This window comes from Accumulibacter sp. (assembly GCF_029255125.1).
Taxonomy (GTDB): Bacteria; Pseudomonadota; Gammaproteobacteria; order Burkholderiales; family Rhodocyclaceae; genus Accumulibacter.
The window spans coordinates 1-43,521 of sequence record NZ_JAPUVR010000084.1 but is presented as its reverse complement, the minus strand read 5'-3'; the positions used below and the strand labels follow the sequence as shown (position 1 = coordinate 43,521).

Genomic DNA, 43,521 nt, shown 5'->3' with positions numbered 1-43,521 from the left:
CGCTTTCTACGCCACCGCAGAATTGTTCCCTTCCGCGCGACATCGGCGCCCGCTGCCCCGGGTGGCAGTGCTGAAACGAAAAATTCACAACCTCTGAGCGCTTGACGCGACCATGAAGGACTACTACGCCGTGCTCGGTATTGCCAGCGACGCGCCGCTCGCCGAAATCAGGCAGGCGTATCGCCGGAGTGCCCAGCAGTACCACCCCGACCGGAACCGTTCGCCGGAAGCCCCGGAGCGGTTTCGCGACGTCCAGGAGGCTTACGAAACCTTGTCCGATGTCCGTCGCCGGCATGATTACGACGAAAACCGTCGGCGCAATCTACTCGAGAAGCCGCTCGAAACGGCGCAGGAAATCTGGAATCACTATCTTGCAGGAGTGCTCTCTTGAAGCTGTCCCCTTTCTTCGCCGAGATGAAATCGGCTTACGAAGCCGAACTCGAGGATCTGAGCACCGATTCTGCCGGTAAGGACGTCCTCGACGAACGCCTGCGCACCAAGCGTGGCCAGCTCGCACAACTTCTGCCGATGCTAGAGGTCAGTCCGGAGATGGTCGCGGCTGCGTTTCATGGCGGCGTCTTCTTTACCCAACCGCAGGTGATCAGCGAACTGGTCGGGCGCGAGCCGCACACGCTGCCGTCCTGGACGGCAATCGGCGACGCCGTCCGGTTGACGCCGTGGGCCGAGAAACTCGCCGAAATCGTCCTGGGCGACGCGGCTGGCGACCGTTTCCTGGTCATCGCCGCGTGCCTCGAGTATCTGCACGGTCGCCCGGATTCGTCGTCGCAGGCGCTCACCGAGGAGAGCGCCGACGATGCCGATGGTGACGACGCCGGCGAAGACGGAGACCTGGCCGACGACGGCACCGACTGGCTGGCCGAGCAGGGTTTCGAACGGCGCGATCGTTTTTCAGGTGATTGAGCGATGAACCATCCAGTCGTTGTCAAAGCGGCCAGGCTGATACACGCGGGCGACATCGTTGGCGCCGAGACCGCGCTGGCTTCGCTCGTCGAAACCGACGGCGACCAGGCGTTGGTCGTCGCCATGGACGAGTTGCCGGCCAAGGATCTCCTGGCGGTACTGCGCGATTTTGACGCCTCGCGCGAATCGGTGGTCAACCTGCTGGTTTCGCCCGAACAGTTTGCTCGCGCAGTCGTTCTCGAGCGGCGCTACGGTGACGCCAGTCACGAGCGTTTGCACGGCATGATCAACTCGGTTGTTTTCCGCGCCGGTGGTGACCCGGGCGAGTTCATCGAGGCGATTGCCGCACTCGATGGCGGATGCGATGTGCTCGCCGATTACCTGAGCGATCGCCTGGAAAGCCTCGAACACTTCTTCCGGCACGGCACCTTCGACTTCTTCTCCGAGGGTGATGATGCCACGGTCGGCATGAGCGACGCCGAATGCCTGGACGCCTTGTCCGATCCCGAGATCAATCGCCCGTTTCTTGAGCACAGCGAAGTCAACGACCACGACTGGCTCGAGCTGAGCTGGACCTTGCGCTACGACCATCCCGAGGTTTTCCGGGACGTTCTGCTCATTCTGCGCGCGCGCAGCAATGCGGAGGCGCTGCGCCAGGGGAACGACGAAGGCGTCGCTCGCGGTGGCAGCGACCGACCCGCTTCGGCCGCCGAGGCGGAGGAAGAGTCGGCGCTCTGAGGCCAAAGTCGGCGAGATCGGGAAATTGTCCGGCATGTCAGGGAGCCAGGCGGAGGAAGACCGCCGCGTCGCCATTTTCGACGATCGGCCGTTTTTCGAACGGGCGCTCGTTTACGGTTGTCGCCATGGCATCATCGACGCCGAACGTCTGCAGCACATCCGGAACGACGCGCCGAAAGGGATGGTGCAGATTGCCGAGTATTTCGGGACGCAGTATCTGCGCGCCAACATCGAAGAAGCGCGCTCGCGGATGGTCAATCTGGTCAGCCTGTATCTCGAAGATCGCAGCGGCGGCGACCTGGCACGCGCCGCGCGTTCGCTGCGCGACAACAGCTTCCTCTCGCACTCGCGCGGCGGTTCCGAGATGCTCAAGCGGCTGTGGGCGATGCCCGAGGACAGCTCGCATGGTTTGTTGAGTCGGCAATCGCAGAAGGATTTTCTCGCCGTCTGGTCGCTGCGCACGCTGGCCGCGTATCGCGAGGGTCTTGCCCAGCGGCAGAAGTACCAGTCGACGATCTCGGCCGCCCTCTGGTTCGCCGAACAGCTTGGTGTCAGGCCGTCCGACCTGTCGACGATTGCTGCCGAATCGGTGATCCGCAGCGCACTGCTCGTCCGCCTTTCCGGCAGCAAGTTGAAGACGATGCCCAGCCTTGGCGAGTTTGCCAGCATGCTCGAAAACCTCCGTCGGAAAGGTCGACCCGCCAGTCGGCGAAGCGCTCTCGATGATCTCTGGCCGGATCTGCCACAGCCCCATCACGAGCCGGCCGAGCGCGAGTTGCGCAAATTTCTGGCAGAGAACCTGCCGTGTATCGTCGACGCGTCGCTTGCCCTGGGTAAGCTCGTTCGCGATCTCGAACCGCTGTACTTCCTGCGCGAGTTCGACGCCGCCGAGTCCGGTCAGTTGCTTGTTGCGGCCTCGCGCGAATGGCAACGGATGACCGCCGGCAAGACCGACGACAGCTCGCTACTGACCGTCTTCGTCTGTGTCGCCGCCGGGCTCCCCGGCAAGCCCGCTTTGACGCGCAGCGAGGCGCGCAAGCTGTTGCGCCAAGCGCGGCGCGACGGGCTGCAGCGCGAACCGGTGCTTGCCTTCATCCGCTCGTTCGCGCCCGATGCCATGCAGGACGATCTCGCTGCACTGTGGATCGAGTTCTTCCCGGAGGCGTCGAGCTATCTGCTCGACGCCTCCGACGACACACTGAGTGCCGCACTCGAGTTTCTCGACGAGAACTGCGTCCTCCACCCGGATCGACGGACGGCGGCGGCGCGCAAATGAACCATCTCGCGGGTAAAAGTTGATGCGCAACCGGACGGTCAATCTCGTGTCGCTGACCAGCATCCAGGTCTGCAATGCCTTGCTCCCGCTATTGATCTTTCCCTTCGCCCTGGCCGTCGTCGGTCAGCAACATTACTCGCAACTGGTGCTTGCCGAGGCGCTGGCCATCGCACTGCTCACCGTCGTTCTGTACAGCTTCGAGGTGGACGGCGTGGCGCAGGTCGTCGGCCTCGACGCGCACCGGGATCATGCCGAAATCTCTCGCGTCTTCAGCACGATCGCCTACCTGCGATTGGCGCTCTTTGCCGCCGCAGGTCTTCTGCTGACCGCTGGCGTCGTTGTCTTCGACCCTCAACTGGCAGCGCTCCTTGCTTGCTGGCTACTCGTACCCCTGAGTTACGCGCTGCAGCCGGGTTGGCTTTACCAGGGGCTGGAGCGAAATGCGCCGATTGCCGTGTGCACGGCAACGAGTCGGGTCGCAGCGGTTGGACTGGTCTTTGCGCTGGTGCGCGGTGAGGCGGACTACCTGCTCGTTCCGCTTCTCGTTGGTGGCGCGTATGTCGCCGGCTCGCTCGCCGCCATGTACCACGCGCGATCCGCCTTGGGCGTCCGCTTCGTCGCTGTACCCTACGCCCACCTGCGCGCCGCGCTCTGCTCGGGAAAGGAGATTTTCCTTGGCAACTTTGGCGTGCTCCTCTATCGTGACATGAACGTTGTCGTTCTCGGCGTACTCGGCACCTCGGCCGCGGCCGTCGCCAGCTATTCGCTCGCTGAGAAGATCGCGAAGAGCATTCAAGCAGCGATGCGCCCGCTGAACCAGCTCTTTTTTCCCCGCGCCTTGCACCTTGCCAGGTCGGCGAGCAAGCCCAGTCCGACCGTGTTGCGCCAGTTGCTGCGGCTGACCTGGCCGCAACTAGGCGCGCTTGCCGCTTTCCTGGCGACGGGTTTTGCCGCCTATGCCGCCGTTGGCGAGAATCTGCCGTGGCTGAACCGTATTCAGGATGTGCAGCGCGTCGTCTTGCTCGTCGGACTGATGTCGCTGGCGAGTTTTTTTGGAATTTCCAACTTCATGTTCGGCGTTGCCGGTTTGAACGCCATGCAGCAGCGCAGCTACCTCTTTCGGGCGATTCTCGCGACCGCCGCGTGCAGCCTCGCCGCGTGCTTCACACTCGGTTGGCTGCACGGCGAACTCGGCGCCGCGGTCAGTTTCGTCCTCGCCGAGCTGTGCCTCTTTGCCCTGATCGTGCGCAAGTACATCCTATGATTCGTTCGCGCCGCCCGCCAGGCTTCCCGCCCTACCCTCGCTGCTTCGGGTTCTGAGCGAGCAGCTACCGTGGAAGTCCTCGAAAAGCTGCTCGCCATCGTGTTTTCGCTGGCCATTCTCGGCCAAGCGATCGTCATTCGCCGTCTGGTCGGGACATGGTTGATTCCCGCGTGCATCTTCTCGCTTTTCTGGTTCGCCTACACCTTCGTTCCCCTCGTTGCCCTGTTCGTGGTGCCGATCGAGCCCTTGGCGATCGCCTACATACTCCTTGCGTGCACGCTCTTTTCGCTGACCGCACTCGGTCCCGACTGGCACGCGGCAATGCGTGTGCGACAGAACGCCGGCGCCCGATTCCGCTACGACACGCCTTTTCTGCGCCGCCTCTTCCATGCGACGACTGCCCTCGTTCTGCTTTGCCAGTTGGCCGACCTGCTGATCCAGGGCTTCTCGCCAATGGATGTCGTGCTCAATCCGCTGGGGACTGCGGCCGAGTACACCGCGCGCCGCTACGCGGAGGACCTGGAAAAGAACGTCTTTGCGCAACTCGGATTGCTCCTTGCCTATCCGGCGGCGACCATGGGTGGTCTGCGCTACGGCGCACGCGCCCAGGGCCAGCCCGGCTACCGGACTCTTCTCCTTGCCGTACTCCCCTCGTTGGCGATGATGCTGATTCAGGGCGCCAAAGGCACCGTCTTCCTGGCGGTCTTCATGATCTGGGGCGGCGTTCTCCTGACCCGGATCGAGCGCGGCGAGTTCACGCTGATTGACCAAGCCGGGATAAAGCGCCTGCTCTTCTATTGCCTGCTTGCCTTTCCGTTCCTGCTCGTTTCCTTTCTCTCGCGCATGCTCGACAGCCTGGACGGCGGGGCAGAGATTGTGCAGCAACTGGTGAGATACTTTGCCTCCTACACGTCTGCCCATCTCTACGCCTTTTCCGATTGGTTCTGCTATTGGACACTGGGCAACAGCGTGATGGAATATCAGCAGGACGAGGACGCTTACGGATTCTATACCTTCATGGCGCTTTTCAAGCTGGCCGGCAGTAGCAAAACCGTACCGATGGGCGTTTACGACGAGTACTTCGTCTATGCTGACCTTTTGCAGACCAACATCTATACCTTTTTCCGGGGTCTGATCCAGGACTTCAGTGTTGGTGGTGCACTGTGCCTGATCACTTGTAGCGGATTTCTGCTTCACTGGTCTTACTGGCGGTTGCTCGTTTGCGGAAAGCCTATCCTTTCAGCCGCCGTCTTCGTTTTCTCCGTCGCCTATTTCTATACTTCTTTCATTATCAGTTTGCTGATCTGGAACAACGTTTATGCCGGCTTCCTACTGCTTGCGCTCTTCCTGCGCCTTAATGACGAACGTTGCCGGCGCCGCGCACCTGCCGACAGCCCGGCGCCGGGAGCGGCACCACCGGCAGTTTGCAGTAAGCCCTAGCCTTGACATATAATTCGCGACCCCCTGCGCGGCGGCGCGAGCGAAGCCGGCGCGCGTCTGCTGCTGGCGAGTAGCCGAGGCAGCGTTTCCAGGAATTCCGGTGAAAATAGCTTACGTTTGTACCAACTACAACAACACGCACTACTCGCGCGAGGCGGTGCGCAGCTTGCTGCTCAACACCGGTCACTCATACGCGATAGTCATTGTGGACAACGCTTCGGCAGCGCCATCGATTGCCGAACTGCAAGCTTTGGCGGCCGATTTTCCCGACGTTCATCTGATCCTGAATCAGGACAATGTCGGGTATTTCCGCGGACTCAATCTTGGAATCGCACACCTGCGCCGTACACGACCGGATATCGAGTGGATGGTCGTCGGTAACAACGATCTCGAGTTTCCCGCCGATTTTGCCGATCGTCTGGAAAGCAACAGCGAGTGTTGGCGCAGGTTTCCGGTGGTTTGCCCCGATATCGTCACGCCGGCGGGCGAGCACCAGAACCCGCACGTGATCAGCGGAATCAGCCCGCTGCGCGAAGTATTTTATAGCCTCTATTATTCGAACTATTTCCTCGGCCTGCTGATTCATCGACTGGCCATGCGCTTTCGGTCTTTTTCCGACCGTTCTGACGAGAGTGAGTGGGAGATTCCCCGCCCGATTTATCAAGGGCATGGTTCGTGTTATCTGCTCGGCCCGGCTTTCTTCTCGCTGTTCGAAGAACTCTGGGCGCCAACTCTGCTGATGAGCGAGGAGTTCTTCCTGAGCAAGCAGCTTGCGGATGCGGGCCATCAGGCGTACTACGATCCGGCTATCCGGGTGATCCACCATTGGCACGGCGCCCTGAACGATTTGCCCAACAAGCGGCGCTGGGCACTAGCCAGGGACGCGCACCGCGAATACAGAAAGTATGTGAAGATTTTCGGTTAGCCAGCGATTGACGGCAATCGAGCATTTCGGAGTAAGGCAAGCCAGTTGATGGTTCTGCCGGACGAGAACACGGATTTTGAGTGGAGTGGGAATCATGCGGCAGTATCAGGTGTGCAGCAATTGTGTAATGGACACGAGCGATTCGAAGATCGTCTTCGACGAATCGGGTGTCTGCGACCACTGCATCGGCTTCACGCGCGACGTCTTGCCGAACTGGCACCCGAACGAGCGGGGAAAAGCGCTCTTCGCGCAGCAAGCGGAGCGCATCAGGGCCGCTGGATCAGGCAAACCCTTCGACTGCATCATGGGGATGAGCGGAGGAATGGACAGCTCGTACCTCTTGCACTTGGTGGTGACCGAGTTTCGCCTTCGACCGCTGGTTTTCCATGTCGATGGGGGCTGGAACACGGACATCGCGGTGAGCAACATTCAGTCGCTGATCAAGGGATTGGGGCTTGATCTCTATACCGAAGTCATCAACTGGGAAGAGATGAAGGACTTGCAACTGGCTTTCTTCAAGGCCGGTGTCCCGCACCTGGACATACCCCAGGATCACGCCTTCGTCGCCACCCTGTACCACTTTGCCAACCAGCACGGAATCAAGTACATCCTGAACGGCGGAAACTTCGCTACCGAATGCGTGCGCAATCCGCTCGAATGGCTGTATTACGGAACCGACATGACGCAGATTCGCGATATCCATGGCCGCTTCGGGAGTCGCGCACTGAAGACCTATCCGTTCAGCAGCATCCTGTTCCACAAGTTCTATCTGCGCTATCTGAAGGGCGTACAGGTGGTCAAGCCGCTGAACTACTTGCCCTACACGAAGGCGCTGGCCGCCGAGGTGTTGGCGCAAGCCTACGGCTGGCGGCCTTATCCACAAAAGCATTTCGAGTCGCGCTTTACCCGCTTCTACGAGGGTTACTGGCTACCGACGCGTTTCGGTTACGACACACGGCGCGTGCAGTATTCCAGCCTGATTCTCACCGGCCAGATGACGCGCGACGAGGCGCTGGAAAAGCTCGCCGCGCCAGCTTACGACCCGGCCACGATCGACGAGGATTTCGAATACATCGCCAGCAAGCTGGGCATCAGCGCGGCGGAATTGCGCCAGTACCATACGATGCCACTCAAGACGTATCGCGACTACGCCAACCAGGAGTGGCTTTTCGACCTGGGTGCGAAGACCTTGCACCTGCTCGGCATCGAGAGGGCGATCAAGCGATGATCGCGATCATCAACTATGGCTCGGGAAACATCGCGGCGATTGCCAACATCTACAAGCAGCTCAGGATTCCCTATCTGATCTGCGACCAGGCGAGCGACTTGGCGCAGGCTGAACGCTACATCCTGCCCGGCGTCGGCGCCTTCGACGCGACGATGCAGCATCTCGCGTCGTCCGGCATGCTGGACGTGCTCGTTCAGGAAGTCGTTGGTCACGGCAAGAAGGTGCTGGGGATTTGCGTCGGCATGCAGATCCTGGCCGAGTCGAGTGAGGAAGGCAGCCTGTCGGGCTTGGGGTGGATCGCGGGAAAAGTGAAGAAGATCGACGCCAGTCGTCTGGTCGCCTCCCCGCGACTGCCGCATATGGGGTGGAACTCGATCCACCTGCAGGCGGACAACCCACTTTTCCGCGGAATCGATGTCGAGCGTGGCTTCTATTTCCTGCACAGCTACTATTTTGCCGCCAGTGACCCGGCCAGCGTGCTGGCGACGGTCAGCTATGGCGACGAGCTTCCCTGTGCCGTCGGACGCGGCAACGTCTACGGCCTCCAGTTTCACCCGGAGAAAAGCCATTCAAATGGAATGGCGATCTTCCGCAACTTCGCAGAGATATGAACATGCTTCGTTCACGGATCGTCCCCTGTCTCCTGCTGCACGACGGCGGCTTGGTGAAGACCAAGGCGTTCAAGGAGGGCAAGTACGTCGGCGACGCATTGAACGCGGTCAAGATCTTCAATGAAAAGGAGGTCGACGAGCTGATTCTGCTCGACATCGACGCCACCAGCGAGCAGCGCCAGCCGGACTTCGCCCGTCTGAAGACGATTGCCGTCGAGTCCAGGATGCCCCTTTGCTATGGCGGAGGAATCACCAGTGCCGCGCAGGCGGTCGAGGTGATCTCGCTCGGCTTCGAGAAGGTATCGATCAGCGCCGCGGCGTTGGCGCGCCCGGCGCTGATCGGCGAGATGGCGAGCGCGATTGGTTCGCAAAGCGTCGTCGTTACGCTCGACGTGAGACGCAACGCGCTTTTCCCTGGCTACTCGGTGTATACCCACAACGGACGCAAGAAGCAGAAGACCGACCTCATCGCGTTCTGCCGGCAGGCGGTCGACCTGGGTGCGGGTGAAATCGTGATCAATTCGATCGACCGCGACGGTGCGATGAACGGCTACGACCTTGATCTGGCGCGACAGGTGCGCGCTGCGGTCACTTGCCCGATCTCTTTCGTCGGTGGCGCCGGCAGCCGCGACCACATGCAGGCGCTGATCGATGCGGTAGGTGTCGTCGGTGCCGTTGCGGGCAGCCTATTCGTCTTTCAGGGGCCGTATCGGGCGGTCCTGATCAATTATGACCGTCCGCCTGGCGTCCGCCCGGCCGGCGCCTGAACCTCCGCGTGTCCCGCACTCTTTGGCGGCGATGTGAAGAAACAATGAGGCCGACTTGAAACAGATCCTGCAGAACATGGGCAATGGTGAAACATTGCTGATCGAAGCGCCGGCGCCTCGGGTGCAGCCCGGCAGCCTGCTCATCCGCACCACCTACAGCCTGATTTCGGCGGGGACCGAGCGCATGCTGGTGGACTTCGGGCGCGCCTCGATGCTCGACAAGGCGCGTCAGCAGCCCGAAAAGGTCAAGATGGTGCTCGACAAGATTCGCAGCGAAGGACTGCTGACAACCATCGATGCGGTGCGCAGCAAGCTCGACCAACCGCTGCCGCTCGGCTACTGCAACGTCGGCGTCGTACTGGCCGTCGGCGACGGTGTCGAAGGTTTCTCGATCGGCGACCGCGTCGTCTCGAACGGTCCGCATGCCGACATTGTGCGCGTACCAAAGAACCTGTGCGCGCGAATTCCGGACACGGTGGACAGCGCCGATGCTGCGTTCACCGTTCTCGCTGCGATCGGGCTACAGGGAATCCGCCTGGTTCAGCCGACGCTGGGTGAATACGTCGTGGTCACCGGCCTTGGACTGATCGGCCTGCTGACGACGCAGTTGTTGCGGGCGCACGGTTGTCATGTCCTGGGGATCGATTTCGACGAGTCCAAACTGGCGCTGGCCCGCCAGTTTGGCGCCGTCACCTGCAATCCGGCGGCGGGAGCCGACGTGCTGGCGATGGGGATGGCATTCTCCGGCGGGCGCGGCGTTGACGCGGTGATCGTCACGGCCTCGACTTCGTCGAGCGAGCCAATCAGCCAGGCGGCACGCATGTGCCGCAAGCGCGGGCGCATCGTTCTCGTCGGCGTAACGGGTCTCGAGTTGAAGCGCAGTGAATTCTACGAGAAGGAGTTGAGCTTCCAGGTCTCGTGTTCGTACGGCCCTGGACGCTACGATCCGGCGTACGAGCAACAGGGGCGGGACTATCCGCCGGCCTTCGTGCGATGGACCGAGCAGCGCAACTTCGAGGCCATTTTGGGGATGATGGCCGAGCAGCGGCTAGCGGTCGGGCCGCTGATTTCGCGCCGTTTCGCCTTCGACGATGCGCTCGCAGCGTATGACGCGCTGCTCAAGGACAAGTCGGCGCTGGGCATCGTCCTCGAGTACCCGCAGGCGGAACTGGACCGGGCACTGAGCGCGCGCGTCAGCCTGCACGGCGGTTCGCCCGCCGCCTGCGCGCCGGGCGAGCCGTCGCTGGGCGTGATCGGTGCTGGCAACTACGCTTCGCGCATGCTGATCCCGGCGTTCAGCAAAGCAGGCGCGCAACTGACGACGATCCTCACGAGCGGCGGCGTGAGCGGTGTGCACCACGGGCGCAAGGCCGGATTCACGCAGGCGACGACCGATGAAGCCGACATCTTCGCCGACGACCAGATCAACACGGTGGTGATCGCAACCCGACACGATACGCACGCGGCTTTCGTCGTCCGCGCGCTCGAAGTCGGCAAGCACGTTTTCGTCGAGAAGCCCATGGCCTTGACGCTCGACGAGTTGACCGCCATTCAGACTGCCTACGAGGGACAACTTGCGCAAGGCCGCGCACCCGCGGTGATGGTCGGCTTCAACCGGCGTTTTGCTCCGCTCGTGCAACGCCTGCAGCAGTTGCTGAAAGGGCTGGCCGGACCGAAGTCGCTGGTCTACACGGTCAATGCCGGTGCCATTCCGGCTGAGCACTGGACGCAGGATCGCAGCGTCGGTGGCGGTCGCATTCTGGGCGAAGCGTGCCATTTCATCGACTTGGCTCGCTACCTGATCGGCGTGCCGATTGCCGAGTGGACGGTGGCGACGCTCGGCGCGCGTTGCGGCCGCGCGGCAGCCAAGGATAGCGCGACGATCACGCTCGATTTCGCCGACGGCTCGCTGGCGACCGTCCATTACTTGGCGACCGGCGGCAAGGTTTTCCCGAAAGAGCGCCTGGAGGTCTTCGCCGGCGATGCCGTACTCCAGTTGAACAACTTCCTGCGCCTCGACGGTTACGGCTGGCCCGGCTTTCGCAACGAGCGGCTGTGGAAGCAGGACAAAGGGCAGGACGCCTGCGCCAAGGCGTTCATCGACGGGATTCGCGGCGGCAGCGGAGCGCCGATCGCTTTTGCCGAGCTGCTGGAAGTGTCGCGCCTGTCGATCGAGATCGCCGAGCGTCAGAGCGGTGGAGCGGCCGGGTGCTGAGACGCGCCAGCAGACTGTTGCGTGCGCTGCCACGCTTGGGCGTCGGCAACGCGGCGCGGGTCGTCGCCTACAGGCTGCTCTGCCGTAGCGGTGTCTATCGTCGACTACTGCCTGTCGGTCTGTCCTACGCGGGACCTTTTTTCGATTTCCCCGGGCGGCCGCTGACTTCCCCCGAGTTGCCGGAAGGAGAACGGCAGGCGCTGATCCAGCGCGCCGAGCGCGTCCTCGCCGGCTGGCTGCCTTTCTTTTCTGCGGGCGAACGGGCGACCGGCTTTCCCCCTGATTGGCTGTGCAACGCGGACAACGGACTTCGTGCCGCGCAGCTCGCGCACTGGACGGTGCTGAACGAGTTCGCCCTCGCCGCTGGCGACGTCAAGTATCTGTGGGAGCCGTCGCGTTTTGATGGCCTCCTCTGGCTGGCGCAGGCGTGGATCCTGAGTGGCGAAACTCGTTTCGCTGAGGGAATCGAGCGCTGGCTGAGCAGTTGGGTGGCGGCCAATCCATTCAACCTTGGCGTCAACTGGAAATGCGGTCAGGAGACCGGAATCCGCCTGATGCACACGCTGCTCGTTGCCGAGTGGCTGGCGCGTCATGCCGGAGCCCGCGCGCTGCCGCCACTGCAGCGCTTCGTCGCCGAACACTGCCGCCGCATCCGGCCAACACTGCTCTATGCCGTGGCGCAGGACAACAATCATGCGACCTCGGAGGCGGCGGCGCTCTACATGGGTGGCCTCTGGCTGCGCAGCCAGCCTTCGCTGCCCACGCCGCTCGCCGATGCGGCGCGCGCCTGGCAGCGTCGCGGGCGCCAGGTGCTGGAGGAACGCGTGGCTAAACTGGTCATGCCAGACGGTAGTTTTGCGCAGCATTCGGTGACCTACCATAGGCTGTTGCTCGATGCACTGACACTCGCCGAGAACTGGCGTCGCCACTTTGACGATCAGCCGTTCAGCGCTTCCTGGTACGAGCGTGCCAGCCTCGCCCTCGCCTGGCTGCGCGCAGTCACCGACCCGCTTTCGGGCGACGCGCCTAACCTTGGCGCGAACGATGGGGCTCGGCTACTGCCGCTGAGCCTCACCCCCTATCGAGATTTTCGGCCCAGCCTCGCCTGGGCGGCGAACGTCCTGGCTGGCGCCACGCCGCCGTCTGGCGAGTCGGCGACGCTGTCCACCTGGTTTGCCGACATGCCTGCGCCGCCCGCCGGCCATCTGCCGACCACTCGTCGGCTGTTTCCGTTTGGCGGCTACGTGCGCCTTGGGCAAGCTCAGCGCTGGGCGCTGCTGCGTCTGCCCAGGTATCGCTTTCGCCCCTCGCATGCCGACGGCCTGCATCTGGACGTCTGGGCGGACGGCGTCAACGTCTTGCGCGACGGCGGCACTTTCAGCTATCGGCCGGCGGCGCCGGAAGCCGCGGCGTATTTTCCAGGAACGGTGGCGCACAACACGGTAGAGTTTGACGAGCGCGACCAGATGCCGCGTATCGGCCGTTTCCTGTTCGGCGAGTGGCTGGATCTGAGCGCCCTCACCTACGACGAAGCGCGGCCTGACGAGGTGGCTGCCGAGTACGTCGACTGGTGCGGAGCACGCCATCGGCGGACGGTTCGCTGGCAACCCGACCGTATCGAAGTCGACGACGAGGTTTCCGGCTTCGCCCGCAGCGCCTGTCTGCGCTGGCGTCTGGTGCACGCCAACTGGCAGGATATTCCGGGCGGCGTCAGCTCGGCGCTTGCCCGCCTGACCGTGACGGCCGACGTTCCCCTCGATCTGCGGCAAACGAACGGCGCCGAGTCCAGGTGCTACGGCGAGCAGTCGGGGCTGCCGGTGATCGAAGTGAGGACGCAACGGGCGACCGTGCTCAGGACGACCATCGAGTTTCACTGACCGACATGCGAGTTCTCTACTATCACCAGCATTTCACGACGCCGGACGGCGCTTCGGGCACGCGTTCGTACGAGAACGCCTGCCGGCTGATCGCTGCCGGCCATCAGGTGACGATGGTCTGCGGTTCCTACGCTGGCGGGCGGACCGGCCTGCACGACGCCTTCGTCAAGGGCCGCCGCGAGGGCATCGTCGCGGGCATCCGGGTGATCGAGTTCGAGCTGCCGTACTCCAACGCCGACGGCTTCGTGAAACGGACCCTGACCTTTCTGCGCTTTGCCTGGCGCAGCGTTCTGGTCGCCCTGCTCGAACGCCACGACGTGCTGTTTGCCACGTCGACGCCGCTCACTGCCGGAATTCCCGGTATCGTCGCGCGCTGGCTCAAAGGGCAGCGTTTCGTCTTCGAAGTGCGCGACCTGTGGCCTGAACTGCCGCGCGAAATGGGGGTCATCCGCAATCCGCTCGTTCTGCGCGCGATGGACTGGCTGGAGTGGTCGTGCTACCACTCGGCGCAGGCCTGCATCGGCCTGTCGCCGGGCATCGTGCGCGGCATCCGGCGTCGTGGCATAGCGCCGGAACGCGTGCATCTGGTGCCGAACGGCTGCGATCTGGCGCTCTTCTCGGGCGAAGAGCAGGCTCTCGAACTGCCCGCCGAAGTCGTCCGGGCGCTTCCGCCGAATGCGCTGGTTGCCGCCTTCACCGGCTCGCACGGCATTGCCAACGGCCTCGACGCAGTCCTCGATGCCGCCGGCGAACTGAAGCGACGCGGGCGGCGCGACGTGACCCTGCTCTTCGTTGGCGACGGCAAGCTGAAGCCGGCGCTCCTCGCGCGAGCGCAGCGCGAGGGGCTCGACAACTGCGTTTTCCTCCCGCCGCTGCCGAAGAAGCAGTTGGCCGTCCTCATGCATGCGCGCGTCGATGTCGGCCTGATGATTCTCGACAACGTTGAAGCCTTTTACTACGGGACGTCGCCAAACAAGTTCTTCGACTATCTGGCGGCGGGCAAGCCGGTGCTGACCAACTATCCGGGCTGGGTAGCCGATCTGATCAATGAGAGCGCTTGTGGCGTGGCGGTTGCGCCCGAAGACCCGGCGGCCTTTGCCGACGCCTTGTGCCAGCTCGCCGAGCAGCGCGCGACGCTGGCGGCGATGGGACGAGCGGCGCGCAGCCTGGCCGAACGGCGTTTCGACCGGCGCCAACTGGCGGAAGACTGGCTGCGTGTCATCGAAGGTGTCCATCGTGGGCAAGCGGCTGTTTGATTTTCTCGTCGCGCTCGTCGCACTGGTCGCGCTGGCGCCGGTTCTTGTCGTTCTTTGTATCCTCGTCCGTGCTCGCCTTGGCAGCCCCGTTCTTTTCAGCCAGTTGCGGCCCGGGCTGCATGGGCAGCCGTTCAAGATGATAAAATTCCGTAGTATGCTTGTGGCCGTTGGGACTGACGGCGAGCCTTTGCCGGACGCCGCGCGGCTGACGCGCTTTGGCCGCTGGTTACGGGCAAGCAGCCTTGACGAACTACCCGAGCTTTGGAACGTATTGCGCGGCGAGATGAGCCTCGTCGGGCCGCGTCCGCTCCTCATGGAGTACCTTCCACTGTACACCCCCGAACAGCTTCGCCGTCACGCCGTACGCCCGGGGATTACCGGCTGGGCCCAGGTCAACGGTCGCAACGCGCTGACCTGGGAGGAGAAATTTGCTCTCGACGTGTGGTACGTGGACAACCGGTCGCTAGCGCTCGACTTGAAGATTCTCTGGTTAACGGTCAGGAAGGTCGTTCTGCGCGACGGTATCAGCGCCGCCGGTGAAGCGACGATGCCACGTTTCTCGGGCTCGGCGGTCAGGGAACGCGAATGAACGCCGACTTGTTTGCGGTCTATGGGGCGAGCGGCTGCGGTCGGGGCGTGATGCCGATCGCCGAGCAGCAGTTGCGCCGGCTGGGCGTGCCGTCGGAAAGGCGGGTCGTTGTCGACGACCGCCCCTCCGCAGCGGTGGTCAACGGCCGGCGTGTGCTGGCCTATCAGGATCACGCGTACATCGGCTCTAGCGCCGTTTTGAAACAGGTGAGGCCGGGCAAGCCGCTGGTCATCGGCTGGGGCGCAGTGGTTGGCGTGGGCGCGGTGGTGACGAAAGACGTCGCGCCTGGGGCAACGGTGGTCGGCAATCCGGCCACACTCTTGGTAAAGGTCTGAGCCGATGCTGGATACTGCGTTTTCCCCGTGGCCAAGTTTCACCGATGAAGAAGCCGACGCCGTTCGTCGCGTCATCCTCTCGAACCGGGTGAACTACTGGACAGGTGGCGAGTGTCGCGAGTTCGAGAAAGAATTCGCTGCGTGGTGCGGCGCGCAATACGCGATCGCTCTGGCCAATGGTACGCTGGCGCTCGACTTGGCGCTCAAGGCGCTGGGAGTCGGTCCCGGCGACGAGGTCGTCGTCACCCCGCGTACCTTCATGGCGTCGGTTTCCTGCGTGGTGAACGCCGGAGCGCGGCCCATCTTTGCCGACGTCGAGGCGGCCAGCGGGAACATCTCTGCCCGCACGATCGCCGCCGTTCTCAGCGCGCGGACGAAGGCCATCGTCTGCGTTCACCTGGCCGGCTGGCCCTGTGACATGGACGGCATCATGGCACTCGCCGAGGAGCACGGCCTGAAAGTCATCGAGGATTGCGCGCAGGCGCACGGCGCGCGCTATCGCGGGCGAAGCGTCGGAACGCTCGGGCACATCGGCGCGTGGTCGTTCTGCCAGGACAAGATCATGAGCACCGGCGGCGAGGGCGGCATGGTGACCACCAACGATCGCGGCTTGTGGGCAGCGATGTGGTCGTACAAGGATCACGGCAAGAGCTGGGAGTCGGTGTATGAGCGCCGCCACCCGCCGGGCTTCCGCTGGTTGCACGACGGCTTCGGCAGCAACTTTCGCATGTTGGAAGTCCAGGCGGTGATCGGGCGGATCCAGTTGCGCCGGATGGCCGCCTGGACGGCGCAGCGCAACGCCAACGCGCGCGCTATCGCCGAGGTCTGTGCGCGGCACCCGGTGTTGCATGTGCCGACCTTTGCCTGCCGCGTCGATTGCCCTGCGCGTTGTGCGCAAGCCGAGGCTTGCGCGCACGCGCAGTACAAGTTCTACGCCTACGTCCGGGCGGAGCAGCTTGCCGATGGCTGGACGCGCGACCGCCTGGTCGAGGAGATCAACCGGCGCGGCGTCCCCTGCTACCACGGTTCGTGCCCTGAGGTGTATATGGAAAAGGCCTTCGACGGCGGTGGGCGACCGGCGCAGCGGCTGCCAGTGGCGCGCATGCTCGGGGAAAGCTCGTTGATGTTGCTCGTACACCCGACCTTGACCGCAGGCGATATCGTCGAAACCTGCCGGGTACTCGATCAGGTTGCTGGCGAGGCCGCACGCCCGAGCACGCGGGAGGCGGCATGCTGAGGCGCTTCCTGGCGCTGCCGCGCAAGCAGAAGCAGTTCGTCGCCATGGCGGCGGACTACGTCTTGCTGGTGCTTGCCTTCTGGTCGGCGCTCGTCGTACGTTTCGAAACGCTGCGCCCTGACCTGGACGGCTACGGGTGGCAGATGCTGGCGGCACCGGTGCTGGCGATTCCCGTTTTCGTCCGCCTGGGGCTCTACCGCGCGGTCGTCCGGTTCATGGAAGGCACGGTGGTTTTCGTCGTCGCGGGCGGCGTCACCGTTTCAGTCCTGCTGCTCGCGGCCGGCATCGCCCTGACACACACCCCCGGGTTGTCGCGTGGCGTCCTGGCGATCTATTGGTTGCTGGCGATCGTCTACGTTGGCGCCACCCGCTTCCTGGCGCGCAGTTTCGTCGTGCGCTCCGAGCGCGGGCCCGACGTGCGCAAGCGCGTCGTCATTTACGGTGCCGGCAGCGCCGGGATGCAGTTGGCCAGCGCGCTGCGTGCCGGTCGCGAGTACGCGCCGCTCGCGCTGTGCGACGACAATCCAGCCTTGCAGCGCACCGATGTCGCCGGGCTGCGTGTCTATTCGCCCGACAGTCTCGAGCGGCTGGTCGCCAGCAAGAGGATAGACGAAGTCCTCCTGGCAATACCGTCGCTCACCCGCGCACGGCGCGCGGAAATCATCGAGCGTCTGGAAGGCCTGCACTGCAGGGTCAAGCTGGTTCCGGGAATGGCCGATGTGGTCGACGGCCGCATTTCTGTGGATGCAATCAGGGAGATCGAGATCGAGGATCTGCTCGGACGCGAGTCGGCTGCCCCTGATCCGCAATTGCTCAGCCAGTGCGTGACGGGAAAGGTCGTTCTCGTCTCGGGTGCCGGCGGGTCGATCGGGTCGGAGCTCTGTCGCCAGCTCGTTCTCCTTCGCCCGCTGCGCCTGGTCCTGATGGATCTGACCGAATTCGCGCTCTACTCGATCGATCAGGAGCTCAGCTCGCTGTGCGCCGCGCGCAAGCTGCGCGTCGAGGTGGTGCCGCTGCTCGGGTCGGTCAGTCATCAGCGGCGCAACCAGATGATCATGACCAGCTTCAGCGTGCAGACGGTCTATCACGCAGCGGCCTACAAGCACGTTCCATTGGTCGAGCACAATCCGATCGAAGGCTTGCGCAACAATGCCGTGGCGACGCGCTGCATGGCCGAAGCAGCACTGGCCGCCGGCGTCGAAACCTTTGTCCTCATCTCGACCGACAAGGCAGTACGGCCAACCAACGTGATGGGCGCGAGCAAGCGGCTATCGGAACTGATTCTGCAGGCGCTGGCCAGAAGCGGTGCCAAAACGCGCTTCTGCATGGTTCGCTTCGGCAACGTACTTGGTTCGTCGGGCTCAGTCGTGCCGCTCTTTCGCAAGCAGATTGCCAGCGGCGGCCCGATCACCCTGACCCATCCGGAGATTACCCGCTATTTCATGACGATTCCCGAGGCGGCGCAACTGGTGATCCAGGCGGGCGCGATGGGTCAGGGGGGCGAGGTCTATGTCCTCGATATGGGTAAGCCGGTGAAGATCATCGATCTGGCGCGAAGGATGGTGCACCTGAGCGGTCTCGAGCTGCGCGACGAGCAACATCCCGACGGCGACATCGCGATCGAGATCGTAGGCTTGCGGCCCGGCGAAAAGCTCTACGAAGAACTTCTGATCGGTGAACATGTGGAGGGAACAACGCATCCGCTGATCATGCGCGCCTATGAGCACGAGGTTCCATGGGCGGTCTTGCGGGATCACTTGGCGAACCTCGAGGACGCGTGTCAGGCGTTTGACTACGAAAGAGTGCTTGCCTTGCTGCAGTCGATGGTCCAGGAGTACGCACCCGCTCGGCACGGCGATGGGAAACTGCTCTGGCGCGCCTTTGCGCGCTTGCCAGGGGCGGGAGTAGCCTTGCATTGAGCACGGCAATTCGACGGGGAGTGCTACATCGATGACACAGAACGAGCGGCCCGCGCAAGCGGCGGTTGGTTTGCCGGAACTATGGCAGGACGTGCGGCAGCGCTGGCGCTTGGTGACTGGTTGGGCGCTGGCCGGCCTTGCTGCCGGCGGCTTGGCCATCTGGCTGATCACACCCAAGTATGAGGCGATGGCGATGGTGCAGGTCGGTCAGATCGGCGTGGTCGGACAATTGGCCAGCGCTCCGGTCGAAGCCGCGACCCAGGCGGTCGAGCGCATGCGAACGCCGGCCTTTCAACTGCGGGTCGCCGAAATGCTTGGACACGGCGAATGGCTGGCCGACCTGAGGCGCTCGCAAAAGGGAGTCGCCGATGGCGAACACCTGTCCTTGAACGTGGCCAAGAGCACGTCGGCGATGGGCAACAGCGCGCTCATCGAGATCAGGGCGAGAGCCGAGACGATCGACGGTGCGCGCCGAATTGTTGATGGCGCCGTCGCCGAACTGGCGAAGAAGCACGCCGAGATCGCCAAGCCGGCACTTGATCGCATGCGCCTGGATCTGACGATTGCCCGCGAACGGCTGGCAAGCGCGGAGAAGGAACTGACTGTGTTGGGAAAGGTGGTTGCCAACGTCGGCGTCAAGGACGATCGCTTTACACAGCTTTCGCTGATGACTGCTCTGCGTGTCCAGAAAGAGAGCCAGCTTTTCAATGAGCGTCAGAGTATCATGGCGCTGGAAACCGCACTGGACCCGCCAGCGACGCAAGGGCCGAAGGTCATCGAAGACATCTTTGTGTGGGAAAAACCGGTCAGTCCGAAAAAAGGACTGCTGCTTACGGTTGGCTTCGTCGCTGGGACGTTGGCTGGCCTGATTTCGGTCTTTGTCGCGCTGGCGCTGAGGCGCAACTCGGCCTAGCTGGCTGGCCTCGTCCGCGGCGCGTTCTCGGTCGTCTGGCCTGCTCGTCTGCTGAGCCGGCGCTTGCGGCGATCGCTCCCGGTTCGCCCTGCGTTCAACGCGCTTGTGACCAGACCCTCAGCATCCTCTTAAGCGAGCCGATGAGGCTGGTGGGCGGTACTGGGATCGAACCAGTGACTTCCACCGTGTGAAGATGGCACTCTACCGCTGAGTTAACCGCCCGTTCGTCGAAGCCCGGATTACAGCACAAGTCGTCAGGCTGGTCAATGAATCGAGCATGATCGAGCGATCAAGCCGTTCTCGGGTGTTGAAAGCCATCCCCGTTTCAGTTTACAATCGAACGCTTGCCTGTGTGTATGATCCACTTTTGATTTCTAGCCTGGGATGAGTCGATGCCTGCCATTCGCGTAAAGGAAAACGAGCCGTTCGAAGTTGCCATTCGCCGTTTCAAACGCACCGTCGAAAAGACCGGTTTGCTCACCGAGCTGAGAGCGCGCGAGTTCTACGAAAAGCCGACGGCCGAACGTAAGCGCAAACTGGCAGCAGCCGTCAAACGGCATCACAAGCGGATGCGCAGCCAGACCTTGCCGCCCAAGCTGTACTAGCCCTAGCAGCCGCCCTCGCGTCGCTGCTTTTCGTCCCAGAGCGGCCGCCTGTCTGTCGATAGGCGGCTATGTTTGTTGGTGAAATGATTCCGGAATCGTTCATTCACGAACTGCTCCAGCGCGTTGATCTGGTTCAACTGATCGATGGCTATGTCCCGCTGAAAAGACACGGCGCCGATTTCGCGGCTTGTTGTCCGTTCCACAACGAGAAGTCCCCGTCTTTCACCGTTAGCCCAAGCAAACAGTTCTACCACTGCTTTGGCTGTGGAGCGCACGGGACTGCCATCGGTTTCATGATGGCTTACGCCGGGGTTGGCTTCCAGGATGCCGTCAAGGATTTGGCCGCTCGGGTTGGGCTTTCTCTGCCCGAGCAGCACGGGGTCGCGCCAGCGCCGGCAGCACCGACCCAGGGGCTGGCTGAACTGATGGCGCGCGCCGCGCGCTTCTACCGCGAGCAGCTCAAAAGCTCGGACAAAGCGATTGCTTACCTCAAGGCGCGCGGCGTGAGTGGCGAGGTCGCGCGTCGTTTCGGCCTCGGCTATTCGCCGGACGCGGGCCAGGCGCTTGCCGGAGCTTTTGCCGAGTACGCTAGCCCGCAACTGCAGGCACTGGGCTTGGTCACCAGGAACGAACAAGGACGCTTGTACGACCGGTTTCGTGATCGGGTGATGTTTCCGATCATCAATCTGCGCGGCGAAGTCATCGCCTTCGGTGGTCGCGTCGTCGGGCAAGGCGAGCCGAAATACCTGAACTCGCCAGAAACCCCGCTTTTTCATAAAGGCCATGAGCTCTACGGTCTGCCGCAGGCGCGCTTGGCGATACGTGCGCGCAACCAGGTAATCGTGGTTGAGGGTTACCTGGATGTGGTCGCCTTGGCGCAGCATGGGATCGACAACGTCGCGGCCGCGCTTGGTACGGCGACTACAGTTGCCCACGTGCAGAAGCTCTTGCGCCAGGCCGACAAGATCATCTTCTGCTTCGATGGCGACGCAGCGGGCCGCAAGGCAGCGTGGCGGGCGCTCGAGAACAGCCTCGAAGTATTGCCCGAGCAGAAAGAAATCGGTTTTGTCTTCCTGCCGGAAGGCGATGACCCGGACAGTTTTGTCCGGCGCAATGGCACGGCCGCGCTCGGCCAGTTGGTCGAGCGTGCGACACCACTCTCCGAGTATATGCTGCGCGAGCTGGCCGGTCGCTGCGATCTGGCGAGCGCCGAAGGAAGCGCCAGACTGCTTGCCGAAGCGCGGCCGATGCTTGCCCGCTTGTCGTCACCGTTGCTGCGACTGCAGCTCGTCAAGCGCTTGGCCAAGCTAAGCGGCTTGGCGCAGAGTGAGGTCGAGAGCCTGTACGGGCTGCCGGCGGTCACTCGACAGCTGCCGCCCGCCTACCCGTCGCGGCGCCCGCCGTCTCTGCCCAGAAAGCTCTTGCGCATTCTTCTGCAGCGACCGCAGTTGATTCATCGCGTACCGCTCGACCTGCTGCCGGAGGCATCGGCCGAGGCGCGCGTCGTACGGCTGCTTGGCCAGTTGGCAGGTGCTGGCAAGACGCCGGCGGATGCTGGCTACGCAAGTCTGTTGGAGTGCCTGCGTGGCAAGGACGACGAGTCTGTCCTGCAGGAGGCGGCGGCTGAACTAATGCAACAGCAGTTGGCCGAAGACGAGGTTGAAGCGGAGTTCGAGGGCGCACTGGCGCGGCTGCGCGAGCACGCCGGGAGACGCGCGTTTTCTCTGCTGCAGGCGAAGATACAGAAGCTCGGTCTTGCTGGCTTGTCGAGTGAGGAAAAGCAGCAGTACCTGACGGCGATTGGCGTTGGCAGTGGATCCGGCGGCGGCTGGCACTCTGCGCTATAATATAGAGTTTTTCCACGACAAAGTATCCGGGAAATGGTCATGGCAAGGGAAAAGGCGGTAACGACGAAAGCAGCGAAGGCCAGGGCCGCGGCCGATCTCCTGGCGCAGGTGGGAACGCAGCCTGTACCAGTCGATGAAGAAACGCGCAAGATGCGCCTCAAGACGCTGATCAAGCTTGGCAAGGAGCGCGGCTTCCTGACCTACGCCGAGATCAACGACCACCTGCCGGATGATGTTGTCGATGCCGAACAGATCGAAAGCATCATCAGCACGTTCAACGACATGGGCATCCAGGTTTATGACGAGGCGCCGGATGCCGAGACCTTGCTCATGTCGGACGCCACGCCAGCCGTTGGTGCCGACGATGCCGATGTAGAAGAGCAGGCGGAACAGGCTCTGTCTACGGTCGACTCCGAGTTTGGCCGGACAACCGATCCGGTGCGCATGTACATGCGCGAGATGGGCTCGGTCGAACTGCTCACGCGTGAGGGCGAGATCGAAATCGCGAAACGCATCGAAGATGGCCTGAAGCACATGATCCAGGCGATATCGGCGTGTCCGACGACGATTGCCGAGATCATCCACTGTGCCGAGCGAATCGCGCGTGACGAGATGCGCGTCGACGAGTTGATCGATGGTCTGATCGACCCGAACACCAGCGGTTCGCTTGAAGAGTTGACGGAGGTTGTCGAAGACGACGAGGAAGACGACGAGGAGGAGGCGGAAGTCGTCGAAGGTGCGGCGGCGGCCGCCACGCTGCTCAAGCTGAAGACCGAGGCGCTCGAGCGGCTCGAGGTGATCAAGGATCATTACACCAAGGCGCACGCACTCCTGCTCAGGAAGGGGTCGCAGGACAGAGCCTACCTTCGGCTGCAGCAACAGATATCCGAAGAAATGATGGGCATCCGCTTCACGTCGAAGACGATCGAGCGGCTGTGCGACTCGGTTCGTGCGATGGTCGAGGAGGCACGTGCTTGTGAGCGCAAGATCCAGAGAATTTGCGTTGATACCGTGCGCATGCCGCGCCCGCATTTCATCAAGGTCTTTCCCGGGAATGAACTGAATATCGACTGGGTTGATGATGAAATTGCGCTGGCTGGCAAGACCTACGGCGCCATCCTCTCGCGCAACGCGCCGAACATCAAGGAAGAGCAAAGAAAGCTGCTAGCCTTGCAGGACCGCATCGGTATCCCCTTGCGCGAACTGAAGGACATCAACAAGCAGATGTCGACCGGAGAAGCCAAGGCGAGGCGCGCTAAGCGCGAAATGACCGAGGCCAACCTGCGCCTGGTCATCTCGATCGCCAAGAAATACACCAATCGCGGGCTGCAGTTTCTGGACCTGATTCAGGAAGGAAACATCGGTCTGATGAAGGCCGTCGACAAGTTCGAATATCGCCGCGGCTACAAATTCTCGACCTACGCAACGTGGTGGATCCGGCAGGCAATTACCCGTTCGATCGCCGACCAGGCGCGCACGATTCGCATTCCGGTGCACATGATCGAAACGATCAACAAGATGAACCGCATTTCCCGACAGATCTTGCAGGAGACCGGTCTCGAGGCTGATCCGGCGACGTTGGCCAAGAAGATGGAGATGCCGGAGGAGAAGATTCGCAAGATCCTCAAGATCAGCAAGGAGCCGATCTCGATGGAGACGCCGATTGGCGACGATGACGACTCGCACTTGGGCGATTTCATCGAGGATCATGCGACGCTCGCACCGACCGAAGCGGCGCTCTATTCCAGCCTTCGCTTCATCACCAAGGATGTCCTCGACACTTTGACGCCGCGCGAAGCAAAGGTCCTGCGCATGCGTTTTGGCATCGAGATGAACACCGACCACACGCTCGAAGAGGTTGGCAAGCAGTTCGACGTGACGCGCGAGCGAATTCGCCAGATCGAAGCCAAGGCCTTACGCAAGCTCCGCCATCCGTCGCGTTCAGACAAGTTGCGCAGCTTTCTCGACAACGGCAACCACTAGACGCTGCCGCAGCTTCGCCAAGCGTTGGCGCCAGCCGGCTAGCGACTTGTCCTGATCGCCAAACTGCCCGCGCCGTTGCCTAAAGTTTTGCCAGCAGGGGCCGTTAACCCCACAAAGAGGTACGCGCTGGGGAGGCTACGCCGTTTTGGACGCTTTTTCTGCCAGCCGCCGGTGCGCGATGGGCGGGCTGGTGCACAGTCAACCGCGGAAGCTGGGGTGCGTTATTCAGACCACAGGACGTGGTAGGCGGCCGCAGCATGACGCTCAGATGTCGTGTTGGTGGCGTGGTCTGTTTGCCGATGCCTTTGGCGAGTCGGGATCGAGCGCACATTGGAACACGAAAAGTGTGACTTTCTTCACGCGGCGGCCATCGCGGGCGCTTGCGCTGGCGCAGCGGAGACAGGCTATACTGCAGAGTGACCATCCGGCGGCATTGTGCCTGCCGGCCGGGGAAGCTGACGCTCACATGTTCAGAGGGGACTAATGAAAACCTTAAGCCGGTCTTTGCTCGCGTTGTCGCTGTTGCCAGTAGCTGGGTTGTGTCAGGATATCGGCGCTGAAGTCGCCGGAAGTGCGGCGCCCAAGACCCCGGCGATCAAGACAATCACCAACTTCACCCAGTCACTGCGCTGTATGGATGAACTGTTTTATGCATACGGCAAACAGGGCATCGCAATCACCTCGGCCGGCATCCCCGACGAAACCGGGAAGGTCAAGACGGGCACCAAGGAAATGTTGATCACGGCCGTCTCGAAAATGACCGTTAAGAGCAACGCATTTGATTTCATTGATTTTCACTCTGCCGCAGACGACTTGGCAGCGCTCTTTGCGGCACGCGGGGAAGAAAGCCGGACCATGCCCGACTATTACATCCGCGGCTCGATCACGCAGATGGACGACAGTACGGTGCGCAAGAACAAAGGTGCCGGCTTCTCTCTACCGTTTCTCGACTTCGGCGCCTCGAAAGACGATTCGTACGACCTGATCAGCATGGATATCAGCATCGGTAACGCGGCGACACGCAAGATCATCCCGATTACCAGTACGTCGAATACGCTGGTGCTCCTGAAAGGCGGTGTCGCTGGCGAGGGTGGAGGGAAGATCGGCAAGCTTGGCCTGAGCTTCAACATCGACATCAGTCGCAACGAGGGCGTCGGCGCGGCGACGCGCACGCTGGTCGAGCTTGGGCTGATCGAGGCGCTAGGGAAATTCACACAGGTGCCCTATTGGAAGTGCCTGGACACCGACGTTACCAATCCCTTGATTCGCGAGCAGGCCAGAGAGTGGTATGACGGTGCCAAGGAGAGCGACAGAATTCTCTTCGTGCAGCGCAAGCTCGCCGGCATGGGTCGTTTTGCCGGGCCGTTGAACGGCGCGCCGAGTCCAGCGCTGAAGACGGCGGTCGCCGAGTATCAGGCTGCGGCCGGCTTGGTGGCCGACGGGGCGCTGAACTTCGACCTCTACGCCAGCCTGCTGGACGATCTGCAGAACCAAATTGCCGCCCTGCCGGCGGCCGGCGGTCCGAAATCCAATTACGTGCCCGGCGTCAGCGCGTCGGCCAAACCACCGGCCGCTGCCCAGGTTGTGGCGACGCCGGTGGCGACGCCGGCCACCGCGCCGAATCCGGTCTTCCGGCTGAAGCTGGACACTGATCGGGGATCCAAGCCGTCCTACAAGGTCGGCGAGTTCCTCAATATGACCCTGTCTTTGAACGCGCAAGGCACGGCCTATTGCTACTACGAAGACGTTTCGCGCACGACCGCGCGCATCTTCCCCAACCAGTTCCGTCCCGACTCGTCGGTTCCAGCAGGGGCGGGAATCAGGCTGCCTTCGGGTGGATTCAAGATCCGCTTCGACAAACCCGGAGCAGAACGCGTTGCGTGCATCGCCTCGGATCGCGAGCTGATCATTCCGAGCAGCTTGCGCGGCGCGCGCGATCTCTCCCCGCTGGCGGCCAAATCGGTTGACGACATTATTGGTCAGTACAAGCAGAATAACCCGACGGCAGTGACCAGCATCGTCGATATCACGGTTGCGCCTTAGGCCTTGAAGTTGATTTGCGCCCAGGGAATGAAATGGACACGGAAACCATGTGGTTGGGTCGACGCTTCGCCGGGTTGTGCAGTGCCGGTCAGGTGGCAGTGATGGCGGCTTGCATGTTCTCCTATGTCCAGCCTTCGGCGGGCGAGATCATCGTCGGACCGACGCCAGGTCCGGCCTCGGGCGGTTCAGCTACTGCCCGCGAAGCGCGTCAGCGAGCCGCTATCGAAGGGCGTCGCGGCGAATTCGAGGGAACGCCGAACATAATCATCATTGAAGGGGTCAACGGAGCTACGCCCACCGGCACTCCGGCGGCCAATGGTGCGGCTTACAACCGGACGCGGGCGAACGCCAATCGAACGCGCGATGACAACCATCCAGCGCAAAGCGTGATCGTTGTTCCGCAGGGAACCGTGAACTCGCACTCCACCGCCGAAGGTCAGGGCGCGCACGACAATCGCGCCCGTTCGACCGTTTATCGGAAGCGTGATGACTGACCGCCAGGACGTGAACGGGGCGAGCAATGAAGATGGCCGCTGCTTCCCTGCTGGTGTTGCTGACACTGGTGGTCGTTGCCTGGGTGGCAGTCGCTGGGTTCGGCGGTAGCGTGAAAATCGACTGGGGGTCGAACAATTTTGTCGCCAATACCTCCGGCGAGGTCGACAAGGACGCAGTGATCGAAGGTGTGCTGATCATCAACGACGACGTTTATATCGACGGGGCGAAAATCGATCGGGGTGTGGGCGAGTACTTCTCCAAGAAGACCAGGAAGACGTACTCAATCCGCTGGGGTAAGAAGGGTGAGGGCGCAAGCGTAACGGAGAAAACTGAATGAAGCCTGGAAAAGATCCTCTGGCGATGGCAAGTACTGCGTCGCGCCCGGTGCACCTGCTGAACCGTGTGCTGTTTCTGCTCAGCCTGATCGTCGTCCTGCTCGGCAACGTCACGGCACAAGCCTTCGAAGTCAGAGACGGCGACATGAAGGCGATTCTGCAGACCAGGCTCGACGCGCCAGTGGCTTGGCGCTACACGCCGAACAGCGAGATTTGGATCATCGATGTTCCCGGACTCGAGGTTCTTGGTCGCACCTTCAACCGCGTGACGCAGCTCAAGGAACATCAATACAGCGAACCGTATCCGCGCGTTCTGACGACCGAGGAGCTGACCAAGTACATTGGTGCAGCCAACCGGACTTTTGCCAGTTTCGCTGCCGGACACGATCTGCGGGTCTCTGATTTGGTTCAGTTCTTCAACTATGCCGAGCGCGACAAGGTCGAACTGTTCCCTGAGGAATACGCCCTGCGCGACTTCCTGGTCGAACAGGGTCTGATGAAGGAATGGCGAGGTTTCTATCAGGCGCAAAAGCCGCACACGATGATTCTCTCGATCCCGCAGGTGCAGGAACGTCGCAGCAATGAGCCAGGAGTGACGAGCAATGCGCGCTATGCGATTTTGTTGCACGAACTGGCGCACGGCGAGTTTCACACGAACCTTGCCTACAACAAGTATTGCCGCGCCTTCTGGGAAGACAGCCTGACCGATACGCAAAAGGACGCCTTTCGGCGTTTCCTGGCGAGCATGCGCTATGCGGTTGAAAACGAGGAACTACTGATCAATGAAATGCAGGCTTATCTGATGTTTACGCCGGACGCCGGGTCGTTTTCGGCAACTCGTCTCGGCGTGACGGAAAAGGCTCTGGCCGGAATGCGGGAAGCGTTCCTAAAGGGACGGCCGCCGACTCGGCTGCCGCTCAACGTCAAGGCAGGAGATGCGCCATGAGTATGTTCGCCCACGTTTCTGGATCGTCAATCAAGGTGTGCTTTGCCTTGTTTGCCGCGCTGAGCATTTCCCAGTCATGTCATGCTCAGAAAACCACCCGTGTCCAGGGGAACACCGAGATCAACGCGTCAACCAAGAATACGACGGCGGTTGCCATAGGCAGCAACAATGTCGCCCGGAATCGGGTCGGCGTCATCCAAGGTGATAAGAAGGGAAATACACGAATCAATGTCTCTGCAACCAACGTCACGACAGTGGCCGCGGGCAGGAACAGAAAAGCGTGTACCAATATAGGAGCGATTGTCAGCGATGAATGCAAGTAAACCCAGAATTGCGCGAAACCTGGTCGTCGCGCTCGTCTGCTTGTCGGCAGGCGCGGCCTACGCCGTCCAGAACCTCAACGCGGCTTCCCAGACGAAAGTCAACAATGCCATGGCCAAAGCCTGGCAAAAGGGTGGCAATCCGAACGATCCGGCGCTGCAGAAGCGAGTTGTTAACATCGGAAGTAAACGGAATAACACGTGCAACGTTAATGTAGGTACGGCCCAGACGGGACGGCCCGGACAAAGGGCACCGAAAGACGTCGTCGTGACCACCAAAGAAGTCATCAACGTATGCAAGTGAGACAGTCAATGAAAGCGAATCTTAAACGGGTTGCCGCCGTAGCGCTGGTTAGCTTGTTGAACGGCGTCACCTTTGCTCCACTTGCCAGCGCAGCGGACGACGACGCCTCCGGCCTGGAGGAACTTCGTCGTGCGATGACTGAACCGTCTGAAGCGCCCAAGAAGAAGCGGACGCGGGCGATCGTCTTCGATGGCGACGCAACGCAGGCCCAACCCAGTGCAGCGCCAGCCGCCAGCGGCGGGGCGACTGACTGTGCAGCGCTTCCGCCAGACGTTCGTGCCACCGCTGTCCAGTTCCCGATTCAGTTTCGTCCGGGCAGTGCGGTGATCACGCCGGGATCGGGCAACACGTTAACCGAGATTGGCAAGATTCTGGCGCTGACGCCCGATCGCTGCGTGATCGTCGAGGGTCACACCGATGCGGACGGGAATCCGGAGAAAAACATGGCGTTGTCGCGCGAGCGTGCCAACGCCGTAGTGAAGTTCATCGTAGACAAAGGGTCGGTCGAACGTAAACGCCTGGTGCCGGTAGGCAAGGGCTCGACCGACCCACTAAGGGACCTGGATCCGCGCGACGCAAAGAACCGGCGCGTGGTGTTCAAGGTTGTTGCCGGCTGACGGCAAGCATCCATTGCAGTACGGTAGTACCAGGCAGTACCTAGTAACCACAAATTAACTAAGGAGAATCTCTATGCGCACTATCGCCATCATCCTCGCCGCCGCCTTTGCTGCTGCTCCCGCTTTTGCTCAGGACACCAAAGTCAAGGGCACGACGACCATCGACGCCAAACAGGAAAACGTCGCCGCGGTAGCCGTCGGCAAGGACAACAAGGCTGCCAACACGGCCGGCGCCATCAAGGGCAAGACCTCTGTTCAGGGCCGTACCGACATCAAGGCCAAGCAGACCAACGCAGCCGCGGTTGCTGTCGGCAAGGGCAATACCGCCACCAACGAAGCCGGCGTGATCGGCGACGCCAAGAAGTAATTTCGTCGCGCACGAAGCCACCGCTGACGGGTCACCGTCAGCGGTGGCTTTTCGCTTTTTGAGTGGCCCCCACTTGTCCGGAGCTCCCGTTCCCTACTCGGGAGGGGCAACCCTGAAGCCACGCAGGTTGCCGCTGGGGCACTTGCGCGCTAGACTGATGTCCGACGGACATGGTGTCCCGCCAAACTTTTTGGGAAGGTTCTCATGCTGCAGATTTCAAGACACAAGCGGGCCTCGGGCCTGGCGGCGAGCGCCCTGTGCGCCGCCGCGTTTTGTGCGGCTCCCCTGATGGCTGCCGAGCCAACCCCAGCGGCTGCCACGGGCTGGGATGCTCAGGTCAAAGTGTCGCGCGGTGTGGTGAACATTGAACGCGACGGCCAACGCTACCCGGGAGTCGTCGGTGCGCGCTTGAAGGAAAAGGACACGATCCAGACTGGCGGTAACGGTTCGGTGGGTATCATGTTCAAGGACAATTCGACCCTGTCTCTTGGATCCGACGCCGAAGTCGTGCTGCAACGGTATGCCTACGACTCGACGACGTATATGGGCGCCTTCGACGCGTACATCAAGCGCGGAACGGTGTCGGTGCAGGCCGGAAACATTGCCAAGCAGACGCCGGAGGCGATGCGTATGGTGACGCCCAAGGCCGAAGTCAGCGGTACGGCCAAGAATTATGTAGTCAGTGTTGGGGAATAAGCGATGAAGAGCTTGTCAATCGTGCTTGCTGTCTCACTCAGCGTCGTCGCCTGCGCCAACCGCGATAGTTACGTCTTGCTACCGAACCGTGGTGCCGGCGACGCGGGAACGCTCAGCGTCAAGGCCATCGAGGGCGGTCACGCAATCAAACTCGAGCGCCCGTATCAAAGCGCGCGCACCACCGGCGGTAAGTTTGAGCAGGGAACCAGCAACGAGCAGGAGGTCAAGAAGCGATTCGGGGAAGCGCTCGATGCCTCGCCGCCGCCACCGGCACGTTTCACGTTGTACTTCCTTGAAGGCAGCGACGAGCTGACGACCGCGTCAAAACGCGATCTGGACGCGATCATTGCCGAGATCAAGGCGCGCCCGGTTCCCGACATCGTGGTCGTTGGCCACACCGATCGGGTTGGCCTCGTTGCCGACAACGATCGCTTGGCCTTGCGCCGCGCCGAGTCGTTCAAGAAGCGGCTGATACAGCAGGGTCAGCCGGAAGACTCGATTCAGACCGCGGGCCGCGGAGAACGCGAACCCTTGATCGCGACTCCGGACGAAACGCCCGAGCCGAGAAATCGCCGAATTGAAATTCTCGTTCGTTAAGCCCAAGCCGCGCCTGGGTTTCCCAATGTGGGCGCGCGCCGCCTGCCGGCAGCTTGTGTTCGGTTTGCTGCTGTGTCTGGTTCGGGCGGCGGCCGCTCAGGTATCGACCGAGCCGATTCTGCGCATCGAGGCAGGCGCCCATCTGTCGTTGGTGACGCGTGTCAGCAGCGATAGCCAGGGCCGGTGGATTGTCAGCGCGTCAGAGGACAAGACTGCGCGCCTGTGGGACGCAGCGACCGGGCGCCTGCTGACCGTGTTCCGGCCGCCGGTAGGACCCGAAGGCGTCGGCGCGATCTACGCTGCCGCCCTTTCGCCGGACGGGCGCCAGGTCGCCTTGGGTGGTAACGCCGGCTTCGACGGACGGACGCACTCGCTCTACCTTTTCGAACGAGCCTCCGGCCGGCTTCCGCCGAAGAGTACGCTTTCGGGATTGGAGGCACCGGTAACGCAAGTCGCCTGGTCGAAGGACAGCCAGCAGCTTGCGGTGGGGCTGCGCCAGTCCGGCCTACGTGTTTTCCAACGAAATCTAGGCTTCATTGGCAGTGATCCGGAGTACAACGAGGCGATCTACGGCGCTGATTTTGCCGCCGACGGGCGCCTCGCGACATGCAGCCTGGACGGCAGCATCCGCCTCTACCGGATCGATCGCAAGGGGCTGCAGCGAACCGCCCGCAAGCAGATGCCCGGCAAGCCGTATTCACTGGCGTTTTCGCCTGACGGCAGCATGCTGGCTGTCGGCTACCAGGATAGCGGCCGGATCGATGTGCTCGACGCGGCAACCTTGACGCCGCGCCATACGACTCCGCCGGTCAGCGAGGGAAATTTGGGACGCGTCGCCTGGAGCAGTGATGGCCGCATCCTCTATGGCGGCGGTACGGCGCGCGCGCGCGACCGCTTTGCCGTTTTCGCCTTTGCCGACAGCGGACGAGCGGCTGCACGCGAGATCACCGGATTCAGCAATATCGTTACCTCGCTTGTCGCCTGGCGCGACGGCGTGCTGGTAGGCAGCGCCGAGCCCTCCTGGGCGAGTTTTGACGCGGCGGGGAGCCGGCGGCTCTACGCGCGTCAGCAGACGGCTGACTATCGCGATGCGGACGACAAGTTCATGCTCTCGGAAGATGCAGCGCGGGTCGCCTTTCCGCTTGCTCCCGGTGGCAACATGCTGCTTTTTGACCTTGCCAAAGGTGACGTTCGCCCCTATGGCCCGGAAGCGAAACTCGAATCGCCGCGCCAGCCAGGCTGGATGGGCGGCGGGCCGAGCAACTGGAAGAATTCTTCCGCGCCCAAAATCGGTTCGCGCCAGCTCGAGTTGCGCCCCGGGGAAGTATCGCGCAGCATGGCAATCAGCGCCGACAAGCAGCGTTTCGTGCTGGGCACTGAATGGTACCTGCGGGCTTATGCGGTCGACGGCAACCCGCTTTGGGAACAACGCACCCCGGCCGCGGTCTGGGCAACCAATCTCTCGAGCGATGGCCGCTGGGTAGTGGCCGGCCTGGGCGACGGAACGATTCGCTGGTACCGTATGCGCGATGGGCGCGAGCAACTCGCGCTCTTCGTCCACATAGACGGCAAGCGCTGGATCATCTGGTCGCCGTCCGGCTACTACGATACGTCGCTGGAAGGGGAAGACCTTGTTGGCTGGCACCTCAATCGCGGTCCGAACATCGCGTCCGACTTCTTCTCGGTCGGTCGCTTCCGCGATCGTTTCTACCGCCCGGAGATCATCCAGAGCATTCTGCGCACCGGCGATGAAGGCGAAGCGGTGCGTGCAGCTGCCAGCGCGCTTGCCGCGCTTGGTGTGAGTGAACCTGGTTCTCTGCCACCGCCTGTCGAAACGAGCAAGAGTCCTCCGCGTCCGTCGGTGCTGGCACCGTCAACGCCTGCTGTTGCGCCGCCGCCTGCACGCGGGCAGGGCAACGTGGCCAATCTGCTGCCGCCGGTGATCGATCTGCAGACCGAGAGCGAACTCGAAACCTCAGCGAGTACGATACCCGTGCGTTTTGTGCTGCGTAGCCCGAGCGATGCTCCGGTCAGTGAAGTCAAGGTGCGAGTCAACGACAAGCTGGTTCGCTCGCTCGACAACCGCGCCCTGCGCAGCACTCGCGGCGAGGCGCACGAGGTGCAGGTGGAGATCCCGCCGGTGGACAGCCAGATCAGGCTGTTTGCCGCGAACAAGAACGGCAAGTCGGAGCCGGTGGTGATCAGCGTTCGGCGCAGCGCGGCACCGGTGAAGGTTCCCGAGACGCGCTTCGAGACGCTCTATCTCCTGATCATCGGCGTCAGCAAGTACCCGGAAGAGTGGAAGCTTGATCTGGCTGAGAAGGACGCGCGTGACTTCAACCACCACATGGTCCGCCAGGCGGGCAAACTCTACGGAACCGCTGTCCCGCGACTGTTGATCAACGAGCAGGCCAGCCGGCAGAATGTGCTCGATGGCCTGCGCTGGCTGCGCGAAAGCGTCGGCGAGAAGGACGCTGGCGTCGTCTTCATGGCTGGCCACGGCGATCGCGTAGGGGCGGCGTATTACTTCATCCCGGGAGACCCCGAAGTGCTGCCCTCGCGTGCCGACTTCAAGAACCCGCAGGAATTCGAAAACTGGAAACAGCAGAATGCGCCACGGCGCTGGGTACCCGGCGAGGAGATTTCGCGCACTCTGCTCGGCCTGAAGGGGCGCTCCGCATTCTTCATCGATACTTGTCATTCGGGGGTCAATGCCCGTCCCGGCCAGTCGTCGACGAATCCGGACCTGACCAAAGCCCTCAACGAAATCAATGAAGAACGAGGGGTTCTCGTCTTTGCATCGTCTACCGGCAAGGAGTATTCGCAGGAAGACCCGGCGTGGGGAAACGGTGCCTTTACCAAGGCGATCATCGAAGGCCTCCGTGGGGGAGCCGACTTTAGAAAAGACGGTCTAATCCGACCATCGACGCTACAAAGCTATGTGACAGACAGGGTTATAGAACTCACCAAGCGCGAGCAGCGACCCGTGATTTTCACGGTCGGCATAGACGATCCGATCGCCGTCAAGGCACAGTAGGAGTTTTCAGGGAGAGTAACAGGAATGGACAATCACCGTTTTGCCTTGCGTCGAACTGCCGCTTGTCTGGCAGGGATTTTCTTCCTCAGCGCTTGCGTTACCAACCCGGACGGCTCGACGCGAATGGACGACCGGGCCACCGGTGCCCTCGTCGGCGCCGCTGCCGGCTGTGCCCTGGCCACGGCAACCGGGCACAATTGCCTGGTCGGTGCCGCAGTCGGCGCTGCGGTTGGCCTGATGATCGGCTGGTATTTCGAGTCGAAAAAGGTGGCTGATGCCGGCCAGCTGAACGCCGAATACAAGAAGAGGGGGCAAGTCATTCCCAAGAGTGAAGTGCGACCGGTGAAGTTCGACACCGTCGTCAAGACCGGTGCGCCGGAGACCGACGGGCAGCGCGAAGTGAAGGTGACCTCGAATACGGATCTCATCGGCTACGGAGACAAGGCGCCCGAGGTGACGCAGAAGTACGCGATATACGATGAAAACAACAAACTGGTCGATGAAAAGACCGAACGTGTGGCGAGCGTCGATGGAGCCGGCAGGTATCAGACCAATTCGAAGTTCAAGTTGCCGGCCTCGGCAAAGGGCAAGAAATACACGGTAAAGACGACGCTGCTGGCCGACAACAAGACGTACAAGGAAAGCTCATACAAGGTTACGATGCTTGACGACACCTTGCTCATTGCGCTGGCCGATTGACCAGCTTGGATGGCCCCGCAAGCGTCGGCTGGCCAATTTCGGCTGGCGCGGCGCCTCCAGCAAGCTCGGCACCCGGCACGAGCTCGTGCCGCGCACTAAGCCGCTTGCCGGTCCGGCCGCCACCAGCTCTTTGGCGCCGGCGGCTCTCTCAAGGAAGAAAGCATGAACGCGAACGATAAATTCATTGCTGTCGAGGCCCGTGTGGATGAGGCGGCAATCAGGTCATTGCCAAATTCGCGCAAGATCTACGTCGTTGGCAGCCGGCCAGACATCCGTGTGCCAATGCGCGAGATCTCGCAGTCGCCCACCGAAACGGCGAGCGGCGGCGAAGCCAACCCACCGATCTACGCTTACGATTGTTCCGGTCCCTACACCGACCCCCAGGCTGCGATCGACATCCGGCACGGCTTGCCCGCACTGCGCGGAGCGTGGATCACTGAACGCGGCGACACCGAGGAGTTGCCCGCGCTCACTTCAAGCTTCGGCCGCCAGCGTGCCGTCGATACGGCGCTCGACGAACTGCGTTTCCCCGGCCTGCAGCGCAAGCCCTTGCGCGCCAAAGCCGGTGCCAACGTCAGCCAGATGCACTACGCGCGACGCGGGATCGTCACGCCGGAGATGGAGTATGTCGCGATTCGCGAAAACAACAACCGGCGTGCCTACATCGAACAGTTGCGCGCGGCTGGCGAGCAGGGCGAGCGACTGGCGCAGATTCTTTGTCGGCAGCACCGGGGAAACAGCTTCGGCGCCAGCCTTCCCGATGAGATCACCGCGCAGTTCGTTCGCGACGAAGTCGCCCGGGGGCGAGCGATCATCCCGTGCAACATCAATCACCCGGAAAGCGAGCCGATGATCATCGGACGCAACTTCCTGACCAAGATCAACGCCAATATCGGCAACTCGGCACTGGGTTCAAGCATCCAGGAAGAAGTCGAAAAGATGACCTGGGCGATCCGCTGGGGGGGCGACACGGTGATGGACCTGTCGACCGGAAAGAATATCCACGAAACACGCGAGTGGATCATCCGCAACAGCCCGGTTCCGATCGGTACGGTGCCGATCTACCAGGCGCTCGAGAAGGTCGACGGAAGGGCGGCCGAGCTGACCTGGGAGATTTTCCGCGATACGCTGATCGAGCAGGCTGAGCAGGGGGTCGACTACTTCACGATCCATGCCGGCGTGCTCCTGCGCTACATACCGTTGACTGCCGGGCGCTTGACCGGCATTGTCTCGCGCGGTGGATCGATCATGGCCAAGTGGTGCCTGGCGCACCACAAGGAGAGCTTCCTCTATACGCACTTCGAAGAAATCTGCGAGATCATGCGCGCCTACGATGTTGCCTTCAGCCTGGGCGACGGCTTGCGCCCAGGTTCGATCTACGACGCCAACGACGATGCCCAGATCGGCGAACTGAAGACGCTCGGCGAACTGACCGAGATTGCCTGGCGGCATGACGTGCAGGTCATGATCGAGGGTCCCGGTCATGTGCCGATGCAGTTGATCAAGGAGAACATGGACCTGCAGCTCGCCTACTGCAAGGAAGCGCCGTTCTATACGCTCGGCCCGCTGACCACCGACATCGCACCCGGTTACGACCACATCACGAGTGGCATTGGCGCCGCGATGATCGGCTGGTACGGTACGGCAATGCTCTGCTACGTGACGCCCAAGGAACACCTCGGCCTGCCCGACAAGGACGATGTGAAGACCGGCATCATTACCTACAAGCTGGCCGCACACGCGGCGGACCTCGCCAAGGGCCATCCCGGCGCGCAGATTCGCGACAATGCCCTGTCCAAGGCGCGTTTCGAGTTCCGCTGGGAAGACCAGTTCAACCTCTCGCTCGACCCGGACAAGGCGCGCGAGTTTCACGATGAAACCCTGCCCAAGGAGTCGGCCAAGGTTGCCCATTTCTGCTCGATGTGTGGCCCGCATTTCTGCTCGATGAAGATCACGCAGGACATTCGCGACTTCGCCGTGGCGCAGGGTGTCAGCGATAGCGAGGCGTTGAGCCGGGGAATGACCGCGAAGGCCATCGAGTTCGTCAGCGCGGGCGCCGAGGTATACCGCAAGGTCTGAATCCACGCTGGCTGGCGGGCTACGCTTGTCCGCCGGCTTTCGGTCGGCCGGTGCGCGGCGGGCGTAGGCGCCGCCGGATCGCTGAGCTCCTTGGTACGCTCCGGCCTGTCATCAAGCTGTAACAGGGGTCGACGAGAATCTGTTCCATCGTCTCACAGGAGAAACGCGATGAAGCAGGTACGGAAGACCACGATGGCGGCCTTGCTCGCGCTGTCGGCCGTCGGTAGCGCGCAGGCACAGATCGTCAAGCTGGACGGGTCGTCCACGGTATATCCCATCTCCGAAGCCGTCGCCGAGGAGTTCCAGAAAGCCAGAAAGAACGTCGTCAAGGTTACCGTCGGCATTTCCGGCACCGGTGGCGGCTTCAAGAAGTTCTGTCGCGGCGAAATCGACCTTGCCAACGCTTCCCGCCCGATTCTGAAGAAGGAGATGGAGGCCTGTGCGCAGGGCGGCATCAGGTTCTTCGAACTGCCAATCGCCTATGACGCGTTGACCGTCGTGGTTAATCCCAAGAACCCGCTCAAGCAGGTGACGGTGGCCGACCTGAAGACGATGTGGGAAGCGGCCGCACAAAACAGGATCACCAACTGGAAGCAGGTCAACCCGGCCTTTCCGGATGCCGCGCTGAAACTGTTTGGTCCGGGCGCCGATTCGGGCACTTTCGACTATTTCACCGAAGCGATAAACGGCAAGGCAAAAGCCTCGCGTGGCGACTTCACCGCTTCCGAAGATGACAACGTTCTGGTCCAGGGCGTGCAGCGTGATCCGGGCGCCCTCGCCTATTTTGGCTTCGCCTATTACAGCGAGAACCGGGACAAGCTGAAAGCCCTGGCCATCGTCGATCCGAAGACCGGCAGGGCGGTTGAACCTTCGCTGAAGACCGTGCTGGAAGGCCTCTACCAACCGCTCTCACGCCCGATCTTCATCTACCTCAGCGAGTTGAGCTTCAAGAAACCCGAAGTGCGTGAGTTCGTCGAGTTTTACCTCAAGAACGCTGCCAAGCTGGCGCAGGAGGTGAAATACGTGCCGCTTCCAGCGCGCGCCTACGAGCTGAACGCCGAGCACCTGAAACAGGGCAAACTGGGTAGCATGTTCGGCGGCGAAGCCGAAGTTGGCGTGAGAATCGAAGACCTTCTTGCGCGCGAAGCCAGGCTGTGAGCCCATCGTCGTCGAGTCCTGCAGTCAGTGAGCGGCTGGCCCGCAAGGCGAGTCGCCACATCAGCGAGCGCATCATCGAAGCCACGCTGTTTGCTGCCGCTGCGGTCTCCATCTTTGTCACGGTGGCTATCGTTTTCATCCTGGTGCGAGAATCGGTAGCCTTCTTCCAGCAGGTCCCGGTCGTCGACTTTCTGAGCGATACGCAATGGACTCCGCTTTTCGACGATGCGCACTTCGGAATCTTGGTGCTGCTCTCCGGCACCGCGGTCAGCTCGACGGTCGCTTTGGCGGTGGCCATCCCGATCGGCACGACGATCGCCATATTCCTCTCCGAATTCGCGAGCCAACGAACGCGCGAGACGGCGAAACCGATACTCGAACTGCTCGCCGGAATGCCGACCGTCGTTTTCGGCTATTTCGCACTGATGTTCGTCACGCCACTCCTGCAAGAACTGATGCCCGAGCTGCCCGGCTTCAATCTGCTCTCGGCCGGCCTGGTCATGGGCATCATGATCGTCCCGATCGTCAGCTCGATCGCCGAGGATGCGATGCGCGCCGTGCCGATGGCCTTACGCGAGGGTTCCTATGCGATGGGGGCGACGCGACTGCAAACGGCGTTCTACGTCGTCCTGCCGGCCGCCGTCTCGGGGATCGGAGCAGCGTATATCCTCGGCATTGCGCGCGCGGTCGGCGAGACGATGATCCTTGCCATCGCCGCCGGCATGCAGCCGAAGCTGACGTTCGACCCGCGCGAACCGGCGGCGACGATCACCGCCTTCATCGTCCAGGTGGCGCTCGGCGATCTGCCGCACGGCTCGATCGGCTACCAGACGATCTTTGCCGCCGGCCTGACGCTGATGCTGTTTACGCTGTTGTTCAACATTCTGGGCTTCTGGCTGCAACGGAAGTACCGTGAGAGGTATTGACATGTCGTCATCAGCGCCCAGCGACGTCGCGCTCATCCGTGCGGAAATCAGGCGTCGCAAGCGCCGCGACTTGTGGTTTGGCGCGCTCGGAGTCCTCGCCCTGGCGCTCGCTCTGCTGACCGTCGTGACGCTCTTCATCAACATGTTGATCGACGGCTGGGCCCGTCTGACGCCGGAGTTTTTCACCAGCTTTCCGTCGCGCCGCGCGGGCCAGGCGGGAATCCTTTCAGCCTGGGTTGGCAGCCTGCTGGTCATGCTGGTCACGGCCAGCGTGGCCGTACCGCTGGGTGTTGCCGCCGGAATTTGGCTGGAGGAGTACGCGCCGAAGCATTGGCTCACCGACATCATCGAAATCAACATCAACAATCTGGCTGGCGTTCCGTCGATCATCTACGGGCTGTTGGCGCTAGGTCTGTTCGTCTATACCTTCGGCCTTGGGCAAAGCATTCGTACGGCTGGCCTGACGCTGGCACTGCTGATCTTGCCGATGATCATCGTCGCCACGCGCGAGGCGATCCGCGGTATTCCGCAGAGCATCCGCGAGGGAGCGTATGCGCTTGGCGCCACACGATGGCAGATGGTCAGGCACCATATTCTGCCCTACTCGATGCCCGGCATTTTTACCGGCGTTATCATCGGCATGGCGCGCGCAATCGGCGAGACCGCACCGATCATCACGATCGGCGCACTGACCTTCATCGCTTTCCTGCCGCCAGCGCCGCTTGTCGGAACACCGCCCTTTGTCAACTTCGAGTGGCTGTCAGCGCCCTTCACCGTCATGCCGATCCAGATCTTCAACTGGACATCGCGCCCGGAGGCGGCTTTTCAGCAGAACGCTGCCGCCGCCAGCGTCATCCTGGTCGCGATGACCCTGATGATGAACGGCTTGGCGATCTGGTTGCGTTACCGGCTGCGCAAAAACCTCAAATGGTAGGGTGAGCATGGACCCATCACGCGGTGCGATCAGCGAACTACCGATCAAGGCGGAAGTACGCAACTTCAATTTCCATTACGGCGAATTCCACGCGCTGAAGGACGTGACGATGCCATTGTGCGAGCGCAAGGTCACGGCGCTGATCGGTCCTTCAGGCTGCGGCAAGTCGACGCTCTTGCGCTCGTTCAATCGCATGCACGACCTCTATGCGGGCAATCGCTACGGTGGTGAGATCATTCTGCATCCCGACCAGACCAATCTGCTTGACCCACGTGTCGATCCGATCGAGGTACGCATGCGGCTGTCGATGGTCTTCCAGAAGCCCAATCCGTTTCCCAAGTCGATCTACGAAAACGTCATCTACGGGCAGCGCGTGCGTGGCGTCACCAAACGTTCCGTCCTCGACGACAAGGCCGAGGAAGCGCTGCGCGCCGCAGCACTGTGGGGCGAAGTCAAACACCGCCTGCATGACATGGCATTTGCTCTCTCCGGTGGCCAGCAACAGCGCCTGTGCATCGCTCGTGCACTGGCCACCGACCCAGAGGTTCTTCTCTTCGACGAACCGACCTCGGCGCTCGATCCGATCGTCACCGCGAGCATCGAGGAACTGATCCACCAGTTGAAGGAGAAAGTGACCATCCTGATCGTTACGCACAACATGCAGCAAGCTGCGCGGGTCTCCGACTTCACTGCCTACATGTATCTCGGCGAACTGATCGAATTCGGCTACACCGAAGAGATCTTCATCAAACCGCGCGACAAGCGTACCGAGGACTACATTACCGGCCGATTCGGTTGATTGGCCTGACGGGAGCCGATTCATGAGTGAGCACCTTTCCAAGCAGTTCGACTCCGAGCTCGATTCAATTCGCGCCCACGTCACGCGCATGGGCGGCCTGGTCGAAGAGCAGTTGCGCGGCGCCCTGAGTGCCTTTGGTGAAAGCGACCACGAGCTTAGCCGACTGATCATCGAGCGCGACAAGGGCGTGGACGAACTCGAGGTCGCGATCGACACAGCCTGCGCGAACATCGTCGCCCGCCGCCAGCCGACGGCGATCGACCTGCGCATGGTGATGGCCGTCAGCAAAACCGTCACCGACCTCGAGCGGATTGGCGACGAGGCGAAGAAGATTGCCAAAGCGACGCGCAAGATCATCGAACGCGGCAACGGAGGATGTCTGGCGCAGGTCCTGCAGGTACGTCACATGGGTGAGCAGACGGCCAGCATGCTGCACGAAATCCTCGATGCCTTCGTCCGCCTCGATTTCGCCGCCGCAGCTCACATCGTTCGCCGCGACAAGGAGGTCGACCAGCACTTCCGCGCGACCGTGCGCCAGTTGATCACCTACATGATGGAAGATCCGCGCACGATCTCCTCCGCGCTCGATGTGATCTTCATTGCCAAGTCGATCGAGCGTGTCGGCGACCACTGCAAGAACATTGCCGAGGATGTCATCTATATCGCCAAGGGGCGCGACGTGCGTCACCTTGGCCTGAAAGGACTGGTCCGTGAAATGGATGTGCCATGAGCAGCCGGCCCAGGGTCCTGGTCGTCGAAGACGAGATCGCAATCCAGGAACTGTTACGTTACTCGCTTGAGCAGGCGCCCTTCGAAGTTGTCGTAGTGAGCAGCGCGGAGCAGGCGCTGAGCGAGATCCGCAGCGAGTTGCCCAGCCTCGTCCTCCTCGATCTGATGCTGCCCGGCATGTCGGGGATCAATCTGGTCAGGCACCTGCGTTCCCAGGAGCGAACGCGCGAGTTGCCGATCATCATGGTGACGGCACGTGCCGACGAGGCCGATCGTATCGGCGGACTGAACATCGGCGCCGACGACTACGTGACCAAACCCTTCTCGCCGCGCGAACTGATCGCCCGCATGCGCGCCGTCCTCCGCCGGCGGTCGCCCCATCTGGCGGGTGATGTCGTCGAAGTCGGCGCCTTGCGTCTCGATCCGCAAGCCCGCACGGTGAGCTGCAATCAGCAAGCGATCAACCTTGCTCCGACCGAGTTCGACCTCCTGCACTATCTGATGAGCCATCCGAATCGCGCCCTGACGCGTGACCAGTTGCTCAACGCCCTGCGTGGCGACCACGTTTTCCTCGAGGATCGCACGATCGACGTCTACATCCGCCGCCTGCGGGCCGGACTCGGCACGGCCGGCGAAGCGATGATCGCAACCGTGCGCGGAGTCGGCTACAAGTTCGTGCGGACGCCGTGAGCCATGTCCATCGGCGATACCTGGCCCGGATTGCTGCTGCTCGTCGCCATCCTCGCCCTGCTCTTGTACGGGCAGATTCGGCAACGCGTAGCTTTGCACAAATGGCTATTGGCGCCCGACGCGAGTGCTGTTCCCGACGGCGTTGGGGCATGGCGCGCCGTCTTCTCACAGCTGCAGAGACTGCACAAGGACGAGCAAAGCGCTTACCAGGCGCTGGCCAATTCACTCGAGCGCTTTCGCCTCGCCGCCGAGGCTTTGCCGGATGGCGTCATCCTGCTCGACGGCGACCAACACATCGAATGGCTGAACGCAACTGCGGCTCACCACTTCGCGCTGGATGCCTGGCGCGATATCGGGACGCAGATCGGTCACCTGATCCGGCACAGCGATTTTCACCAGCTTCTCGCGAGTGATCGGCGCGGCGGTCCGCCCGAACCGCTCCTGCTGCGCTTGAACGGCAATGGGCCGGAACAGATCGTCTCGATCGCGCTGATTCCCTACGCTGGAACGGGAACCCTCCTGCTCTCGCGTGACGTCACCGAACGGGCACGCAGCGAAGCGATGCGGCGCGACTTCGTGGCCAACGTCTCGCATGAATTGCGCACCCCGCTGACCGTGATCTCAGGCTTCATCGAACAGTTCACTGGTGCGACACCACCGAGCGGGGACGCTGCGCAACGTTTCTACCGCCTGATTGCCGAGCAATCCACACGAATGATCAGTCTGGTCGCCGACCTGCTGACCCTGTCGCGCCTGGAGAATGACACGCAGCCCCCGGTCGATGAAATCATACCGATGGACGAGTTGCTCGACACGCTGTGCGCCGAGGCAGAAGCCCTGGCCGAAGGCAAGTTGACTGTCGTGATCGGTCGCAACGCGGCTGGCAAGCTGCGCGGGAGCAGTCATGAAATCAGGAGCGCCTTCGGCAACCTGGTTTCAAATGCCGTGCGCTATACCCCGGCGGGCGGCACCGTCACGCTCGCGTGGCAAGTCGCTGAGGGATGCCCTGTCTTCTCGGTGAGCGATACCGGCATCGGCATCCCCGCCGAGCATATTCCGCGCCTGACCGAGCGCTTTTACCGCATCGACAAAGGCCGCTCGTCGGCGACCGGCGGTACCGGCCTCGGTCTGGCGATCGTCAAGCATGTGCTGGTACGCCACCAGGGCAGACTGACGATTCAGTCGGAAATCGGACGCGGCAGCATCTTCTCGGCCGTACTGCCGGCCAGCCGATGCCTTGGTGCCTAGCCGGCAAGGTCGTGAACAGCGCTTCCCGTCCGGGTGCTCCGGCGGAATCCACCGCGTCCTTGCCGGCCGGTGCCGCTCGCGTGAGTCACCTGTTCCGGTTTTCGGCAGCGCCGGTCATAGGTACGAAGCGCACCGGCAGGATCGCCTCGCGCTGCAGCGAGCTGCCTCGTTTTCTCAGCAGGAACAGGTCTTGGTCGCCGTGCTCGCCCACCGGGATGACCATCCGACCGCCCTCCTTGAGTTGCTCGACCAGTGGCTGCGGCACGTGATCCGGCGCACAGGTGACGATGATCGCGTCGAACGGAGCGGCTTCGGGCCAGCCCTGATAACCGTCGCCGTAGCGTACCCTGACGTTAGGGTAGCCGAGTCTCGCCAGATCGCTACGTGCTCGCTCGGCCAGCGGCTTGACAATTTCGATGCTGTAGACCTCGTCTACCAGGGTGGCCAGGATGGCTGCCTGATAGCCCGAGCCGGTGCCGATTTCGAGCACACGGTCGGTTGCTCGTGGTGCCAGCTTCTCGGTCATGAAGGCGACCACAAAGGGTTGCGAGATCGT

General features: G+C 62.2%; 42 protein-coding genes and 1 tRNA gene. 41 read left to right on the top strand and 2 right to left on the bottom strand.

Annotated elements, in window-relative coordinates:
• The first annotated feature begins 112 nt into the window (after window positions 1-112).
• From Q1L59_RS05610 to Q1L59_RS05525, 18 genes are all read left to right on the top strand, one after another.
• A complete protein-coding gene (locus Q1L59_RS05610; protein WP_300329264.1) occupies window positions 113-391 on the top strand; it encodes a DnaJ domain-containing protein in 279 nt (92 codons plus the stop codon).
• Entirely contained in the window at window positions 388-921 is a 534-nt protein-coding gene (locus tag Q1L59_RS05605; protein ID WP_300329261.1) for a hypothetical protein, read from the top strand. Before Q1L59_RS05610 ends, Q1L59_RS05605 begins: the two co-directional genes overlap by 4 nt.
• A 3-nt stretch (window positions 922-924) precedes the next feature.
• Window positions 925-1,659 (top strand): hypothetical protein, encoded by a 735-nt coding sequence (locus tag Q1L59_RS05600; protein WP_300329258.1) that lies wholly within the window; start codon window positions 925-927, stop codon window positions 1,657-1,659.
• A 34-nt stretch (window positions 1,660-1,693) separates the two neighbouring features.
• Window positions 1,694-2,935, top strand: a complete 1,242-nt coding sequence (locus Q1L59_RS05595; RefSeq protein ID WP_300329253.1) for a hypothetical protein — start codon at window positions 1,694-1,696, stop codon at window positions 2,933-2,935.
• 22 nt (window positions 2,936-2,957) lie between these two features.
• The gene (locus Q1L59_RS05590) at window positions 2,958-4,199 is read left to right on the top strand and encodes an oligosaccharide flippase family protein (protein ID WP_300329250.1); all 1,242 of its coding nucleotides are present in this window, start codon (window positions 2,958-2,960) and stop codon (window positions 4,197-4,199) included.
• 69 nt (window positions 4,200-4,268) lie between these two features.
• The gene (locus Q1L59_RS05585) at window positions 4,269-5,639 is read left to right on the top strand and encodes an O-antigen polymerase (RefSeq protein ID WP_300329248.1); all 1,371 of its coding nucleotides are present in this window, start codon (window positions 4,269-4,271) and stop codon (window positions 5,637-5,639) included.
• 100 nt (window positions 5,640-5,739) lie between these two features.
• Entirely contained in the window at window positions 5,740-6,564 is an 825-nt protein-coding gene (locus Q1L59_RS05580; RefSeq protein WP_300329245.1) for a glycosyltransferase, read from the top strand.
• A 94-nt stretch (window positions 6,565-6,658) separates the two neighbouring features.
• Window positions 6,659-7,792, top strand: a complete 1,134-nt coding sequence (locus tag Q1L59_RS05575) for an N-acetyl sugar amidotransferase (protein ID WP_300329242.1) — start codon at window positions 6,659-6,661, stop codon at window positions 7,790-7,792.
• Window positions 7,789-8,403: an imidazole glycerol phosphate synthase subunit HisH gene (gene hisH, locus Q1L59_RS05570; RefSeq protein WP_300329239.1), complete on the top strand. Its 615-nt coding sequence runs from the start codon at window positions 7,789-7,791 to the stop codon at window positions 8,401-8,403. Before Q1L59_RS05575 ends, hisH begins: the two co-directional genes overlap by 4 nt.
• Window positions 8,404-8,405: 2 nt before the next feature.
• A complete protein-coding gene (locus Q1L59_RS05565; protein WP_300329236.1) occupies window positions 8,406-9,170 on the top strand; it encodes an AglZ/HisF2 family acetamidino modification protein in 765 nt (254 codons plus the stop codon).
• A 55-nt stretch (window positions 9,171-9,225) separates the two neighbouring features.
• Window positions 9,226-11,385 (top strand): bi-domain-containing oxidoreductase, encoded by a 2,160-nt coding sequence (locus tag Q1L59_RS05560; protein WP_300329233.1) that lies wholly within the window; start codon window positions 9,226-9,228, stop codon window positions 11,383-11,385.
• Entirely contained in the window at window positions 11,379-13,262 is a 1,884-nt protein-coding gene (locus Q1L59_RS05555) for an alginate lyase family protein (protein WP_300329230.1), read from the top strand. The genes Q1L59_RS05560 and Q1L59_RS05555 overlap by 7 nt, the downstream gene beginning before the upstream one ends.
• Window positions 13,263-13,267: 5 nt before the next feature.
• The gene (locus tag Q1L59_RS05550; RefSeq protein ID WP_300329227.1) at window positions 13,268-14,518 is read left to right on the top strand and encodes a glycosyltransferase family 4 protein; all 1,251 of its coding nucleotides are present in this window, start codon (window positions 13,268-13,270) and stop codon (window positions 14,516-14,518) included.
• Complete coding sequence (locus Q1L59_RS05545; protein WP_300329225.1) at window positions 14,499-15,107, top strand: sugar transferase; 609 nt, start codon at window positions 14,499-14,501, stop codon at window positions 15,105-15,107. Before Q1L59_RS05550 ends, Q1L59_RS05545 begins: the two co-directional genes overlap by 20 nt.
• Entirely contained in the window at window positions 15,104-15,442 is a 339-nt protein-coding gene (locus Q1L59_RS05540; protein WP_300329222.1) for a hypothetical protein, read from the top strand. Before Q1L59_RS05545 ends, Q1L59_RS05540 begins: the two co-directional genes overlap by 4 nt.
• A 4-nt stretch (window positions 15,443-15,446) precedes the next feature.
• Window positions 15,447-16,679 carry a DegT/DnrJ/EryC1/StrS aminotransferase family protein gene (locus Q1L59_RS05535; RefSeq protein WP_300329220.1) on the top strand — a complete coding sequence of 411 codons (1,233 nt, stop codon included), beginning with the start codon at window positions 15,447-15,449 and terminating at the stop codon, window positions 16,677-16,679.
• Window positions 16,673-18,598, top strand: coding sequence for a nucleoside-diphosphate sugar epimerase/dehydratase (locus Q1L59_RS05530; RefSeq protein WP_300329217.1), 1,926 nt, complete (start codon window positions 16,673-16,675; stop codon window positions 18,596-18,598). The genes Q1L59_RS05535 and Q1L59_RS05530 overlap by 7 nt, the downstream gene beginning before the upstream one ends.
• Window positions 18,599-18,629: 31 nt before the next feature.
• Window positions 18,630-19,511, top strand: a complete 882-nt coding sequence (locus Q1L59_RS05525) for a Wzz/FepE/Etk N-terminal domain-containing protein (protein WP_300329214.1) — start codon at window positions 18,630-18,632, stop codon at window positions 19,509-19,511.
• Window positions 19,512-19,658: 147 nt separating this feature from the next.
• Here the strand turns inward: Q1L59_RS05525 and Q1L59_RS05520 are convergent.
• A tRNA-Val gene (locus Q1L59_RS05520) sits at window positions 19,659-19,733 on the bottom strand.
• Between the two features lie 170 nt (window positions 19,734-19,903).
• Between Q1L59_RS05520 and rpsU the strand changes: the two genes are divergently transcribed.
• The 23 genes from rpsU to phoR all read left to right on the top strand — a co-directional run bounded on the left by rpsU (window position 19,904) and on the right by phoR (window position 42,965).
• The gene (rpsU, locus tag Q1L59_RS05515) at window positions 19,904-20,116 is read left to right on the top strand and encodes a 30S ribosomal protein S21 (protein ID WP_012807257.1); all 213 of its coding nucleotides are present in this window, start codon (window positions 19,904-19,906) and stop codon (window positions 20,114-20,116) included.
• 68 nt (window positions 20,117-20,184) lie between these two features.
• The gene (dnaG, locus tag Q1L59_RS05510) at window positions 20,185-21,963 is read left to right on the top strand and encodes a DNA primase (protein WP_300329210.1); all 1,779 of its coding nucleotides are present in this window, start codon (window positions 20,185-20,187) and stop codon (window positions 21,961-21,963) included.
• Window positions 21,964-22,002: 39 nt separating this feature from the next.
• Window positions 22,003-23,946, top strand: a complete 1,944-nt coding sequence (rpoD, locus tag Q1L59_RS05505; RefSeq protein ID WP_300329207.1) for an RNA polymerase sigma factor RpoD — start codon at window positions 22,003-22,005, stop codon at window positions 23,944-23,946.
• A gap of 483 nt (window positions 23,947-24,429) precedes the next feature.
• Window positions 24,430-25,989, top strand: coding sequence for a DUF4384 domain-containing protein (locus Q1L59_RS05500; RefSeq protein WP_300329204.1), 1,560 nt, complete (start codon window positions 24,430-24,432; stop codon window positions 25,987-25,989).
• A gap of 92 nt (window positions 25,990-26,081) precedes the next feature.
• Window positions 26,082-26,483 (top strand): hypothetical protein, encoded by a 402-nt coding sequence (locus tag Q1L59_RS05495; RefSeq protein ID WP_300329201.1) that lies wholly within the window; start codon window positions 26,082-26,084, stop codon window positions 26,481-26,483.
• Between the two features lie 26 nt (window positions 26,484-26,509).
• Complete coding sequence (locus Q1L59_RS05490; RefSeq protein ID WP_300329198.1) at window positions 26,510-26,821, top strand: hypothetical protein; 312 nt, start codon at window positions 26,510-26,512, stop codon at window positions 26,819-26,821.
• The gene (locus tag Q1L59_RS05485; protein ID WP_300329195.1) at window positions 26,818-27,765 is read left to right on the top strand and encodes a hypothetical protein; all 948 of its coding nucleotides are present in this window, start codon (window positions 26,818-26,820) and stop codon (window positions 27,763-27,765) included. The genes Q1L59_RS05490 and Q1L59_RS05485 overlap by 4 nt, the downstream gene beginning before the upstream one ends.
• Window positions 27,762-28,088 (top strand): hypothetical protein, encoded by a 327-nt coding sequence (locus Q1L59_RS05480; RefSeq protein WP_300329193.1) that lies wholly within the window; start codon window positions 27,762-27,764, stop codon window positions 28,086-28,088. Before Q1L59_RS05485 ends, Q1L59_RS05480 begins: the two co-directional genes overlap by 4 nt.
• Window positions 28,075-28,389: a hypothetical protein gene (locus tag Q1L59_RS05475; protein ID WP_300329190.1), complete on the top strand. Its 315-nt coding sequence runs from the start codon at window positions 28,075-28,077 to the stop codon at window positions 28,387-28,389. Before Q1L59_RS05480 ends, Q1L59_RS05475 begins: the two co-directional genes overlap by 14 nt.
• Window positions 28,390-28,397: 8 nt before the next feature.
• On the top strand, window positions 28,398-29,006 hold the full coding sequence (locus Q1L59_RS05470; protein ID WP_300329188.1) for an OmpA family protein: 609 nt from the start codon (window positions 28,398-28,400) through the stop codon (window positions 29,004-29,006).
• A gap of 73 nt (window positions 29,007-29,079) precedes the next feature.
• Entirely contained in the window at window positions 29,080-29,373 is a 294-nt protein-coding gene (locus Q1L59_RS05465; protein ID WP_300329185.1) for a hypothetical protein, read from the top strand.
• Between the two features lie 204 nt (window positions 29,374-29,577).
• The gene (locus Q1L59_RS05460) at window positions 29,578-30,069 is read left to right on the top strand and encodes a FecR domain-containing protein (protein ID WP_300329183.1); all 492 of its coding nucleotides are present in this window, start codon (window positions 29,578-29,580) and stop codon (window positions 30,067-30,069) included.
• A 3-nt stretch (window positions 30,070-30,072) separates the two neighbouring features.
• Window positions 30,073-30,666 (top strand): OmpA family protein, encoded by a 594-nt coding sequence (locus tag Q1L59_RS05455; RefSeq protein WP_300329180.1) that lies wholly within the window; start codon window positions 30,073-30,075, stop codon window positions 30,664-30,666.
• Complete coding sequence (locus Q1L59_RS05450) at window positions 30,647-33,703, top strand: caspase family protein (protein ID WP_300329177.1); 3,057 nt, start codon at window positions 30,647-30,649, stop codon at window positions 33,701-33,703. The genes Q1L59_RS05455 and Q1L59_RS05450 overlap by 20 nt, the downstream gene beginning before the upstream one ends.
• A 24-nt stretch (window positions 33,704-33,727) precedes the next feature.
• Window positions 33,728-34,402, top strand: a complete 675-nt coding sequence (locus Q1L59_RS05445) for a glycine zipper domain-containing protein (protein WP_300329174.1) — start codon at window positions 33,728-33,730, stop codon at window positions 34,400-34,402.
• A 162-nt stretch (window positions 34,403-34,564) separates the two neighbouring features.
• Window positions 34,565-36,481, top strand: a complete 1,917-nt coding sequence (gene thiC / locus Q1L59_RS05440) for a phosphomethylpyrimidine synthase ThiC (RefSeq protein ID WP_300329171.1) — start codon at window positions 34,565-34,567, stop codon at window positions 36,479-36,481.
• Between the two features lie 168 nt (window positions 36,482-36,649).
• Window positions 36,650-37,639: a PstS family phosphate ABC transporter substrate-binding protein gene (locus tag Q1L59_RS05435; RefSeq protein ID WP_300329168.1), complete on the top strand. Its 990-nt coding sequence runs from the start codon at window positions 36,650-36,652 to the stop codon at window positions 37,637-37,639.
• Entirely contained in the window at window positions 37,636-38,565 is a 930-nt protein-coding gene (gene pstC, locus Q1L59_RS05430) for a phosphate ABC transporter permease subunit PstC (protein ID WP_300329165.1), read from the top strand. The genes Q1L59_RS05435 and pstC overlap by 4 nt, the downstream gene beginning before the upstream one ends.
• A 1-nt stretch (window position 38,566) precedes the next feature.
• Window positions 38,567-39,499, top strand: a complete 933-nt coding sequence (pstA, locus tag Q1L59_RS05425) for a phosphate ABC transporter permease PstA (protein ID WP_300329163.1) — start codon at window positions 38,567-38,569, stop codon at window positions 39,497-39,499.
• Between the two features lie 7 nt (window positions 39,500-39,506).
• Window positions 39,507-40,298, top strand: coding sequence for a phosphate ABC transporter ATP-binding protein PstB (pstB, locus tag Q1L59_RS05420; RefSeq protein ID WP_300329160.1), 792 nt, complete (start codon window positions 39,507-39,509; stop codon window positions 40,296-40,298).
• A 22-nt stretch (window positions 40,299-40,320) separates the two neighbouring features.
• A complete protein-coding gene (gene phoU, locus Q1L59_RS05415; protein ID WP_300329158.1) occupies window positions 40,321-41,028 on the top strand; it encodes a phosphate signaling complex protein PhoU in 708 nt (235 codons plus the stop codon).
• Window positions 41,025-41,717 carry a phosphate regulon transcriptional regulator PhoB gene (gene phoB / locus Q1L59_RS05410; RefSeq protein WP_300329155.1) on the top strand — a complete coding sequence of 231 codons (693 nt, stop codon included), beginning with the start codon at window positions 41,025-41,027 and terminating at the stop codon, window positions 41,715-41,717. The genes phoU and phoB overlap by 4 nt, the downstream gene beginning before the upstream one ends.
• Before the next feature lie 3 nt (window positions 41,718-41,720).
• Entirely contained in the window at window positions 41,721-42,965 is a 1,245-nt protein-coding gene (gene phoR, locus Q1L59_RS05405) for a phosphate regulon sensor histidine kinase PhoR (RefSeq protein ID WP_300329152.1), read from the top strand.
• A gap of 85 nt (window positions 42,966-43,050) precedes the next feature.
• On the opposite strand, the gene Q1L59_RS05400 is transcribed toward phoR, so the two are convergent.
• Window positions 43,051-43,521: protein-L-isoaspartate(D-aspartate) O-methyltransferase (locus Q1L59_RS05400; RefSeq protein WP_300329148.1), on the bottom strand; the 471-nt coding region annotated here is incomplete at its 5' end.

Coding starts and splice junctions, on each gene's coding strand:
- Q1L59_RS05500 (WP_300329204.1), top strand. CDS start 24,430: ATGAAAACCTTAAGCCGGTCTTTGCTCGCGTTGTCGCTGTTGCCAGTA.
- thiC (WP_300329171.1), top strand. CDS start 34,565: ATGAACGCGAACGATAAATTCATTGCTGTCGAGGCCCGTGTGGATGAG.
- Q1L59_RS05455 (WP_300329180.1), top strand. CDS start 30,073: ATGAAGAGCTTGTCAATCGTGCTTGCTGTCTCACTCAGCGTCGTCGCC.
- Q1L59_RS05565 (WP_300329236.1), top strand. CDS start 8,406: ATGCTTCGTTCACGGATCGTCCCCTGTCTCCTGCTGCACGACGGCGGC.
- pstB (WP_300329160.1), top strand. CDS start 39,507: ATGGACCCATCACGCGGTGCGATCAGCGAACTACCGATCAAGGCGGAA.
- phoB (WP_300329155.1), top strand. CDS start 41,025: ATGAGCAGCCGGCCCAGGGTCCTGGTCGTCGAAGACGAGATCGCAATC.
- Q1L59_RS05475 (WP_300329190.1), top strand. CDS start 28,075: ATGAATGCAAGTAAACCCAGAATTGCGCGAAACCTGGTCGTCGCGCTC.
- Q1L59_RS05470 (WP_300329188.1), top strand. CDS start 28,398: ATGAAAGCGAATCTTAAACGGGTTGCCGCCGTAGCGCTGGTTAGCTTG.
- Q1L59_RS05530 (WP_300329217.1), top strand. CDS start 16,673: ATGCTGAGGCGCTTCCTGGCGCTGCCGCGCAAGCAGAAGCAGTTCGTC.
- Q1L59_RS05535 (WP_300329220.1), top strand. CDS start 15,447: ATGCTGGATACTGCGTTTTCCCCGTGGCCAAGTTTCACCGATGAAGAA.
- rpsU (WP_012807257.1), top strand. CDS start 19,904: ATGCCTGCCATTCGCGTAAAGGAAAACGAGCCGTTCGAAGTTGCCATT.
- Q1L59_RS05550 (WP_300329227.1), top strand. CDS start 13,268: ATGCGAGTTCTCTACTATCACCAGCATTTCACGACGCCGGACGGCGCT.
- Q1L59_RS05525 (WP_300329214.1), top strand. CDS start 18,630: ATGACACAGAACGAGCGGCCCGCGCAAGCGGCGGTTGGTTTGCCGGAA.
- Q1L59_RS05610 (WP_300329264.1), top strand. CDS start 113: ATGAAGGACTACTACGCCGTGCTCGGTATTGCCAGCGACGCGCCGCTC.
- Q1L59_RS05490 (WP_300329198.1), top strand. CDS start 26,510: ATGAAGATGGCCGCTGCTTCCCTGCTGGTGTTGCTGACACTGGTGGTC.
- phoU (WP_300329158.1), top strand. CDS start 40,321: ATGAGTGAGCACCTTTCCAAGCAGTTCGACTCCGAGCTCGATTCAATT.
- Q1L59_RS05445 (WP_300329174.1), top strand. CDS start 33,728: ATGGACAATCACCGTTTTGCCTTGCGTCGAACTGCCGCTTGTCTGGCA.
- Q1L59_RS05595 (WP_300329253.1), top strand. CDS start 1,694: ATGTCAGGGAGCCAGGCGGAGGAAGACCGCCGCGTCGCCATTTTCGAC.
- rpoD (WP_300329207.1), top strand. CDS start 22,003: ATGGCAAGGGAAAAGGCGGTAACGACGAAAGCAGCGAAGGCCAGGGCC.
- Q1L59_RS05540 (WP_300329222.1), top strand. CDS start 15,104: ATGAACGCCGACTTGTTTGCGGTCTATGGGGCGAGCGGCTGCGGTCGG.
- pstA (WP_300329163.1), top strand. CDS start 38,567: ATGTCGTCATCAGCGCCCAGCGACGTCGCGCTCATCCGTGCGGAAATC.
- Q1L59_RS05435 (WP_300329168.1), top strand. CDS start 36,650: ATGAAGCAGGTACGGAAGACCACGATGGCGGCCTTGCTCGCGCTGTCG.
- Q1L59_RS05480 (WP_300329193.1), top strand. CDS start 27,762: ATGAGTATGTTCGCCCACGTTTCTGGATCGTCAATCAAGGTGTGCTTT.
- Q1L59_RS05590 (WP_300329250.1), top strand. CDS start 2,958: ATGCGCAACCGGACGGTCAATCTCGTGTCGCTGACCAGCATCCAGGTC.
- Q1L59_RS05465 (WP_300329185.1), top strand. CDS start 29,080: ATGCGCACTATCGCCATCATCCTCGCCGCCGCCTTTGCTGCTGCTCCC.
- phoR (WP_300329152.1), top strand. CDS start 41,721: ATGTCCATCGGCGATACCTGGCCCGGATTGCTGCTGCTCGTCGCCATC.
- Q1L59_RS05460 (WP_300329183.1), top strand. CDS start 29,578: ATGCTGCAGATTTCAAGACACAAGCGGGCCTCGGGCCTGGCGGCGAGC.
- Q1L59_RS05600 (WP_300329258.1), top strand. CDS start 925: ATGAACCATCCAGTCGTTGTCAAAGCGGCCAGGCTGATACACGCGGGC.
- dnaG (WP_300329210.1), top strand. CDS start 20,185: ATGTTTGTTGGTGAAATGATTCCGGAATCGTTCATTCACGAACTGCTC.
- hisH (WP_300329239.1), top strand. CDS start 7,789: ATGATCGCGATCATCAACTATGGCTCGGGAAACATCGCGGCGATTGCC.
- Q1L59_RS05485 (WP_300329195.1), top strand. CDS start 26,818: ATGAAGCCTGGAAAAGATCCTCTGGCGATGGCAAGTACTGCGTCGCGC.
- Q1L59_RS05575 (WP_300329242.1), top strand. CDS start 6,659: ATGCGGCAGTATCAGGTGTGCAGCAATTGTGTAATGGACACGAGCGAT.